This is a genomic window from Pseudomonas sp. NY15437, assembly GCF_048068435.1.
GTDB lineage: Bacteria > Pseudomonadota > Gammaproteobacteria > Pseudomonadales > Pseudomonadaceae > Pseudomonas > Pseudomonas nitroreducens_B.
Genome location: NZ_JBLUQC010000003.1, coordinates 395046 through 450856, shown reverse-complemented (window position 1 = coordinate 450856; position 55811 = coordinate 395046). Strand labels below are relative to the sequence as shown.

The 55811-nt window shown below is 67.9% G+C and carries 48 protein-coding genes (2 of these 48 cut by a window edge); 17 read left to right on the top strand and 31 right to left on the bottom strand.

Going from position 1 to position 55811, the window contains the following annotated elements:
* On the top strand, positions 1-852 hold the 3' portion of the coding sequence (locus ACNFIA_RS09535) for a LysR substrate-binding domain-containing protein (protein WP_416784353.1). The gene continues 66 nt to the left of window position 1, outside the view; 852 of the gene's 918 nt are visible here — the last part of the coding sequence; its start codon lies off the left edge, out of view; the stop codon is at positions 850-852.
* On the opposite strand, the gene ACNFIA_RS09530 is transcribed toward ACNFIA_RS09535, so the two are convergent.
* The 3 genes from ACNFIA_RS09530 to ACNFIA_RS09520 form a co-directional block, all read right to left on the bottom strand.
* The gene (locus ACNFIA_RS09530) at positions 849-1775 is read right to left on the bottom strand and encodes a cation diffusion facilitator family transporter (protein ID WP_259755372.1); all 927 of its coding nucleotides are present in this window, start codon (positions 1773-1775) and stop codon (positions 849-851) included. The genes ACNFIA_RS09535 and ACNFIA_RS09530 overlap by 4 nt on opposite strands.
* 198 nt (positions 1776-1973) lie before the next feature.
* Positions 1974-3500, bottom strand: coding sequence for an MDR family MFS transporter (locus tag ACNFIA_RS09525; protein WP_416784351.1), 1527 nt, complete (start codon positions 3498-3500; stop codon positions 1974-1976).
* A gap of 54 nt (positions 3501-3554) precedes the next feature.
* A complete protein-coding gene (locus tag ACNFIA_RS09520; protein WP_259755374.1) occupies positions 3555-4217 on the bottom strand; it encodes a TetR/AcrR family transcriptional regulator in 663 nt (220 codons plus the stop codon).
* Between the two features lie 255 nt (positions 4218-4472).
* Here ACNFIA_RS09520 and ACNFIA_RS09515 point away from each other — a divergent pair, with 255 nt between their 5' ends.
* Positions 4473-5357 (top strand): DMT family transporter, encoded by an 885-nt coding sequence (locus ACNFIA_RS09515; RefSeq protein ID WP_416784349.1) that lies wholly within the window; start codon positions 4473-4475, stop codon positions 5355-5357.
* On the opposite strand, the gene ACNFIA_RS09510 is transcribed toward ACNFIA_RS09515, so the two are convergent.
* From ACNFIA_RS09510 to ACNFIA_RS09500, 3 genes are all read right to left on the bottom strand, one after another.
* Positions 5350-6687, bottom strand: a complete 1338-nt coding sequence (locus ACNFIA_RS09510; RefSeq protein ID WP_416784347.1) for an MFS transporter — start codon at positions 6685-6687, stop codon at positions 5350-5352. The genes ACNFIA_RS09515 and ACNFIA_RS09510 overlap by 8 nt on opposite strands.
* 342 nt (positions 6688-7029) lie before the next feature.
* The gene (locus ACNFIA_RS09505) at positions 7030-8109 is read right to left on the bottom strand and encodes a C45 family autoproteolytic acyltransferase/hydolase (RefSeq protein WP_416784345.1); all 1080 of its coding nucleotides are present in this window, start codon (positions 8107-8109) and stop codon (positions 7030-7032) included.
* A gap of 57 nt (positions 8110-8166) precedes the next feature.
* Positions 8167-9903, bottom strand: a complete 1737-nt coding sequence (locus ACNFIA_RS09500; RefSeq protein ID WP_416784343.1) for an amidohydrolase — start codon at positions 9901-9903, stop codon at positions 8167-8169.
* 119 nt (positions 9904-10022) lie between these two features.
* On the opposite strand from ACNFIA_RS09500, the gene ACNFIA_RS09495 reads away from it, so the two are divergent.
* Positions 10023-10937: a LysR family transcriptional regulator gene (locus ACNFIA_RS09495; RefSeq protein ID WP_259755379.1), complete on the top strand. Its 915-nt coding sequence runs from the start codon at positions 10023-10025 to the stop codon at positions 10935-10937.
* A gap of 364 nt (positions 10938-11301) precedes the next feature.
* Here the strand turns inward: ACNFIA_RS09495 and ACNFIA_RS09490 are convergent, their stop codons facing one another.
* A complete protein-coding gene (locus tag ACNFIA_RS09490) occupies positions 11302-12774 on the bottom strand; it encodes an aldehyde dehydrogenase family protein (protein ID WP_416784341.1) in 1473 nt (490 codons plus the stop codon).
* A gap of 373 nt (positions 12775-13147) precedes the next feature.
* On the bottom strand, positions 13148-13885 hold the full coding sequence (locus ACNFIA_RS09485) for a nuclear transport factor 2 family protein (protein WP_259759669.1): 738 nt from the start codon (positions 13883-13885) through the stop codon (positions 13148-13150).
* Between the two features lie 239 nt (positions 13886-14124).
* On the opposite strand from ACNFIA_RS09485, the gene ACNFIA_RS09480 reads away from it, so the two are divergent.
* From ACNFIA_RS09480 to ACNFIA_RS09470, 3 genes are all read left to right on the top strand, one after another.
* Positions 14125-15510: an NAD(P)/FAD-dependent oxidoreductase gene (locus ACNFIA_RS09480; RefSeq protein WP_416784339.1), complete on the top strand. Its 1386-nt coding sequence runs from the start codon at positions 14125-14127 to the stop codon at positions 15508-15510.
* 11 nt (positions 15511-15521) lie between these two features.
* The gene (locus ACNFIA_RS09475) at positions 15522-15881 is read left to right on the top strand and encodes a cupin domain-containing protein (RefSeq protein WP_416784337.1); all 360 of its coding nucleotides are present in this window, start codon (positions 15522-15524) and stop codon (positions 15879-15881) included.
* A gap of 323 nt (positions 15882-16204) precedes the next feature.
* Complete coding sequence (locus ACNFIA_RS09470) at positions 16205-17005, top strand: lytic transglycosylase domain-containing protein (RefSeq protein ID WP_416784335.1); 801 nt, start codon at positions 16205-16207, stop codon at positions 17003-17005.
* A 259-nt stretch (positions 17006-17264) separates the two neighbouring features.
* Here ACNFIA_RS09470 and ACNFIA_RS09465 read toward each other — a convergent pair whose 3' ends face one another.
* The 6 genes from ACNFIA_RS09465 to ACNFIA_RS09440 form a co-directional block, all read right to left on the bottom strand.
* The gene (locus ACNFIA_RS09465; RefSeq protein WP_416784333.1) at positions 17265-18359 is read right to left on the bottom strand and encodes a hypothetical protein; all 1095 of its coding nucleotides are present in this window, start codon (positions 18357-18359) and stop codon (positions 17265-17267) included.
* Positions 18360-18533: 174 nt separating this feature from the next.
* A complete protein-coding gene (locus ACNFIA_RS09460; RefSeq protein WP_416784331.1) occupies positions 18534-19685 on the bottom strand; it encodes a M24 family metallopeptidase in 1152 nt (383 codons plus the stop codon).
* 75 nt (positions 19686-19760) lie between these two features.
* Positions 19761-20603, bottom strand: a complete 843-nt coding sequence (locus tag ACNFIA_RS09455; protein ID WP_416784329.1) for an ABC transporter permease — start codon at positions 20601-20603, stop codon at positions 19761-19763.
* Positions 20600-21451, bottom strand: a complete 852-nt coding sequence (locus tag ACNFIA_RS09450) for an ABC transporter permease (protein WP_259755390.1) — start codon at positions 21449-21451, stop codon at positions 20600-20602. Before ACNFIA_RS09450 ends, ACNFIA_RS09455 begins: the two co-directional genes overlap by 4 nt.
* A gap of 1 nt (position 21452) precedes the next feature.
* Positions 21453-22574, bottom strand: coding sequence for an ABC transporter substrate-binding protein (locus ACNFIA_RS09445; RefSeq protein WP_416784327.1), 1122 nt, complete (start codon positions 22572-22574; stop codon positions 21453-21455).
* Positions 22575-22614: 40 nt separating this feature from the next.
* Positions 22615-23694, bottom strand: coding sequence for an ABC transporter ATP-binding protein (locus ACNFIA_RS09440; protein WP_416784325.1), 1080 nt, complete (start codon positions 23692-23694; stop codon positions 22615-22617).
* A gap of 131 nt (positions 23695-23825) precedes the next feature.
* Here ACNFIA_RS09440 and ACNFIA_RS09435 point away from each other — a divergent pair, with 131 nt between their 5' ends.
* Positions 23826-24719: a LysR substrate-binding domain-containing protein gene (locus ACNFIA_RS09435; RefSeq protein ID WP_416784323.1), complete on the top strand. Its 894-nt coding sequence runs from the start codon at positions 23826-23828 to the stop codon at positions 24717-24719.
* Positions 24720-25609: 890 nt separating this feature from the next.
* Here ACNFIA_RS09435 and ACNFIA_RS09430 read toward each other — a convergent pair.
* The 5 genes from ACNFIA_RS09430 to ACNFIA_RS09410 form a co-directional block, all read right to left on the bottom strand.
* Positions 25610-28045: an efflux RND transporter permease subunit gene (locus ACNFIA_RS09430; protein ID WP_416784320.1), complete on the bottom strand. Its 2436-nt coding sequence runs from the start codon at positions 28043-28045 to the stop codon at positions 25610-25612.
* Positions 28046-28104: 59 nt separating this feature from the next.
* Positions 28105-29181, bottom strand: coding sequence for a WD40/YVTN/BNR-like repeat-containing protein (locus ACNFIA_RS09425; protein ID WP_416784318.1), 1077 nt, complete (start codon positions 29179-29181; stop codon positions 28105-28107).
* 99 nt (positions 29182-29280) lie between these two features.
* Positions 29281-30639: a DUF1329 domain-containing protein gene (locus ACNFIA_RS09420; RefSeq protein WP_259755398.1), complete on the bottom strand. Its 1359-nt coding sequence runs from the start codon at positions 30637-30639 to the stop codon at positions 29281-29283.
* 41 nt (positions 30640-30680) lie between these two features.
* Positions 30681-32528 carry a DUF1302 domain-containing protein gene (locus ACNFIA_RS09415; protein WP_416784316.1) on the bottom strand — a complete coding sequence of 616 codons (1848 nt, stop codon included), beginning with the start codon at positions 32526-32528 and terminating at the stop codon, positions 30681-30683.
* A gap of 129 nt (positions 32529-32657) precedes the next feature.
* Positions 32658-33224 carry an RBBP9/YdeN family alpha/beta hydrolase gene (locus ACNFIA_RS09410; RefSeq protein WP_416784314.1) on the bottom strand — a complete coding sequence of 189 codons (567 nt, stop codon included), beginning with the start codon at positions 33222-33224 and terminating at the stop codon, positions 32658-32660.
* A gap of 342 nt (positions 33225-33566) precedes the next feature.
* Between ACNFIA_RS09410 and ACNFIA_RS09405 the strand changes: the two genes are divergently transcribed.
* Positions 33567-34571 carry an AraC family transcriptional regulator gene (locus tag ACNFIA_RS09405; protein WP_259759670.1) on the top strand — a complete coding sequence of 335 codons (1005 nt, stop codon included), beginning with the start codon at positions 33567-33569 and terminating at the stop codon, positions 34569-34571.
* A 194-nt stretch (positions 34572-34765) separates the two neighbouring features.
* Here the strand turns inward: ACNFIA_RS09405 and ACNFIA_RS09400 are convergent, their stop codons facing one another.
* From ACNFIA_RS09400 to ACNFIA_RS09350, 11 genes are all read right to left on the bottom strand, one after another.
* On the bottom strand, positions 34766-35776 hold the full coding sequence (locus tag ACNFIA_RS09400; protein ID WP_259755401.1) for a YeiH family protein: 1011 nt from the start codon (positions 35774-35776) through the stop codon (positions 34766-34768).
* A complete protein-coding gene (locus ACNFIA_RS09395; RefSeq protein ID WP_416784312.1) occupies positions 35773-36099 on the bottom strand; it encodes a Rieske (2Fe-2S) protein in 327 nt (108 codons plus the stop codon). Before ACNFIA_RS09395 ends, ACNFIA_RS09400 begins: the two co-directional genes overlap by 4 nt.
* Positions 36096-36761 (bottom strand): DsbA family protein, encoded by a 666-nt coding sequence (locus ACNFIA_RS09390; RefSeq protein WP_416784310.1) that lies wholly within the window; start codon positions 36759-36761, stop codon positions 36096-36098. Before ACNFIA_RS09390 ends, ACNFIA_RS09395 begins: the two co-directional genes overlap by 4 nt.
* Entirely contained in the window at positions 36761-38050 is a 1290-nt protein-coding gene (locus ACNFIA_RS09385; protein WP_416784308.1) for an MFS transporter, read from the bottom strand. The genes ACNFIA_RS09390 and ACNFIA_RS09385 overlap by 1 nt, the downstream gene beginning before the upstream one ends.
* Positions 38051-38270: 220 nt before the next feature.
* A complete protein-coding gene (locus ACNFIA_RS09380; RefSeq protein WP_259755406.1) occupies positions 38271-39323 on the bottom strand; it encodes a 3-keto-5-aminohexanoate cleavage protein in 1053 nt (350 codons plus the stop codon).
* A gap of 44 nt (positions 39324-39367) precedes the next feature.
* Positions 39368-40216, bottom strand: coding sequence for a TauD/TfdA dioxygenase family protein (locus tag ACNFIA_RS09375; protein WP_416784305.1), 849 nt, complete (start codon positions 40214-40216; stop codon positions 39368-39370).
* Between the two features lie 10 nt (positions 40217-40226).
* On the bottom strand, positions 40227-41207 hold the full coding sequence (locus tag ACNFIA_RS09370; RefSeq protein ID WP_416784304.1) for a quinone oxidoreductase family protein: 981 nt from the start codon (positions 41205-41207) through the stop codon (positions 40227-40229).
* Between the two features lie 709 nt (positions 41208-41916).
* The gene (locus tag ACNFIA_RS09365; RefSeq protein ID WP_416784302.1) at positions 41917-42588 is read right to left on the bottom strand and encodes a DUF3313 domain-containing protein; all 672 of its coding nucleotides are present in this window, start codon (positions 42586-42588) and stop codon (positions 41917-41919) included.
* A gap of 135 nt (positions 42589-42723) precedes the next feature.
* The gene (locus ACNFIA_RS09360; protein ID WP_259755410.1) at positions 42724-43683 is read right to left on the bottom strand and encodes an HlyD family secretion protein; all 960 of its coding nucleotides are present in this window, start codon (positions 43681-43683) and stop codon (positions 42724-42726) included.
* A 3-nt stretch (positions 43684-43686) separates the two neighbouring features.
* A complete protein-coding gene (locus ACNFIA_RS09355; RefSeq protein WP_259755411.1) occupies positions 43687-44055 on the bottom strand; it encodes a DUF3302 domain-containing protein in 369 nt (122 codons plus the stop codon).
* Between the two features lie 404 nt (positions 44056-44459).
* Complete coding sequence (locus ACNFIA_RS09350; protein ID WP_416784299.1) at positions 44460-44684, bottom strand: hypothetical protein; 225 nt, start codon at positions 44682-44684, stop codon at positions 44460-44462.
* A gap of 168 nt (positions 44685-44852) precedes the next feature.
* Here ACNFIA_RS09350 and ACNFIA_RS09345 point away from each other — a divergent pair, with 168 nt between their 5' ends.
* The 5 genes from ACNFIA_RS09345 to ACNFIA_RS09325 are packed head-to-tail and all read left to right on the top strand — an operon-like array spanning position 44853 to position 51389.
* Positions 44853-45854 (top strand): HlyD family efflux transporter periplasmic adaptor subunit, encoded by a 1002-nt coding sequence (locus tag ACNFIA_RS09345; protein WP_416784298.1) that lies wholly within the window; start codon positions 44853-44855, stop codon positions 45852-45854.
* Entirely contained in the window at positions 45854-47635 is a 1782-nt protein-coding gene (locus ACNFIA_RS09340) for an ATP-binding cassette domain-containing protein (protein WP_416784296.1), read from the top strand. Before ACNFIA_RS09345 ends, ACNFIA_RS09340 begins: the two co-directional genes overlap by 1 nt.
* On the top strand, positions 47632-48774 hold the full coding sequence (locus tag ACNFIA_RS09335) for an ABC transporter permease (protein WP_416784294.1): 1143 nt from the start codon (positions 47632-47634) through the stop codon (positions 48772-48774). Before ACNFIA_RS09340 ends, ACNFIA_RS09335 begins: the two co-directional genes overlap by 4 nt.
* 5 nt (positions 48775-48779) lie before the next feature.
* Positions 48780-49883, top strand: coding sequence for an ABC transporter permease (locus ACNFIA_RS09330; protein WP_416784292.1), 1104 nt, complete (start codon positions 48780-48782; stop codon positions 49881-49883).
* A gap of 9 nt (positions 49884-49892) precedes the next feature.
* Positions 49893-51389 carry an efflux transporter outer membrane subunit gene (locus ACNFIA_RS09325; protein WP_416784290.1) on the top strand — a complete coding sequence of 499 codons (1497 nt, stop codon included), beginning with the start codon at positions 49893-49895 and terminating at the stop codon, positions 51387-51389.
* Here ACNFIA_RS09325 and ACNFIA_RS09320 read toward each other — a convergent pair.
* A complete protein-coding gene (locus ACNFIA_RS09320) occupies positions 51370-51990 on the bottom strand; it encodes a DUF4157 domain-containing protein (protein WP_416784288.1) in 621 nt (206 codons plus the stop codon). The genes ACNFIA_RS09325 and ACNFIA_RS09320 overlap by 20 nt on opposite strands.
* Positions 51991-52264: 274 nt before the next feature.
* On the opposite strand from ACNFIA_RS09320, the gene ACNFIA_RS09315 reads away from it, so the two are divergent.
* The 4 genes from ACNFIA_RS09315 to ACNFIA_RS09300 form a co-directional block, all read left to right on the top strand.
* Complete coding sequence (locus ACNFIA_RS09315; protein ID WP_259755420.1) at positions 52265-52669, top strand: YybH family protein; 405 nt, start codon at positions 52265-52267, stop codon at positions 52667-52669.
* Positions 52666-53151 (top strand): AAA family ATPase, encoded by a 486-nt coding sequence (locus tag ACNFIA_RS09310; RefSeq protein WP_416784285.1) that lies wholly within the window; start codon positions 52666-52668, stop codon positions 53149-53151. Before ACNFIA_RS09315 ends, ACNFIA_RS09310 begins: the two co-directional genes overlap by 4 nt.
* A 39-nt stretch (positions 53152-53190) precedes the next feature.
* A complete protein-coding gene (locus ACNFIA_RS09305) occupies positions 53191-54129 on the top strand; it encodes a class I SAM-dependent methyltransferase (RefSeq protein ID WP_416784283.1) in 939 nt (312 codons plus the stop codon).
* 652 nt (positions 54130-54781) lie between these two features.
* Positions 54782-55811: the 5' portion of a VRR-NUC domain-containing protein gene (locus ACNFIA_RS09300; protein WP_416784282.1), read on the top strand. It continues 620 nt past the right edge of the window; 1030 of the gene's 1650 nt are visible here — the first part of the coding sequence; it begins with the start codon at positions 54782-54784; its stop codon lies beyond the right edge, outside the window.

The window sequence follows — 55811 nt, the reverse complement described above, 5'->3', positions numbered from 1 at the left end:
GCCGCGGGCGATGAGATCGCCATGTCGGTTCCGGCACTGAGCCGGCGCATTGCCCAGTTGGAGTCGGACCTGGAGGTGCGCCTGTTCGATCGCGTCTCCCGCGGCGTGGTGGTGACGCCGGCCGGCGAGGCCTTCCTGGCCCGCGTGGCCCCGGTGCTGGCCGAGCTCCGGCAAGCCAGCCGGGAGGCCAGGGGGGAGCACGACCATGTCGTCCGGCTGTCGACGGTGCCTACCTTCGCGACACGCTGGCTGCTTCCCCGGCTGAACCGATTCGAACGCGAAAACCCCGATATCGAAGTCGACGTTCAGACCTCTGCCGTGCTCGAGGATCTCGATGCGCGGAACCTGGACGCGGTCATCCGGCTATCGACCAGCACCGCCGAGGCGACGGTGCCGACGCTGCCGATCCACCTCTACCCGGTCTGGAGCCCCGATCACCTCAGCGGCATCTCGGACGCTGCCGATCTGCTGCGACACCGGCTGCTCGGGCCGAACCACCGCCCGGAGTTCTGGCAGGAATGGCTGGAGGCGCACCCGCTGGACCACGGCGAGATCCGCATCCGCCCGGTCGACTCGGTGCTGCTTTACGAGCGCACCCTGCGCGGAGACGGGATCGCCATTGGCATCGAGCCGCTGGTGACGCCCTTGATCGAACAAGGCCGCCTGGTCGGGCTGACCCTCTATCGCGTCAGTTCCGGACGCGCGTTCCACCTGATCGAGCGGGGTGGCCAGCGGTCACGCCCGGCGCAGCGCGTGCTGTCGTGGTTGCGCCAGGAGTTCGCGAAGTCCGCGCATCCGCCGCGCGCGGCGGGCAGCGACGGGCCTGCCGCGGCGTCCCGACCGGCAAACTAGCGGGTCCAGAGCGGATCGGTGGTGAAGGCGATGGTCAGCCAGCGGTTGGGGCCTTCGCCGCCGATGGCCTCGCCGATCTCGTCGCGCAGCCTGTCCCACTCGGCCAGGGTCTGCGCCGGCCAGGTCGGCGGGACGATGAAGTACAGCTCGATCTGCTGCGCCCGCCCGACCTTGGCGACGTAGGCCTGGTAGGCCAGGAAGCCATGCTGGGCGACGGTGGCCGTGGCCACCTCGTCGACGTGTTCCTTGAGCTCCGGCGGAGTGACCAGGAGGATGTCCTTGAACGCCTGGCGAATGGTCAGGAACGGAATCGGCAGGATCGCCAGGCAGATCAGCGCCAGCACCGCCGGGTCGACATACGGCCCGATGTGGGCGTAGCCGCTCACGGTGGCCACGTCGCCGACCAGGAAGGCGATGAGCAAGGCCAGGGAGATGCTGCCGGACATCACCCAGGACTTCGCATCGAGGGCGACGAAGTCCGAGCCGATGCGCTTGTTGGCGCGGAACTGCACCGCCGCCAGGGCGAAGCAGACCAGCGTGGCGACGGCGGCGTAGAGGATGGCGAAGCCGAATTCCAGCGCGTGGCCGCCGCTGAGCAGGCGGCCGACGGCGTTGATCAACGCGTACAGCGTCACCCCGCACAGCAGCGTGCCGTTGAGCGCCAGCACCATCGGCTCCAGGTGCCAGAAGCCCATGTTGAAGCGCTCGGCCAGGCGCCGGCTGGCGTCGCCTTCGGTGGTGTGGCGGCGGATCAGGGTGGCCACCATCAGCGCCAGGCCGCTCATGCTGGCGTCGGCCAGCGAGTAGACACCGTCGAAGACGATGGAGAAGGATCCCGACAACAGGCCGACGATGATCCCGAAACCGGCCAGCAGCACGGTCACGATGATGGAGAGCCGCAGGATGCCTTGTTCTGTTTTCATGATCTGGCGTGCTCCTCGCGCCGTGAGTGGTAGCGTTGCCGAAGACAGGCCTGAATGGCGCTGGCGGCTTCGCTGGGGGGCGCGACTATAAGCGAGCGCGCGGACCAAGGCCATTGGCGCGCCGGCAATGTCACCGTGCACGTTCGCAAGGCGGCCGGCGGCTGGAGGTAGGCCTTGGCGGGCGGCGTCCCCGGCGGCTCAGGCCGCGCGCAGCGGCACCTCCTGTAGCAGCCAGGAGAGCGCGAACGCCACGGCGCTGACCAGGCACGCCACCAGGAATACCCAGTGCATCGACCCGGAGAAGGCGGCCAGGTAGGTCTGCTGCAGGGCCATCGGCAAGGCATGCACGTCGGCCGGGGACAGGTTGGCCGGTGAGCCGGCATTGGCCGGGAAGCTGCTGACGAGGCGGCTCATCAGCTCATGGGTGAACAACGCGCCGAACGCCGAAACGCCGATGGAGCCGCCGATGGAGCGGAACAGTGTCGCCCCGGAGGTGGCTACCCCCATGTGGCGAAACTCGACGCCGTTCTGCACCGCCAGAATCAGCACCTGCATCACCATGCCCAGCCCGGCGCCGAGCAACGCCATGTAAAGGTTCATCTGCAGCATTGACGACTGCAGGTCGAGACGACTCAGCAACGCCAGGGCGATGACCTGCAGCAAGGTGCCAAGGATGGGGAACACCCGGTAGCGCCCCCAGCGGCTGATCAGCCGGCCGGTGATGGCCGAGACCAGCAGCATCGACCCCATCAGCGGTAGCATCTGCAGGCCCGCGCTGGTCGGCGTGGCGTCCTTCACCACCTGCAGGTAGAGCGGCAGGAAGGTCACCGAGCCGAACAGCGAAACGCCCACGGTAAAACCGATCAGCCCCGCGAGCACGAAGGTTCGATGGCGGAACAGGTGCAGCGGCATGATCGGCTCCGCGGCGATACGTTGTTCGTGGACGAAGCCGACCACCCCGACAACGGCGAACAGGGCCAGGACCAGGATGTCGATCGAGGTCCATTCCAGGGTGCTGCCGCCCAGGCTGGTGATCAGCACCAGCGAGGCCAGCGCCAGGGTCAGGAAAAAGGCGCCGAAATAGTCGATGACGTGCTTCACCCGCGCGACGTGAGGACGGAAGGCGTTGCCGATCACCAGCAGCGCGACGATCCCCAGCGGCAGATTGATGTAGAAGATCCAGCGCCAGGACAACTGCTCGACGAGGAAGCCGCCCACCAGCGGGCCGACCACAGTGGCCAGGCCGAACACGCCACCGAACAGCCCCTGGTAGCGACCGCGCTCGGCCGGCGGGATGACGTCGCCGATGGCCGCCATCGCGACCACCATCAGGCCTCCTCCGCCCAACCCCTGGAGGGCGCGCAGCAGGATCAGCTGGGTCATGTTCTGCGCCAGCCCGCACAGCGCCGAACCCAGCAGGAACAGCACGATGGCGGTCTGCAGCACCAGCTTGCGACCGTAGAGGTCACCGAACTTGCCATACAGCGGGACCACCACGGTGGAGGCCAGCAGGTAGGCGGTCACCACCCACGACAGCAGGTGCAGGCCGCCCAGTTCGCCGACGATGGTCGGCAGCGCGGTGGAGACGATGGTCTGGTCCAGCGCCGCCAGGAACATCACCAGTAGCAGGGCCGCCAGCAGCAGTGGAATCGAGGGTCGGGCGGAGCGGCTGTCGATACCGGTGGCCACGTTTGTATTCAGGGTAGGTTCGGAAACCGTTTGCATGAGGGGACCTGAGGAATTAGGCGATGTGGGGTGCAGAGTCCGATGAATGCGGCCTCACTGGCCCGCCGCGCTGCGTTCGCGGTATTGCCGCCCCACTTCCTGCAGGCCGGCCAGCGTGAAGCTGTAGAGTTGCGCGGTGACCACGTCGCCGGGCATCTGGAGGATGTCGCGCAGGGCGCCTTGCCCTCCCCTCGGCCCGATCAGCAACATCGCCCAGGGCGCGGTCACGCTGAGAATGCAAGGCACCAGCGCCGGGTCATCCGACGGTATCGTGGTGATCTCGCTGAACAGTTGCTTGAGCAGCGTCAACTTAAGTGCCTTCTGCGGGTGCAGCACTTCCTGGCCGTGGCTGCTGGGCGCCAGGGCCTCGGCTGCCAGCACGCGCAGGTGCCAGCTCTCCCGCCCGCGCGAGGCCTTGCGTACGACCAGTTCGGTCAAGGCCAGCAACTTGTCCGGCGCAGGCTGCGCGCTCTGAATGATGCGTTGCAGATCGGCGATGTCGAGGAAGCGCCGGCGCGCCTCCTCCAGTACCGCTTGGTAGAGGCCATTGCGGCTGCCGAAGTGATAGTTGATCGACGCCAGGTCGACTTCCGCCTTGGCGGCCACCGCCTTGTTGCTGGTTTCGGCGAAACCCAGCGCCGAAAACAACTCGCCAGCGGCTTCCAGGATGCGAATGCGGGTCGCTTCACCGTCTTTTCGGGATTCGCGAGAGGACATGACGTTTTCCTGTTGGACGATTCAGTGCCAACAGCGTGGCGAAAGCTAAATTTAAATTCAATTTAAATTTAGCAATGGCGACGAACCGCACCGAGGTTGCATACGGCGTCAAACAATCGCCAGCCGCTGGGCCTGCCGCTGGCCAGCCGAAAAAGGTCCCTGCCGTGCCTTCCCAAGCGTCATCGCGCCCCGGCAAGATAGCGGTCTTCGTCGCCGCATTTCGGCGGCCCGCTTCTGCCTTGTGCCCGGAGTCGTATGCAACCGCGCGACCTTGCCGCCTACCTGTTCCTCGCGATCGGCTGGGGGCTGTCCTTCCTCGTGCTGCTCAAGGCCATCGCCGGCTTCGGCTGGGTCGGCGCGGTCAGTTTTCGCGCGCTGATCGCCAGCTTCACGTTGTTCGCGGTGGCGAAACTGTCCGGCCGCCGACTGAACTTCAACGGACTGTGGAAGCCACTGTGCGTGGTCGGCGCCACCACCGTGGCCGGCCAATTGATCGGCATGACCTACGCCACCCCACGCATCGGCACGGCCATGGCAGCGATCTTCGTCGCCGGCATTCCGCTGTTCTCCATGCTCATCGGTCGTCTCTGGGGCCTGGAGCGCATCACCTGGAGCGGCCTGGGCGGCCTGCTCCTGGGCTTCTTCGGCATGGTGCTGCTGGTGGGCTTCCCGGCGGTGCCGGTCACCCATGAATTCCTCCTCGGTTGCGCCGCCTCGGTGTTCGGCGCGGTGTGCGCAGCCTTCGGCAGCAACTACGCGAGCCTCAAACTGCGCACGGCCGGCCCCTGGGAAGTGACCTGCGGCGCCTTTCTCATCGGCGGGCTGCTGACCCTGCCGCTGCTGGTCTGGGTACCGGTGCCGGGCACGCCGCAACCCCTCGACTTCCTCTTCCTGCTGCTGTGCGGCTGCGTGCTCAGCGCGGTGAACTACGTGGTGTATTTCCATCTGGTCGCACGCATCGGCGCGACGAAGACCATCAGCGTGGAATTCGTCGTCACAGTGGTCGCCGTGCTGGTGGGCGCGCTGGTGCTGGGCGAGAGCCTGTCGCTGGTGCAGGGCGTGGGCGCGCTGATCATCCTGGTCGGCTGCGCCCTGGTGCTCGGCCTCGTACCGGGCACCCGAGCGCGCGCGGTCAGTTGATCGCCTGCACCGATACCGTGTCTGGCGCAGCGTCATCGCGGTCGATCACGTCCATGGGCAGGCGCGAGGTTTCCCGCAGCAGCCAGGAACACACCGCCACCAACAAGAGTGCCGCCGCGCCGTAGAGCGCCACGCCGAAAGGGTTGCGCCCGGTGGCGATGAGGATGGCAGTGGCGATGCTCGACGCCGTGCCGCCGCCCAGCGCCGCGCCGATCTGGTAGCTGAAGGAGATCCCCGAGTAGCGCATTTCCCGCGGGAACTGCTCGGCGAGGAAGGCCGGGATCGGCCCCTGGGTCGCGCCCATGAAGAAGCCCACGGCGACATACGCCAGCAGCGCCAGCGGCAGGCTGTGCAGGCCGATCAGCGGGAAGAAGGCGAACAGCCCCAGGGCCATGATCGCCGCGCCGAAGATCATCACCGCGCGACGACCGAAACGGTCCGACAGATGCCCGAAGAACGGCGCGGAGGCGACGATGGCCACCGACAGCGAGAAGTCGAACAGCAAGGCGTGGCTGCTGCTGTAGCCGATGTCGGTCGCGTAGGCGAGGAAGAAGGTGCTGCCGATGTAGGCGATGGTGACATAGCCGAAGGCGATGCCGATGCACAGCAGCAGCTCGCGCGGGCGGCGGCGGAAGGCTTGCATCAGCGGCATGCGCGCCTCGGCATGCGGCGCGGTCTTGGGCTGCGACGCCGTATTCTGCAGGCGCGCGTAGAGGCCGATCAGCACCAGCAGGCCACCGAGCCAGAACGGAATGCGCCAGGCGATGCCGGAGAGGTCGTCGTCGAAGGCGACGCTGACGATGGCGAACACCGCAGACCCGAAGATGCCGCCGATGCCGATGCCCATGCTCGTGAAGCTGCCCCACAGGCCGCGGCGGCCCGTGGGCGCAACCTCGATGCCGAACAGCGCCGCCCCGCCCCACTCGCCGCCCGCGGCGAAACCCTGCACCAGGCGCAGCAGCACCAGCAGCACCGGCGCCGCCGCGCCGATGCTGGCGTGGGTGGGCAGAAAGCCGATCAGCAGGGTGCTCGCGCCCATCAGCACGAGGGTGGCGACCAGCGCCTTCTGCCGGCCGTAGCGGTCACCCAGGTGGCCGAACACCACGCCGCCCAGCGGCCGGGCGAAGAAGCCGGCGCCGAACGCGGCGAACGCGACCAGCACGGCGGTCAGGCGATCCATGCCGGGGAAGAACAGCTGCGGGAAGATCAGCGCGGCGGCGTAGCCGTAGATGACGAAATCGTAGAACTCCAGCGCGGTGCCCATGCCGGAGACGCAGAAGGTGCGAAAGGCCGAGCGCGAGCCGGGGGCTGCGGGCGTGTGGTCGATCATGGTGGTTCACTCTTGTTTTTGTGGCAACACGGAACCCGCGCGGCGGCCATTGGGTCGTCACGGAGGCATTGGTTTTGAATGCGATGGTGCGTAGGGCGCATGACCGGGAACGGGTTATTCGCCGACGGTTCGGCGGCGGATAACGCTGGCGCGTTATGCGCCCTACGAACTGCCTGCTGGAAAGATCGGCGCCTGGGTTATGCCCTCTCCCTAACCCTCTCCCTGAAGGGAGAGGGGACCGTACGGTACAAGTTGAAACGGTGGTGTCAGCCGGCCAGGACGGCTCCCTCTCCCTTCAGGGAGAGGGCTGGGGAGAGGGTCTGACAGGACGGCACCGCAGTTTCAGAACCGCAGGAACCCCTCATCCGCCAGCTTCTTCGGCGTGCCGGCCACGTACTCCAACGCGCAGCCCGCGGTATCCAGGCCGATGCTCAGCAGGGTCTCCCAGCGGTCGGTATCCGGCTCGGACATGTCCGGGTGGAAGCACACCACCGCCTGGTCGCCGTCGGCACCGCAGAACGCGTCGGCGCGTTCGCGCAGGGTCTTGCCGGTCATGCCGGCGGTGGCGGCCTTGAGGTGATCCAGGCGCGCGTAGGTGGTGGACACATCCGCCGTGCGCTCGCCCCAGCTCAGCTCGCCGTCGAGGAAGTGGTTGGTGTGCAGCAGCCAGCCATCCTCGCGCGGCACCACCACGGCGGTGTGCGCCGGGCTCATCTCGATGCTGGCGGCGCGGGCGCGCACGTCCTCGCGGGTGAATACGCTGAGCACGGTGGACGCGCTGACCCGCGCCGAGCGCGCCATGTCGATGGCCTCGGTGACACTCGTGGCCTCCTCCAGCACGCGGCGGGCGATGGCATGCACCGGCACGCCGGCGCTGCCGTCGTCGCTGGCGTGGTGCAGGATGTTGAAGTGCACGCCCAGGCCTGCGCTGTTCACGCCGATCTTGCCGAGCATGCCGAACTCGGTGAACAGCTTGGCGGTGAGGCCGGTGCTGCCGGTGAAGCCCAGCAGCAGCCCGTGGGGCACCAGGCTGTCGTGCCAGTCCCAGGTCTGCAGGCTGCGCGGTGCAGCGGCACCCGCGGGGGCGTAGACGGAGGTGGAACACTCGCCTTCCACCGGCTGCTCCGGCATCACCGCGAGAATTTCGGTCCGCGCATTCAGCGCCGCCAGTTGCCACAGCGGCAGACCGACGCCCAGAGCCAGCCCCTCGACTTCCATCGCCAGCGCCGGGCACCAGTCAGCCAGCGCCGCGAGGCTGGCTTCGCCGATGCTGCGGGCCCTGTCCAGCTCCACGCCGACGCGTGGGAAGAAGTCCAGGTACAGCGCCACGGTCTGGCGGATCTGCTCGGCAAAGGTTTCGCCGATCTGCCGGCCACGCTGCAGCGGGTCGCGGATGTCGGTGGTGAAGGTGTGAAGAATCACGGCAAGGCTCCTGTTACGACTTGGACTTGTCGGGAGCGATACGGCGCTCCCGGTGAATCAGCGATTGGCGTTCGAACGACTATAGACTTCGCGACCGGCGAACCAGGTCTTGAGCACACGGGTGTCGCGCAGCGCGTCGGGCTCGACCGTGAACACGTCGCGGTCGAGCAGGATCAGATCGGCCTGCTTGCCCGGCTTCAGCGAACCGATGCGATCCTCCAGGCGGATGGTGCGCGCGGCGTTGAGGGTGTAGGCCTGGAACATGGTCTGCCGGTCGATGTCTTCGGCGGCGTTGAGCACGCCTTTCGGGCCGACGCGCTGGATCGCCTGGTAGATGGCCTTCCACGGATCGGGCGTGGTGATCGGCCAGTCGCTGGCGCCGGAAATCGTCGCGCCGTGCTTGAGCAGCGAGCGCGCCGGGTACATGTGCAGGAAGGCCATGGCGCTGACGTAGGGCTTGACCAGGTCGACACTGTTCTCGTCGGCGGCGGCCCAGTACAGCTGCATGGCGGCGATCACGTCGAGCGCCTTGAAGCGCGGAAAGTCGGCGGGGTTGACCATCTGCAGGTGGGTGATCGAATGCGGGATGCCGCTGTGGCGATCCTTGCGCGCCTGCTCGATGCCGTTGAGCGACTCGCGCACCGCGCGGTCGCCGATGGCATGGATGTGCACCAGCCAGCCACGGGCGTCGGCGGCGCTGACCAGTTCGCCGAAATGCCGGGGGGCGATCAGCAGTTCGCCGTACTTCTTCGAGTTGCGGTAGGGCTCGAGCATCGCCGCGCTCTGCGCCGGCACCTCGGCCACGCCGTCGGCGAAGACCTTGATGCCCGGCAGGGTCAGGTTCGCGACGCCGGCGAACTGCTGACGCACCTTGTCCAGCTCGTCGAGGTCGGCCGGGGTTGCCTTGGAATCGGCCATCAGCAGGGCGGCGACGTGGGCAGTCAGCCCGCCCTCTTCCGCCAGCCTCTTGTAGGCCGGCAGCACGCCGACGGAGTCGTTGTGGATGTCGCCACCGGGGTTCTCGTTCGCCAGGGGCTCCATCCAGGCGGTGATGCCCAGCTCATGGTAGTAGCGCTGCGCGCCCTTCAGCGCCTCGAGCAGTTCGTCGTCGCTCGCCAGCGGCAGCAGCGCCTGTACCGGATAGAGGCCGGCATCGACCAGGAAGCCGTTGGGCCTGCCGTCGGCATCATGGCCGATGGTCGCCTGCTCCTCGCCCTTGAGCGCCTTGACCTTGGCCGCGTCGATGCCGGCGAGGTCGAGCAGCGCCTGGTTGGCCCAGCCGGTGTGGTAATCACCGCCGGCCAGGAGGATCGGCTGCCTGGCCCATTCGCCCTGGTTGAAGCGCTGCTGCAACTCGCCGATATGGTCCCAGTACGCCGTGGGCACGCCACCCACCGAGAGGAACTGGCCACGCCGCGCGCGGCCGTCATCACGCCACTGGCGCAGCTTGCTCTCGAACGCGTCCAGCGGCAGGTCCTGATTGTCGAGGTTGGCCTGGAGCATCTGCAGGCCACCCTTGACCAGGTGGGTGTGGGCATCGATGAAACCGGGCATCAGCACCTGGCCGTGCAGGTCGATGACCTGGGTGGCCGGCTGGCGGAGCTTGAGGATCTGCGCGTCGCTGCCAACGGCGAGGATACGGCCGTTCTCCACCGCCACCGCCTGTTGCAGGGCCTGGCCGGGTTCGGCGGTGTAGACCTTGCCACCATGCAGGATGAGGTCGGCGGCTGCCATCGTTTCCAACGAGGAAAAAGCGCACGCGGCCGACACCAGGGCCGGAATCAGTAGTTTCATCGCAGAGCCTTCGTTATTGTTGATCTGTGACGAAGGTTAAGCAAAAGCCCCGGCGGCTTTAACACCGACTTCCCGCACAACTTCTGTTCCTGTCAGGAAGCAATACCAGGAAATAATCCATGGACAAGATGACCGCCCTCACCATGTTCGTCGCCACCGCCGACCACGGCGGCTTCAGCCGCGCGGCCGAACAGCTGGGCAAGACCCCCTCGGCGATCACCAAGGGCGTGGCGCAACTCGAGGCCGAACTGGGCCAAAGGCTGTTCGAACGCACCACACGGCGCATGGCGCTGACCGAAGCCGGGCACATCTACCTGGAAGGCGCGCGCTCGGCGCTGATGCAACTGCAACGCGCCAGCGAGGAAGTCGAACAGTTGCAGACCGAGCTGCGCGGCAGCCTGCGCATCGCCGCACCACCCTCCTTCGCCCCGGCCTTCTTCAACGCGGTGTGCTGCCGCTTCCTGCGCGAGCATCCGCAGGTGCGCCTGGAGGTGGACCTGGCGGACGAATTCGCCGACCTGGTGGAAGGCGGCTACGACCTCGCCCTGCGCGACGGCCCCATCGACCTGCCGGACGTGATCGCCCAGCCGCTGATCGAGAACCGCCTGATGCTCTGCGCCAGCCCTCGCTATCTCGCCGAAAAGGGGATGGAGGTGACGCTGGAGAACTACGAGCAGCACGACTGGCTGATCTTCCGCCACCCGCTGCTGAACCGGAACTTCTGGTGGGTGCAGAAGGACGGCGAACGCCTCCGCATCCGCCAGCCGGTGCCGCGCATCGCCAGCGACAACTATGACTTCCTGCTGGCGTGCCTGCTGGATGGCCAGGGCCTGCAGTTCCTCCCGCAGTGGAGCGCGCTGCCCTACCTGGAAAGCGGCGAGCTGGTGGAGCAGCTACCCGACTGCTGGCGCGACCAGAGCGCCTTCGGGCCCTGGGTGCATGTGCTCTACCTGCCGCACCGGCGCAGCACGCGCAAGGTGCGGGTGTTCATCGAGTACCTGCGCGAGCACCTGCAGGGGAAGGGGTTGGTCTGAGCCAGGACGAAGGCGTTGGCCCGCGGGTGCGACAACGCACACGAATCTGCCGCCGAGCATAGGAGCGGACATTGTTCGCGAGGCATGACCGGCAGGTTCGCAGCCGCCGGCAAGCGATCGCGGACGGAGTCCGCTCCTACGTGGCGGGTGATGACCTGCAGGAGCACGCATGCGCGTGGTCGCGGGCATGGCCCGCTCCTACAGGTTGAGACCGGCGTTGGGCTGTTCGCGAGCAAGCTCGCTCCTACGAAGAGCGGCTCGAAGCACGGGCTGGGCTGTAGGAGCGAGCTTGCTCGCGAACCCGTCCAGCGCGGTAGGCAGGGCGGATAACCCGCAACAGGCAATCCGCCGCCTCACCACAGCCTTACTTGATGTACCACCCCCACGGCTGGTCGCTGAGGTACTCGGTGACCTGCTTGGTCTCCAGGTAGTTGTCCAGCCCCCACACGCCCAGCTCGCGGCCGATGCCGCTCTGCTTGTAGCCGCCCCAGGGCGCCTGGGTGAAGGTCGGCTGCGAGCAGTTGACCCACACGATGCCTGCGCGCAGCCCCCGGCTCACCCGCTGGCAGCGCGCCGGGTCGGCGGACATCACGGCCGCCGCCAGGCCGAACTGGCTATCGTTGGCCAGGCGCAGCGCCTCGGCTTCGTCCTTGAAGCGGCGCACGGCGAGCACCGGGCCGAAGATCTCCTCGCGCCACACGGCGCTGTCCAGCGGGGCGTCGACGAACACCGTGGGCTCGACGAACCAGCCCTTCTCGCGATGGGCCGGACGCTTGCCGCCAGTGACCAGCTTCGCCCCGTCGCGCACGCCGGCCTCGATGGCCTGCAGCACCTTGGCGTGTTGCCCGGCACTGACCAGCGGGCCGAGCAGCACGCCCGGCTCCAGGCCATTGCCGATGGTGATACGGCGGGCCTCTTCCACCAGGCGCTCGATCAGCCGGTCATGCAGCCCCTCCTGCACCAGCAGGCGCGAGGTCGCGCTGCACACCTGCCCCTGGTTCCAGAAGATGCCAAAGAGGATCCACTCCACCGCTGCTTCGATATCGGCGTCATCGAAGACGATGAACGCCGACTTGCCGCCCAGCTCCAGGCTGACGTTCTTGATGTCCTGGGCCGCCGCCTGCATGATCGCGCGCCCGGTGGGCACGCTGCCGGTGAAGGCCAGCTTGTCCACGCCCGGGTGCGCCGACAGCGGCGAGCCGGCATCGCGGCCCAGGCCGGTGACCACGTTGAGCACGCCCTTGGGCAGGCCCACGGCATCGGCCGCGGCGGCCAGTTCCAGGGAGGTCAGCGGGGTCAGCTCGGAGGGTTTGAGCACGGCGGTGCAGCCGGCGGCGAGTGCCGGCGCGACCTTCCACGAAGCCATCAGCAGCGGGTAGTTCCACGGGATGATCTGCCCGGCCACGCCGACCGGCTCGCGCAGCACGCGGCAGGCGAAACGCTCGTCGGGCAACGCGACCACTTCGCCCTCGCCGTTCAACCCTTCGGCCAGCTCGGCGTAGTAGTCGAAGCAGCCGATGGCGTCGTCGATGTCCCACTGCGCCTCGGGCAGCGGCTTGCCGTTGTCCTGCACTTCCAGGCGGGCCAGGTCTTCGCGGCGGCCACGCAGGTTGTCGGCGATGGCGCGCAGGTAGCCGGCGCGTTCCTTGCCCGTGCTGCGGCCCCACTCGCCCTCGTCGAAAGCCCGGCGTGCGGCCTGCACGGCGCGGTCCACATCCTCGCCGGTGGCGGCGGCGACTTCGGTCAGCACGGCTTCGCTGGAGGGTTCGTACACCTCGAAGCGGCCGCCTTGTGCGGGTGCCTGCCACTGGCCGTCGATATAGAGCTGGTCGCGCATGGGGAGGTCTCCTGAGCGGGTTGGAATGATTGTCGGCCGAGCATAGGGAAATGCGCGTCAGGTTGATAACGCGGGCGCCCTGCATGCGGGCACGCGCGGAACTCCTCGCGGGAGCGATTGGCCTCTCTGGAAAGTTCAGCGTTGTGCTGCCCTCACCCCAGCCCTCTCCCTCAGGAAGAGGGGGCAAATCGTGCCGGCTGATAGCGAAGACTCCCCCTGCACCGAACGGTCCCCTCTCCCCCTGGGAGAGGGCTAGGGTGAGGGCCGATCCGAGCGCAGATGCCTCATGCAGGAGCGAGCTTGCTCGCGAACCGCCCAGCTGCGGAGCCAAGGGAAACATCCGTTCGCGAGCACGCTCGCTCCTACCGGTACGTCACGCGCGCTGTTGCTCCAGGTACGCCTTGGGCGACAACCCCGTCTCCTCGCGGAAGCAGCGGTAGAAGGTCGACAGCGAGCGGAACCCGGCCGCGCGCGCCAGCTCATCGATGCGCGTGACGCTGGTGGCGCCGTCCAGTTGGGCGAGCAGGTGGCGCAGGCGCAGCTGGTTCAGGTACTGGTAGAAACTCAGGCCCAGCACCTGGTTGAGGAAGTAGGAAATCTGGTTGCGCGTGTAGCCGGTGGCCGCCGCGACCTGGGGCATGTCCAGGTCGGGGTTGAGGAACGGCCGGGTCTGCTGGAAGTACTGCTGGATATCGCCGCCGAGCAGGCTCAGCTGCCGCGCCGACAACCCCAGGCGGCTGTCGGCCATGCGCGGTTGCGGCTCGCTGGCGGTTTTCTCCGGCTGGCCGACCAGTGCGGCGTGCTCGTTCACCCGGATGATCCTGCCGTCACGCACGGTGTAGGCCTCGGTGGCGCGGAACGACACCAGGCCCTGGGTGCCGCGCAAGGTCACCTGGTACTGCAGGAAAGCGGTGTCGCCGTCCACGCGCAGGCGGTCGGTGTAGACCTGCGATTCATCGCCGGCCGCCGGCATGCTGGTCTGCAAGTAATCGCGCAACTCGCTCGGCGCAATCCGACGCCCCTGGAAGAAATCGGTGTACTCCACCTGCGGATCGAACAGCGCCATCAGCGCCTCGATGTCGTGCCGACGCCAGGCCTGGTGATAGCGCATCACCACCGCGTGGGTGCTGGCGCTCGCCGGGTCGGGCTGGTAAGGCGTGCCTTCCAGCGTGGCACTCCAGCCCTGTTCTTCGCTCATGCTGTTCCCCTGCCGGTCTGGGCCGGCTTTCCTGCTCCGGGCGTGCCCGCAAAGAGCGGGAAGGCGTATGCCTGAGCCCCCCGGAGCGATTACAAAACTCGGATACGGCCCGAAGACCGCTTTTTCTTCCGACATTCTGCCGGAGTTTTCCGATGACATCCGCCCTTCTTGCGCACGCCATTCCCCGACCCTTCTGGCTCGATACCCTCGATCCCGCTCCCGCCGCGCCGGCGCTGGAAGCCGATCGCCGCTTCGACCTGGTGGTGGTCGGCGGCGGCTTCACCGGTCTCTGGACCGCCCTGCACGCCCGCCTGCGCTGGCCCGGCGCGGGCATCGCGGTGGTCGAGGCGCGGCGTTGCGGCGGCGAAGCCAGCGGGCGCAATGGCGGCTTCTGCGCGCCGAGCATTTCCCACGGCGTAGGCAACGCCTTGCGCCGCTGGCCGGAAGAAGCCGAAACCCTGGTACGCCTGGGCCGTCAGAACCTCGACGAATTCGAGGCGGACCTGAACCGCTTTGGCATGAACGTGGAGTTCGAGCGCCGCGGCAAGCTCAGCGTTGCCGCACAACCCTGGCAGGTCGATGGCCTGCGCGGCATGCAGCGCAACTACCAGCGCTTCGGTATCGACTGCGAGTGGCTCGAAGGCGCGGAACTGGCACAGAAACTCGATTCGCCCCTCTACAAGGCCGGCGTGTTCGAGCCCAACTACGCGCTGCTCAACCCGGCGAAAATGGCTGCCGAGCTGCGCCGGGTCTGCCTGGAGCACGGCATCCAGCTGTTCGAGAACACCCCCGTGCACGAGCTGCACCAGCGTGGCGACCGCTTGCTGCTGCGCTGTGACCGTGGCGAGCTGGAAGCCGGGCAGATCGCCCTGGCCACCAACATCGCGCCGCCGCTGCTGGGTCATCTGAATTCCAGCGTGATCCCGGTGTACGACTACTCGCTGGTCACCCAGCCGCTCACCGACGATCAGCTGCGCGCCATCGGCTGGGTCGACCGCTACGGCATCGCCGACGCCGGCAACCAGTTCCACTACCTGCGCAAGACCGCCGACAACCGCATCCTGTGGGCCGGCTTCGACGCCATCTATCACTTCGGCAGCCGCCGCGACGAAGCCCTGACCCAGCGCCCGGAAAGCTTCCAGCGCCTGGCCGGGCAGTTCCGCGAGGCCTTCCCGCAGCTCGGCCCGGTCGAATTCAGCCACGCGTGGGGCGGCATCATCGATACCTCCGCGCGCACCACGCTGTTCACCGGCTGCGTACTCGACAACCGCGTCGCCTACGCGCTGGGCTTCACCGGCCAGGGCGTGGCGGCGAGCCGTTTCGCCGCGCTCAACATGCTCGACCAGCTGGGCGGCGAAAGCACCGAACGCACCCGGCTGCGCATGACCTCGCAGAAGCCCTTCCCCTTCCCGCCCGAGCCGCTGCGCTACCTCGGCGTGCGCCTGGCGCAGCGTTCGCTGGCCAAGGAAGACCGCACCGGCCGCCGCGACCTGCTGCTCAAGTCCCTCGATGCCTTCGGCGTCGGTTTCGATTCCTGATGGAGAACCCCATGTCCACCCTGCCCCGCCACGTCATCGACTTCGCCAACCCGGACCTCGCCCCGCAGGAGCGCGAGATCAACGACCCGACCATCGTCGATGTGCCGTACCGCAGCCGCAGCTGGCGGCACTTCAGTGCGCCGGAAAAGAACGCCATCGCCGGCATCTGGGAGGCCGGCGTGCACCTGGAACGCTGCGAATGCGACTACGACGAGCTGTGCCATATCCTCGAAGGCACGGTGCGCCTGACCGACGCCGAGGGCGTGGCGAGGACCTTCGGGCCGGGGGATTCCTTCGTGGTCGCGGCGGGGTTCAAGGGCACCTGGGAGAACCTCACGCCGGTGCGCAAGGTGTACTTCATTCTGGGCTGAGTCCTGCGTCTGGACGGTTCGCGAGCAAGCTCGCTCCTACAGGCAACGGTTGCTGTCGGAGCGGATTCATCCGCGATGTCTTTACGGCGGATGCCGATCGCGGACGGAGTCCGCTCCTACGCACCGATTGGCCCCGCGCGAATCGAGCCCACCGGAACGCCCACCAGCCGTACGTCTGCGCACGCGCCACGGTGAAATGAAACGGCTATAACTAGCGGAACGAAACGGCGGGCCGCCGGGTTGCCCCTGCGATGCCCGCCCCGATTGGCCTTTTCCCCAGCCCGGTTCAGGCGTGCCCAGCCTGATCGGCGCGGAGCGGTGCGATGAGTTCCAGAGCTTGGCGATGGGCCCGCAGGTGCCTACCCGGATGCGTCGGCCTGGCCTTGCTGGCCGCTCCGCTCTTCGCCAACGCCCAGTTCACCTGCCACGCCCGCGACGGCACGGTCAGCCACGGCAGCCAGGCGGTTGCCGGCGCGCGCTGCACCCAGCAGCACGGCAAGGCCGGCCAGGGCGTCAAGGCAAAAGCCGCGGCGCCATCCGCGCGCGGCACCGCGTCGGGCGCAGAGCGCATCCGCGTGTACACCTTCGTCCATAACGGCGTGCGCCAGTATGTGAGCCGCCGCCCGGTCGGCATCACCGCGCGGGTCGACGTGCTCGACGTGTACTACATCAAGGGCTGCTACCTGTGCATGGCGCCGAAGGATTTCAACGTCGCGGCCCTGCGCCTGGACACCCGCTCCTACCGGCGGGAAATCGAGTCGGCCTCGACGCGCTATGGCGTCGACCAGGCGCTGGTGCGGGCGGTGATCCATGCCGAATCGGCATTTCAACCCAACGCCGTCTCCATCGCCGGCGCCCAGGGGTTGATGCAGCTGATGCCCGACACCGCCGAGCGCTTCAACGTGAGCGACCCGTTCGACGCCAGGCAGAACATCCGTGGCGGCGTGCGCTACCTGGCCTGGCTGCTCAAGCGCTTCAACGGCAACCAGCGGCTGGCGCTGGCCAGCTACAACGCCGGCGAAATGACCGTCGACAAGTACAACGGCATCCCGCCCTACAGCGAGACGCAAACCTATGTCGCCCGCGTGCAGTCGCTGACTGAGCGTTATCGCAACCATCGCTGACGGGGTGGTTCGGTGAGGGTTCGCGAGCAAGCTCGCTCCTACCCAAGAGCGCGCCGGAGTTTGACCGGGCTGCAGGAGCGAGCTTGCTCGCGAACCGCATGTGAAGCGACGTAGGGCGCATAACCTGGAACAGGTTATCCGCCGGGCCGCCCTGACCCGCGATGGTCTGGCCCATGCTCCGATATCCACCGGAGCGGCGGCGAACCGATCGCGGACGCAGTCCGCTCCTACGCCAAGCCTACCCCTGCGCGCCGGCGGCTCAGGCGAACGTCCACCCCGCCGCTGCCAGCCGCGTATCCAGCGCCGCCAGGTCGGCTTCCACCCGCGCCGCCGGTTCCGGCATGTACGCCAGGGGGTCGGGCAGCGTGGACGGCTGACCGAGGAAGCCTTCCGTCGCGGCGTGCAGGCAATAGGCGCTGTAGGCCGGGTTGTAGCCGCCCTCCTGCACCACCAGCAGGCGTCCCTGGCAGAGTTCGTCGGCCAGCGCACGGGCGCGGCGGGCCAGGCGGTTGAAGCCCTGCATGGTCACCAGCTGGCGGCCGTTGGGGTCGAACTGCGAGGCGTCCAGGCCGTTGGCGATGATCAGCAGGTCCGGTTTGAAGGCCCGCAGCGCGGGCTCGACGAAGCGGCTGAAGACCCACTCGTAGAGCTGGTCGCCCGAGCCCATGGGCAGCGGCAGGTTGAGGTTGCTGCCCAGCCCCGCGCCCCGGCCGCGTTCGTCCGCCGCGCCGGTCTGCGGGTGGCTCGGCCCCCAGGCGCCGTGGTCCATGTGCAGGGATACCGTGAACACCGACGGGTCGTCGTAAAAACCTTCCTGCGTCCCGTTGCCGTGGTGCACGTCCCAGTCGACGATGGCCACGCGCTCCAGCCCCGCCGCCTGCGCCGCCCGCGCAGCGATACCGACGTTGTTGAAGAAGCAGTAGCCGTCAGCCATCGCCGGCGCGGCGTGGTGGCCCGGCGGGCGCACCAGGGCCATGGCCGGGTTGCCGCTCGCCAGCATGCTGTCCAGCGCCGCCAGGCTGGTGCCGGCGGCGGCCAGCAACCCGGCGAGGCTGCCGGCGGACATCAGCGTGGTGCTGCTGAAGCGCTTGCCCTGGGCGTCCGCCGCGAAGATGCCGCGCAGGTAGTCGGCATCGTGAAAGCGCAGCAGCTCTTCTTCCCTGGCATGGCGGCCTTCCTGCCAGCGCAGCGAGCCGGCGACCGGCCCGCGCTGGAGGATGGCGCGCATGTTCAGCAGCCGGGGATTGCTCTCCGGGTGCAGCAGTTGCTCGGCCAGCAGGTCGCTGGGCGGCGCCTCGAAGACGCCGGCGGCGGTGTCGTGGCGCAGCACGTCGTCGTGCCAGAAAACATCCATCGTGTGGCTCATCGGAAACCCTCGGATTCCATCACTGCGCCCGCAAACGCAGGCACGCTTCAAACAGGTTCATACGGGTGTGCATTGGGCCGGAGAACTCGGCGGGCGGCCTAAGACAGTGCTTAGCACGGCAAGGCCGCCCAACGACGTCATACGGCTGAAGGCGAGCCCGTATCAGTCGATGATCGTCAGCTCCGGCGGAATCTCCGACAGGCTCGCCGAGCCCTGCTCGCCGCACAGCACGGTGTCGCCGAGCTTGATGCCGAAGCCTTCGCTGTACAAGGACAGGTTGGGCTCGATGGAGAACGACATGTTCGGCTGGAACACGTGGTCGTCGGCCTCGTCCACCATCATCGCTTCCAGCCAGGTCGGCGGGTAGGCCAGCCCCAGGCTGTAGCCGATGCGATGCACGCGGGTGCGCGAGAGGTCGATGCGGTCGAGGATCTGGTTGCACACGCGGTTGGCCTCGCCCACCGGGGTGCCCGGCGTGGCGATCTCGATGGCGGCGTTGAAGGCCTCGGTGAGCAGGCTCGCCACCTCCTTCACCCGCGGGCTGGGTTTGCCGATCACCGCGGTGCGCATGAGGATGGCGTGGTAGCGGTTGCACACGCCGGCGTGTTCGAGGATCACCACGTCGCCATGGCTGATGGTCTGACGGTGCGGCATGGCGTGGGTCATGGTGCTGCGGCGGCCGGTGGCGCACATCGGGCTGATCGCCGAGTACTCGCTGCCGGCGCGGCCCAGGGCATTGGCGACGATGCCGGCCACTTCCACTTCGGAGATGCCCGGATGCAGCGCCTCGAAGGCCGCCAGCATGCCCTGGTCGGCCATGCGCGCGGCGCTGCGCTGGTATTCGATTTCCTCGGCGGTCTTGATCAACCGGTTCTCGGCGATCAGCGGGCCGGCATCTTCGAAACGCGCTTCGGGCATATAGCCCAGCAGTGCGTTGTACTGCGCCGGGGAGAAGGTCGAGGCGGTCATTTCCAGGCCGATGCGCGCCTGGCTCAACCCTGCCTGGGCGAGCACGTCGGCGACGATCTTCAGCGGGTCCTGCCGGGCGATGTCATAGAAGATCGCCTCGTTGATGCACGACAGCTCCCAGGTGCAGGGCTCCTCGCTGGTGCGGGTGAGGAACACCGGCTCGGCCAGCTTCGGCGAAATGATCAGCGCCTGGTACCAGAGGAAGCCCAGGCTGTCGAAGCCGGTCAGGTAGTTGATGTTGTCCGGGTAGTTGACCACCAGGGCGTCCAGGCCACGATCGGCCATGCGCCGTTTGACGGCGTCGACGCGTTGACGGTAGGTGCGCGCGGGGAAAGCGGTAAGCATGGGGATTCCCTCCTCAGGGACAAGGTGCAAGCGACAGGCAGTTCAGGTGGCGGCCATCGGGCCGCCGGAGGTGGATCAGGAAGGCGGTCGATGCCGTTCGAGGTACATGCGCAGCAGCATCACCGCCAGGGTGAGGACGATCATCAGGGTGGAGACGGCGGCAATCGCCGGGTCGAGGTTGTAGCGCAGGCCGTCCCAGATGCGCTTGGGCAGCGTCACCACGTTCAGGCCGCTGGTGAACAGGGTCACCACCACCTCCTCCCAGCTCATCACGAAGCCCATGAAGAAGCCGCCGAGAATGCCGCCGCGCACGTTGGGCAGCAGCACGTGCCAGAGCGTTGGCCAGAGCCCGGCGCCGAGGGAGCGCGAGGCCTTGTACAGGCTCAGGTCGAGCCGCGCGTAGGCCACCAGCAGGGCGATCACCGCGTACGGCAGCGCCATCAGCAGGTGGCCGAAGCCGACGCCCAGCAGGTGGTCGAGCATGCCCAGGCGCGCGTCGAGGTAGTAGATCGACATGGCCGAGACCACCTGCGGGACGATCATCGGCAGCAGCACGATCAGCGTCAGTACGGTGCGAAAACGCCGCTGCAGCCAGATGCCGGTGGCGAAGAGGAAGGCCAGCGCGGTGGACAGCGCGCCGACCACCAGCGCCAGCCCCAGGCTCTGCAGGATCGACAGCAGCCAGGCGCCGTCGAACAGCGTCGCGTAGTGGCGCAGCGACCAGCCGCCGTCCGGGAAGGCCAGGTAGCGCTGGTTGCCGAACGACAGCGGCACGATCACCAGGATCGGCAGCAGCAGGAACAGCGCGGACAGCCCCAGCGCGGTCCAGGACAACCAGCGCCCCAGCGGCGGGCGCGGCAGTGGCGGCTTTTTCACGCCCTTGGGCATGGCGGAGAGATAGGTTCCCTGCGGAGTCACAGCTCAGTCCTCCCGAGCAGGCGGCGGTAGCCGATGAGTTGTCCGAACAGCAGCGCGCAGCCCACCACCAGCAGCATCAGCACGATGCTCAGCGCCGCGCCCAGGCCCCAGTTGGAAAGCTGGAACATCTGCACGTAGATGTATTCGGCGAGCATCGCGGCCTTGCCGCCGCCCAGCAGCGCGGGGGTGACGAAACAGCCGAGGCTGAACACGAAGACGATGGCCGAGGCGGCGACCACGCCCGGCAGGGTCAGCGGGATGAAGATGTCCCTGAGCGTCTGCCAGTGGCTCGCGCCCAGGCTGCTGGACGCGCGCAGCAGGCTGTCGTCCACCTGTTTCAGCGAAGACAGCAGCGGCAGCACCGCGTACGGCACCATGAAGTGCACCATGCCGATCAGCGCGCCCAGCTCGTTGCGCACCAGCGGCGGCGGCGCGTCGAACCAGCCGGTGGCCATCAGCCCCTGGCTGACCAGCCCCCCGTTGCGCAGCAGCACCAGCCAGGCGAAGGCGCGGATCAGCATCGACAGCCAGAACGGCAGCAGCACGAACAGCTCGATCAGTTGCCGGCCGCGCGGCGTTGCGAAGCGCCAGCGGTAGGCGATCAGGTAGGCGATGGCGACGCTGATCGCGGTGGTCAGCAGGCAGATGCGCAGGGTGCGCCAGATTACCGCCTGCAGGTTGGCGTTATCGGCAATCGCCGCGTAGTTCTGCATGCCCCACTGCGGCAGGCTGAAGCTCCAGCCGAGCACGCCGAGGGTCGGCAGCAGGTAGCCGACCACCACGAGCACAGGCAGGGGCAGGATCAGCAGGCCGTAGACCGGCAGCACGCCCGGTGCGAAACGTCGCATCTCAGCCCCCGATCAGCGCCAGGTAGCGCTCCAGGGTTTCGCCGTAGTGTTCGGCGTGCCACTTGTTGTTCAGCGACACCTGCTTCTTCAGGTTGTCGGGCGCGGTGGGGTTGATCGCCTGCAACTGGGTGCTCAGCAGCTCGTTGGCCTTGAGGTTCACCGGGCCCATGTTGTAGACCTCCATGAGCCTGGCCTGGACTTCAGGACGAAGGGCATAGGCGATGAAGTCCATGGCTGCCTTCGCGCCGGCCGGGTTGTTCCTGGGCACCATCCACACGGACGGCGAGACGATGCCGCCGTCGAAGCTCCAGTCGATCTTGCCGGCGGTGTCGTTCTTCACCAGCTCGGCGCGGGTGTGCCACATCTGCGCCAGGCTCACCTCGCCGTCGCGGATCAGCTGCTGCGACTCGGCGCCGGTGGACCAGTGGGTGGCGATGTGCGGCAGCAACTGTTCGATCTTGCGCAGGGCGCGGTCCACGTCCAGGGGGTAGAGCTGCTCGGGCGGCACGCCGTCAGCCAGCAGCGCGCATTCGAGGTTGGCGCTCATCCACTTGTAGAGGGTGCGCTTGCCCGGGTACTTCTTCACGTCCCAGAAGTCGGCCCAGGACCTGGGCGGGTTCTTGCCGAAGCGTTCGTGGTCGTAGCCGATCACATAGCTGTAGGTGTAGTTGGCGAGGCCGAAGTCATGCACGTCGCCGTAGCCGATCAGCGACCTGTCGACGATGCCGTAGTCGATGGGCGCGAGGAACTGCTCCCTGCCCAGCCGGTAGGACGAATACATCTCGCCGTCGCACACGTCCCAGCGCACCGCGCCGCTGCTCACCTGGGTCTTCAGCGCGCCCTCGGTGGGGCCGCTGCCGTCCACCTTCAGCGCCAGGCCGGACGCCTGGTCGAAGCCGCCGAAGCTCTTCTCGAAGGCCGGCACCGCATCGCCGCCCCAGTTGGCCAGCACCAGGTTGCCGCCGGCGGCGAAGGCGCGCCCAGCGGCGCCGAACGGCAGCGCACTGGCGGCAGCGAGCAGCAGCAGGCTGCGGTTGAAATCGCGGCGGCTGATGCCGGCGCGCTCGCCTTTCTCGGCGGCGATCTCGATGGCGTCTTCGATGAAGCCCTGGCGTTCTTTCATTGTGATTGCTCCCCGATCGTTTGTTTTCGTTATGCGTGTGTCAGGCGGACAACAGGTGGCAGTGCTGCGGCGACCAGCAGCACCAGTAGCGCTGGCCGCGGCGCAGGCTACCCAGCAGCGGGTGCGCTACCGGCAGGCGCAGGTCGAGGCGCTCGCCCTGCTCCAGGCTCAGTTCGAGATTGACGTGGGCGCCCTGGTAGGTGGCGTTGCCCGCGGTGGCGCAGAGGCCGTTGTCGCGGCCGGCGTCCTGCAGCGGGCGCAGGTCGATGTGCTCCGGGCGCACTGCCAGCCAGTGCGTGCCGCTCCGGCTGGCACCGGGCGTGTGCGCCACGCGCAACGGCTGGCCGCGGAAATCGCAGAGCGTGGCTTCGGCCTCGCGACCGACCACGCCCACCTCCAGCAGGTTGGTGTCGCCGAGGAAGTTGGCGACGAAGCGGCTGGCCGGGCGCTCGTAGACCTCGCGCGGAGTGCCGACCTGTTCCAGGCGGCCCTTGTTGAACACGGCGATGCGATCCGACAGCGCGAGGGCTTCTTCCTGGTCGTGGGTGACGAAGACGAAAGTGGTGCCGAAGTCCTTGTGCATGCGTGCCAGCTCGCCCTGCATCTCCTGGCGCAGACGGCGATCGAGGGCGGACAGCGGCTCGTCGAGCAACAGCAGTTTCGGCTTGAACACCAGCGCCCGGGCCAGCGCCACGCGCTGCTGCTGGCCGCCGGAAAGCTGGCCGATGCCGCGCTCGCCCATGCCGGCGAGGCCGACGCGCTCCAGCACTTCGGCGACCCGGCGCTCGATCTCCGCGCCCGGCACCTTGCGGATGCGCAGCGGGTAGGCGACGTTCTGCGCCACGCTCATGTGCGGGAACAGCGCGTAGCCCTGGAACACCACGCCGAACTCGCGCTGGTCCGGCGACAGGCGGGTGATGTCGCGGCCATCCTGCTCGATGCGCCCTTCGCTGGGCTCGACGAAGCCGGCGAGCATCATCAGCGTGGTGCTCTTGCCCGAGCCGGACGGCCCCAGCAGCGTGAGGAATTCGCCCTGGCGGATGCTCAGGCTGAGGTCGCTCAGGACCTGCAGGTTGCCGTAGCGCTTGCCCAGGCCGAGCAAGTCGACGAAATGCTGCATGGCGGATCTCCAGCCGTTTTTTCTTGTTGATCGGGGTTGGCGTGGAGTCATCTTCTGTGCAAATTTAACTAACGACAATTCAATAGATTTCCACCTGAATCGTTAGTCAAATTCACGAAAAAAGGTCCCTCATGCGTCAGAACAGTGCGTTTCGCCTGCCGTCGCTCATCGCCCTGCGCGCTTTCGAGGCACTGGTGCGGCAGGGCAGCATCGGCCGCGCCGCGCTGGAGCTGCACGTCACCCACGGGGCGGTCAGCCACCAGGTGAAGAAGCTGGAAGAGGAACTGGGCGTGGCACTGGTGGAGCGCCAGGGCAAGGGCGTCAAGCTGACCCCGGCCGGGCGCCAGCTGAGCCAGCAGATCAGCAGCGCCTTCGACCAGCTGCGCGACATCCGCCGCGCCCTGCCCACCGAGGAGCCGGCCGGCGAGCTGCGCATCGCCTGCGCCCCGGCGCTGCTGGCGCGGGTGTCATCGCTGCTGGAAAAATTCCTGCGCAACTACCAGGAAGTCGCCCTGCACCTGCTGCCGATGACCAGCGACCTGGGCGACGTGGACATGGTGATCTCCTTCGGCGAGACGCACATCGAAGGCCAGCGCTTCGCCGCGCTGGGCGACATCCGCTACTTCCCGGTGTGCAGCCCGCGTCTGCTCAACACCCAGGAACACCTGCGCAAACCCCGCGACCTGGCGCGCCAGGTGCTGCTGCACGAAGACGACGGCTTCGACTGGAACCGCTACTTCCTCGCCGCCGGCGTGCCCGGCTTGCAGGCGCGGCAGAACGTCTTCCTGCCCGACGCCTACCTGACCATCCGCGCCGCCCTGGCCGGCGGCGGCGTGACCATCAGTGACCACATCCTCGCCGGCGAAGAGCTGCACCAGGGGCGGCTGGTGCGCCTGTTCGACATCGATTTCCCGGCGCCCCACCCCTACTTCCTGATCATCCCGCCCCACGGTAACCAGGCGTTGGCGCGGGAGTTCGCGGATTGGCTGTTGCACGAGCTGGAGGCGATTCCGGCATTTGATTGATGCCGGGGAGTCCTCTGCGCTCTGGACGCGATCGCGGACGGAGTCCGCTCCTACCGGGCACGGTACTTCCCTGTAGGAGCGGGCCATGCCCGCGATCGTGCCCACGGGGCGCTCCTGCAGGTTGATGCGTGTTTACCTTCAGGTACCGACCGGTATGAAACGCCGGCCCTGCCGGCGGATCGCGGGCATGGCCCGCTCCTACAACGGAACATCGGCGCGACTCGCGAGCTCGCTCCCCCAACTATTTTTCGCCCTTCGCTCTCAGAGGGTTTCCAGAGAAACATCCGCGCGCTCCGAATGCCCCGTTCAGGAGGCCGAGTGGAAGCGGAGTTTCAGGGGTTGAGCGACAGGGATGTCGCGAGAGCTGCGATGGGCCAGGGATGGCCCTTCGCAGCGTGCCCCTGAAACTTCGCTTCAACGAGGGAATTTTTCGCCTAGGCGAAAAACCGGATGTCCGGGGCAAGACCTTTGGTTACTTTGGGTCTTTCCAAAGTGACTCGCCCGAGGGGGCGAAACACGAAGCCCACGCGCACGCCGAAGCATTGCTGGAACACTCGCGTCGAAGCGGCCATGGGGTATGCGCCGGCCCTGCCGGCGGATCGCGGGCGTGGCCCGCTCCTACACGGCAACATGTGCATCATGCGGTTCGCGAGCAAGCTCGCTCCTACAGGGTGTCGCGATCCGGCTCTTTGTAGGAGCGAGCTTGCTCGCGAACCGCACGGCACAGTCCGTAGGGCGGATAACGCGTCAGCGTTATCCGCCGTTGCGGTCATTGGCGCTGAAATGCCCCACCCGAAGCAGCACACCCCAACATCGGTGCCAGAACAGCCGCCGGCCCGGCCGGCAGATCGCGGGCGCGGCCCGCTCCTACAGGGGCACGGCATTCGCGCTCAGAGCTTCTTCCCGCCCAGCAGGAAATGCGACAGCGCCGGGATCAGGATCAGCGCCCCCAGCATGTTCCAGAGGAACATGAAGGTCAGCAGGATGCCCATGTCCGCCTGGAACTTGATCGGCGACCAGGCCCAGGTGATGACGCCCGCCGCCAGGGTCACGCCGACCAGCGCGACCACCTTGCCGGTGAAGGCCACGGCCTGCTGGTAGGCCACCGACAACGGCAACCCGGCGCGCTGCAGTTGCAGCTGCACGCTGAGCAGGTACAACGCGTAGTCCACCCCGATGCCCACGCCCAGCGCGATCACCGGCAGCGTGGCGACCTTCACGCCGATGCCCATCATCACCATCAGCGCTTCGCAGAGGATCGAGGTGAGCACCAGCGGCAGCAGCGCCACCAAGGTCGCGCGCCAGCTGCGGAAGGTGATCAGGCAGAAGATGCCCACCGCGGCGTAGACGTAGAACAGCATGCGGTGGTTGGCCTCGCGCACCACGCGGTTGGTCGCCGCTTCGATCCCGGCGCTGCCGGCGGCCAGCAGGAACTGGCGCTCCGGCGTGCTGTTGGCGCGGGCGAAGGTCTCGGCGATGCCAGCCACTTCATCCAGGGTCTGCGCCTTGTGGTCCTTGAGGAAGGCGATCACCGGCATCAGCGAGCATTCGGTGTTGAACAGCTCCGGGGTGTTCACCGAGGCCTGTTGGGCGGCGTAGTTGAGCACGTCCTGGTTGCGCTGCAGGCTGGCGAACTTGGGGTTGCCCTCGTAGGTGCCGGCAGTGATCTGCCGCACGGCGTTGACCAGCGAGGTGGTCGCCTGCACGCCTTCATGCTGTTGCAGCGCCCAGCCCAGGCGGTCGGCGAGGATCAGCGTGCGGTAGTTCAGGCAGCCTTCCGGCGCAGTCTTCACCATCACCGCGAAGAGGTCGCTGGAAAGCGCGTAGTGGCTGGTGATGTAGGCGTTGTCACGGTTGTAGCGCGAGTCGGCGCGCAGCTCCGGGGCGCCGGCATCGAGATCGCCGATCTGCAGGTGCTGGCTGACCAGCAGGCCGCCGGCGCCCAGCAGCGCGGCGATAACCAGGGTGACGCCGGCCCAGCGGCGCTGGGTGAAGCGGTCCAGCAGGTCCCACAGCTTGCCCAGGCCGACATGCTGGTCCGCCTGGCGGTCCTCGCGCAGGGCGCGGGCGGCGGCTTTCGGGCTGACGCCGACGTAGGACAGCGCCACCGGCATCATCAGCAGCGAGGTGAAGATCAGCACCGCCACGCCGATGCTGGCGGCGATGGCCAGGTCCTGGATGACCGGGATGTCGATCAGCATCAGCACGGCAAAGCCCACGGCATCGGACAGCAGCGCGGTGACGCCGGCCAGGAACAGGCGGCGGAAGGTGTTGCGCGCGGCGACCTGCTTGTGGGTGCCGCGGCCGATGTCCTGCATGATGCCGTTCATCTTCTGGGTGGCGTGGGACACGCCGATGGCGAAGATCAGGAACGGCACCAGGATCGAGTATGGGTCCAGCGCATACCCCAGCCACGCCACCAGCCCCAGTTGCCAGACCACGGCCAGGAGCGAGCAGCCGATCACCAGCAGGCTGCTGCGCAGGCAGCGGGTATAGAAGAAGATGATGACGAAGGCAGTGACCACCGCCAGGCCGAAGAAGAACATCACCCGCACCAGGCCGTCGATCAGGTCGCCCACCAGCTTGGCGAAGCCGATCACGTGCAGGCGCACCGGGCCCTTGCCCTCCTCGCCGACGGCGAAGGCGCGCTCGTCGCCCAGGTATTCGTACTTCAGACGCAGGTCGTCGAGGGCGCGGGAGAATTCGCGATAGTCGATGCCCTTGCCGGTGGCCGAGTCGCGGTCCAGCAGCGGCACCACCAGCATGCTGGAGCGGAAGTCGTTGCCCACCAGGCTGCCGACGATGCCGGCGCGGGCGATGTTCTGGCGCAGTTGCCCGATGGATTCGGGCTTGCCGTCGTAGCCGTCGGGCATCACCGGGCCGCCCTGGAAGCCTTCCTCGGTGACCTCGGTCCAGCGTACCGCCGGCGACCACAGCGACTTCATCCAGGCGCGGTCGACGCCGTGGCTGAGGAACAGCTGGTCGCTGATCTGCCGCAGGTTGGCGAGGTAGGCCGGGTCGAAGATGTCGCCCGTGGGATTTTCCACCACCACCCGCACCGAGTTGCCCAGGCCGCGCAGGGCGGCGCGGTTGTCCAGGTAGTTGCGGATGTACGGGTCGCCGTGGGGGATCATCTTCTCGAACGCCGGGCGCATCTCCAGGCGCGTCACGGCCATGTAGCCCAGCACCACGGTGACCAGCGCGATCAGGGCGATGAACAGCGCGCGGTGGTTGAACACCAGGCGCTCCAGCAGGTTCCCGCTGTGGGTGTCAAAGTCCCGCAGTTCGCGGACTACAGGCATCTCGCCTTGCTTCAGGTCGACCATGAGGCTGTCTCTCTATCTCTTGTTCTTATGAGTCTTGAACCGGTGGCACGCCGCTGCGCTCAGCGCACCGGCATGGCGTTCTCGCGCACGCCGCGGGCACCCACCAGCAACAGGCGGCCGGGGCCGGCCACCGCGCCGCTGACGGGCAGGCGCTCGGCCAGGTCCAGGGGCTTGAAGCTGGCGCCACGGTCGTCGCTGACCAGGCCCTGGCCGGCCTGGCTGAACAGGTACAGCCGGCCGTTGGCGTCGAGGCTGGCGGCGGTCAGGCTGACCGGCAGGCCGGTGTCTACCGCGCTCCAGCTCGCGCCGTTGTCGAGGCTGCGGATCGCATGGCCGCGCAGGCCGTAGGCGAAGATCAGGCCGGGTTGCGCGATCACGCCGAAGAAGCTGCCGGCATAGGGCGACGGCAGGGCGACGAAGCGCTGCTGCGGGTCCTCCTGTTGCCGGTCCAGGCGCAGCAACAGGCCCTGCTCGCCAACGATGAACAGGTCATCGCCGCTGGCCGCCATGGCGGTCAGGTGCAGCGCCTGCGGGTTGTCGATGCGATGGTTCCACGGCTCCCAGCTGCGCCCGCCGTCGCGGGTGTGCAGGATCAGGTTGAACGCGCCGATCACGAAGCCTTCGTTGGCATCGCGGAACCACAGGTCGAGGAACGGCTTGTCGGCGCCCTCCTCCTGGTACCGGCGCGCCTGGTCCAGCCAGGTGGCGTTGTCCGGCTGCGGGTGGGCGGCGTAGTAGTCGAGCATCACCTGGCCGACCTGCCGGCCGTCGAGCTGGCGCTCCCAGTGCTGGCCGCCATCGGCGCTGTGCAGCACCACCCCGTCGTGGCCGACCGCCCAGCCGTCCTGCGGCGTGGGGAAGCGCACGGCGGTGAGGTCGGAGCTGACCGGCACCTCGGCCTGGCGCCAGCTGGTGCCGCCATCGTCGGAATAGAGAATGTGGCCGCGCGGGCCGACGCTCACCAGGCGCTTGTCGGCGCGGGTGACGGCCAGCAGCGGCGCGCGGGAGGGGTTGGCGCTGTGGGGCGCCGGCTGGTCGAGGACGTCGACGAACGTCTCGGCCTTCTCGCCGGCCTGGGCGCCGCCCGCCAGCAGCAAGGCGCCCAGGATCAGCAGGCGCTTGAAGGGGATCTGCATGAAGCTTTCCTCACAACTCTCTTCGCATCGTTTCCTGCCGCTTTCGCCGCAGGAACCGCGGCGGCCCCGCGCTGCATGCGGGGGCCGCCGCGTCCAGGGTCAGCGAATGCCGCTGCCGGCCAGCGCCTCGGGGGACCACTGGGTCTTGGCCAGGGGGTCGATGTAGCTGATGCCGCCGTACGGGCCGACGACGCCGTTGATGTTGTAGGAGCCGGCGGTCAGGTCGTAGATCATGAACGGCGTGGCGTCCGGGATGCGCTTGTCGTAGCTCTGGCTGAGGAAGGCGAAGGAGCCGCGATAGAGCTGGCCACGGGCGTCGTACTGGTCGGAGGCCAGGGCCACCCAGCTGTCTTCGTCGAGGTAGAAGCGGCGCTTGGCGTAGATGTGCCGCGCGCCGGACTTCAGGGTGCCTTCGACGACCCACACGCGGTGTTTTTCCCAGCGCACGTAGTCGGGCGCCAGGTGGTTGGGCGTGACCACCGGCTTGATGTCGCTGGCGTAGGTCAGGCGGTAGGTGTTGTAGGGCACGATCATTTCCTGCTTGCCCACCAGCTTCCAGTCGTAGCGGTCCAGCGCGCCGTTGAAGACGAACACGTCATCGTAGGTGCCGGCGCCGGCCATGCCGGGGTTGGGGGTGTCGTAGGCGAGGTTCGGCGCCAGCTTCACGCGGCGCTGGCCGGGCAGGTACTGCCAGGCGCGGCGTGGCTGCTGCAGCGGGTTGGCGGCGTCCTTGAGCATCATCGCCTCGCCGGCGCGGCGGGCCGGGCCGCTGTAGTACAGCTTCATCTGGTAGTAGACCTCGGAGCCCTTCACCGGCTGGGTGAGGTCCTCGTACACCGGGTAGTTGATGAAGGCCTGGCCGGTGGTGGCGAGGTTGGCGCTGCCCGAGGCATCGACGTTCCAGGAGTCGTACTTGGCCTTGATGTTCACCCCCTGGTAGCGCAGCAGGAAGTTCCACATGGCCTCGGCGCCGGTCTTCGGAATCGGGAACGGCACGCCCGGCAGCGCGTTGTCGATGGCGGTGCCGCCTTCGAGCGATTGCGCGGTGACGGCGTTCTTCCTGCTGTTCTCCAGCACGGTGTCCGGCAGCGCGGCGCTGCGGTGGGTCGGGTAGACGTCGACGCGGAAGGTCGGATAACGCTTGGCCAGCTCGACGGTGGTGGCCGACAGCTCGTTCTTGTACTGCTCGACGTTCTTGCCGTCGATCACCAGCACCGGCTTGTCGCTGGCGAACGGGTCCGGGCGCATGCTGTCGCCGGCCTTGAAGCTGGCCGGGGCGGTGGTCAGGCCGCCGGCGTAGGCGGGAATCGAGCCATCGCTGCTGGCGGCTTTCTCGGCGCCGACCAGGGTCAGGGTGCTGCCGAGCTGGGCGGCATCCTGCGGGGAAACGGCAGCCTGGGCCAAGCCGCAGAGGGACAGGCCGAGGGCAGTGGCGATCAGGGTGGGTTTGAAGTTCATGCTGTGTTTCTCCTGCTTCGTGGGCGAAGCCTGGGGTGAAATCAGAAAGTGGCCTTCAGGGATGCGGTGACCATGCCGCGGTCCTTCAGCAGGGGCGCAAGGCCCGCCTGCGAGGTGATCTGGCCGGGGATGCACTGGTACTGGCCGTTGGCGCCGGGGGTGTTGTTGTCGCGGCCGCTCTCGCAGGTATCGAAGGGGCCGAAGGCGTCGACGTATTTCAGGTCCAGGCGGTATTTCTGGTGGAAGTCCGCGGCCACGCCGACCGAGTAGCTGCCCGCGTCTTCGTTACCGCCCAGCTGCACCGCCGAGTTGCCGTGCAGGCCGACGTTGTAGGACATGGGCATGGACAGGTCGACGCCGGGGAAGGCCTGGTACCAGGTCGGGGTGAAGTTGGCGGACATGGCGTAGGCGTTGGTGGTGACCTTGTCGACGCCGTGGTAGCTGGAGTCGCCCTTGAAGGTCTGCTGGCCTTCGGTGACGTCCACCAGGTGCGTCAGGGTGCCTTCCACCGCCAGCGACGAGGCGTCCCACAGCGGGGTGGCGCCGAAGGTCACCAGGCCGTTGAGCACGACGTGGAAGGTCTTGCCGCGGGCAAGGCCGGTGTCGCCGTCGCTGGGCATCTCTCCGATCAGGTTGGCGCCGTTGATCGCGCCGCGCTTGGCCGCGGCATAGAGCGTCGGGTTGACCGTGGTGAAGTTGCTCGCCAGCGGCATGTTCTCGCGGTAGTTCAGGTCCATGCCGACGCTGACGCCGCCGACTTCCTTGGACAGGCTGATGCCGTAGATGTCGATGTCGTCGGCGTAGGCGGTGACGTAGTTCATCCCCTGCAGGCCGGCGAGGCCCGGCTTGTGCAGGTTCGGCGCATTCACCAGCACCGCCGGCAGGGTGTCGGAGGTCTTGCGGTAGTAGAAGCCCAGGGTGCCGTCGAGCCATTCCGGGCTCCACTTGGCCATCAGGCCGAAGTCGCCGGTGTTGTCCGGCTCGCGGTCGTGGCCGCGCGGCGCGCCATAGAAGGCGTTCTGCGCCGGCAGCGGCAGCCAGAAGACGTTGCCGCCGTCGTTGAGCATGTCGTAGGGGCCCATGTAGGTGCCGCCTTCGGGGAAACGCGAATTCTCGAACTCGAGGAAGTACTGCGCGGCCAGGGTCAGCTCGGGGTTCACCGTCAGCGAGGCGGACAGCTGGTTGCGCGGCATGAACAGCTCCTTCGCCTCGGTGCCGGGCACGTTGTACAGCTTGCCCAGGTCCAGGGCCGACTGGCCGTAGTTGATGCCGTTGGCGGCGCTGAACAGGGTCTCGCCCCAGTAGATGGTGTGGCGGCCGAGCTTGCCGCTGAGCTGCATGTCGTCGCCGACCTGGTGGCTGGCGAAGACGAAGGCATCGAGCAGCTCGCCGGACGGGCCGTTGTAGTAGCGGTCGGCGAAGTTGCTCAGGCCGTGGGTGGCCGGCTGCGCGCCGCGCGGGGCGATGACCGTGCCGTTGCGGCTGACCAGGTGGCCGGCATTGCCTTTCTGGCCGGGGAACGGATTGTCCGAGCCGACATCATCGTAGGCATGGTCGTACCAGCCGGCGGCGGACAGGCGGAAGCCCATGCTGTCGCGGTAGACGAAGTCCAGCTCGCTGAGCAGGTCGAAGCGCTGGGTCACCGGGCTGCCGGAGGAGAAGTTGCGGTCGCCGTCGTTGGTGTTGGCGGTGCCGGCGATCTTGCTGTTGGGCGACTCGACGCGCTGTCCATAGCTGAGCTTGACGGTGTTGTCGAAGCGGATCGACAGGTCCGGGTTGCCGGTGTCCAGCTCGAAGGCCTGCAGCGGCTGCCCGGCCATGGCGGCGAGGACTGCGCTCGCCAGCAGGCAGCGTTGCAGGGGGCGGTGCGGGTTGCTCTGATGATGCATTCTCGTGCTCCGTTTCTTGTTGTGGTCGGGACGCTTTCCGGGCCCGTCCCGCGGCCCCTCCCCCCTGCGCCGGAGCGCACGGGGGCCTGCCCCGGCGCGAACGCCGGAGCCGGAGGTTGCTCGGTTGGATCAGGTATCCAGCAGCTGGATCAGCTCGTCGGCCTGGGGCCAGTCGCCGTATCCGGAGGCCGGGTTGAGATGGCCGACGCGGCCCAGCTCCACCACGCTGGCTCGCCAGTGGCGGGCCATGCGCTGCACGGCTTCGGGCGTCGCCAGCGGGTCGTTGTCGCTGCAGGCCACCAGCGCCGGGAATGGCAGCGGCTCCAGCGGCAGCGGCGCCCAGCCCATTTCGGCCAGCACCTCGGGCTTGGGGTAATGGGCCGGCCAGTCGCCGTCCAGGTCTGGCGGGGTGGCCAGCAGCGCACCCTTGATCGGCCGGCTGTAGCGCGCCGCCCAGTGGGCGACCATCAGCACACCGGCGCTGTGGGCGACCAGGATCACCTCGCCGTCGATGCTCTGCAGCTCGCGCTGGATGGCCTCGACGCGGGCGTCCAGGTCCAGCTTGTTCTCGGTCAGCGGCGGTACGCAGCGGACATTGGGCAAGCGATGCTGGAGCAGGGTCTGCCAGTGCTCGGCGACGTGGTCGCGCAGGCCGGGGACCAGGAGGACGGTGGTGGAGGAGTTGTTGTGGCTCACCGGTTCACCTTTGGGTGATTTCGAACTTGTTGGACAGACAGTAGAGCCGCACCGGTGGCAGTGCTTTGCATTGAGCGTCAGGCACTTCGCATTTGGTGACAGGCCCCGGCCAGCCTGCTGTCCCGCCGTGCCCACGGCATTCGGGCGTAGCGGGACGCACGGCGCATTCCAGAGCGGCGCAGGCACTGGCCGAAGTGAGAACTTTCGTACACGATTGGTTACAGCTGTCGCTAGAATCAGAGGTCATCGACCCAGCAGCGTGCACTCCCCTCGCCAGGCGTCCCCGGACCCTGCCGGCGCGGAGCCCCACAAGAACAAGAAGGCGATTCCCGCATGACCCCCATGGTTCGCATTGCGGCCCTCACCAACTACCTGGAAGTGGCCCGACACCTGGGCCTCAACCCGCAGCAGCAACTGAGCGCGGTGGGCCTTTCCCAATCCATGCTTGAGCACCCGGAGCAGCGCATCCCCGTCTCCACCGCGGTGACCCTGCTGGAGGAATCGGCGCGCATCAGCGGTTGCGAAACCTTCGGCCTGCGCATGGCCGAATCGCGCCAGCTCGCCGATTTCGGCGTGATCAGCCTGCTGCTGTCGCACCAGGCGACCCTGCGCGAGGCGATGGACACCATCATCCGCTACCGCCACCTGCTCAACGAATCCCTGGCGCTGTACGTGGACCAGGAAGGCAAGCTGGCGATCCTGCGCGAAGAACTCCTCACGGTGCCGCCGATGCCCATGCGCCAGGGGTTGGAGCTGGCCCTGGGGACCCTTTACCGGCTCTGCGCCGCCCTTCTCGGCCCGCACTGGCGGCCGGTCAGCGTGAACTTCAGCCACGACGCCCCGGCGGACCTGCAGGTGCATCGCCGGTTGTTCGGCTGCAAGATCGAATTCGGCAGCGAGTTCAACGGCATCGTCATCCCCGCCGCCGACCTCGACGCCGCCAACCCCATGGCCGACCCGGCCATGGCCCGGCACGCGCGCAGCTTCGTCGACTCCCTGCCCGGCGCCACCGACGGCAGCACGCTGAACGAGGTGCGCAAGTCCATCTACCTGCTGCTGCCCATGGGGCGCGCGACCATCGAGCAGATCGCCCAGTCGCTGGGCCTGAACGTGCGCACGCTGCAACGGCGGCTGGAGGACAACGGCGTGACCTTCTCCGACCTGATCAACGAGGTCCGGCGCGAGCTGGTACTGCGCTACATGGAAAACCCCCGCTATTCCCTGGGACGCATCGCCGATCTGCTGGGGTATTCGATGCCCAGCTCCTTCACCCGCTGGTTCGCCGTGCAATACGGCATGTCGCCGGCGGCGTGGCGCAAGGAGCATCTGGGGAGGGAGACGGAGTGAGTGCCTCCTGAGAGGAACGATGCCGTGCGGTTCGCGAGCAAGCTCGCTCCTACAAGGTGAACTTCGGTGTGCTCTTCGCAGGAGCGAGGGGGACGCCATCGTTATTGCTCCTGAACCCACTCGAAACGCCGGCCCTGCCGGCGGATCGCGGGCATGGCCCGCTCCTACAGGTCGGCGCCGGTACGTAGGGCGGATCAACCGGCGAAGCGCAACATCCCCAGCACCAGCACCGCCAGGAACGCCGTCTCCCCCAGCATCAACAGGATCGGCTTGATCCCCACCGTCGCCAGCGCGCGCAGCTGGGTCTTCATGCCCAGCGCCGCGATGGCGATCACCAGGCACCACTGCGAGAGCTTGCCGCCCGCCAGCTGTACCGCCGGCGGCAGGTAACCGGTGCTGTTCACCGCCGCCAGCAGCACGAAGCCCACGGCGAACCACGGCAGCAGTGGCGGACGCTTGTCGCCCGGCTCCACGCCACGGGCGCGGGTGATCATCGCCGCGCAGAGGATCACCGGCAGCAGCATCGCCACGCGCATCAGCTTGACCACCGTGGCGCTGTCGCCGACCTCCTTGGAAATGCTGTAGCCGGCGCCCACCACCTGGGCCACGTCGTGGATGGTGCCGCCAAGGAAGATGCCCGCCTGCAGCGGCGGCAGGCCCAGCGCCTTGACGATCATCGGGTAGAGGATCATCGCCAGGGTCGACAGCGCCGACACCCCGAGCACGGTGAACAGCGTGGCCTTCTCCTTCTGCGTGTGGGCCGGCAGGGCCGCTGCCAGTGCCAGCGCCGCCGAGGCGCCGCAGATGGCGGTGGCGCCACCGGTGAGCAGCCCGAAGAGGAAGTTGAAGCCCATGGCGCGGGCCGCGGCGATGGACACCAGGATGGTCACCGTCACCAGCACCACCACCATGATCACCGGCTGCCAGCCCAGCTCGGCGATCTGCCCGAAGGTGATGCGGATGCCCAGCAGCGCCACGCCCAGGCGCAGGATTTCGCGGGCGGTGAATTCGATGCCGGCCTTGCACACGCTGTCGGCGGAGAGGAAGTTCATCGCCAGCCCAAGCAGCAGCGCGAACAGCATCACCGGCGCGCCGTAGTGCTCGGAGAGAAAGGTCGCGGCAGCAGCCACCATGGCGCTGACCAGCAGGCCGGGCAGCAGGGTTCGGCTGCGCGAGCCAAGGGCCGTGAGGGTCAGCGTGGTCATGCCGGCACCTCCTGCCGCGCCGCCACAACGTAGCAGGCATCGGCGCGCCACTCGATCTCGTAGCGCTTCAGTCCGAAGCCCTTGATGCCGGCGGGGCAACCCGTGGCAAGATCGAAACGCAAACCGTGGGCCGGGCACTGCAGCCAGCGGCCGTCCAGGCGTCCACTGAACAGCGAGGCGCCGGCGTGGGGGCAACGGTCGTCGATGGCGTGCAGTTCGCCGTCGATATCGAACAGCAGGATGATGCCTTTCTCGTGATGGATCAGACTGCGCCCACCGCGCGCCGGCAGGCGCTCGGCGGGAATACGGATCGAGCAGCTCATGCCGGGATCGCCTCCGGGTGCTGGCGATCCATCGCTCGATGGAGGGCCGCCAGCAGCTGCTCCGGGCTCTGCCCGCCGAGGGCGAAGGCGCGGCCTTCGAGGAGGAACATCGGCACGCTGGAATCGGCCAGCGCCACGCGGCGGCCGATGAACTGGCGCGCGCCATCGGCCAGGGCGTCGTCGAAATCGGCGACGTTGAAATCGCAGGCGCGCAGCAGGCGACACAGGGTGTCGCGGTTTCCGATGTCCGCGCCCAGCTGGAAGTGCGCGCGGAAGATCATCTCCAGCAGCTGTTCCTTCTGGTTGTCGCTGCCCACGTGCACCGCCCGCTGGAACACCCGGTGCGCATAGGTGGTGTTGGGCATGGTGAGGATGCGTTCGAGGTCCAGGTCGACCTTGGCGGCCTCGGCCGCGCGGCGCACTTCACCCATGCGCGCCCGCACGGCGCGCTTGCCGCCCAGGCGGCGCTGGTAGAACTCGGCGAAGGGCTCGCCGTCCAGGGAAATCTGCGGCAGCAGTTGCAGGCCGAGCCAGTTCACCCGCACGTGCAGCTCGGGGCGCTGGCGAGCCAGCAGGCGCAACGCGACGTCGAGGTTGCGCTTGCCGATCAGGCACCAGGGGCAGATGAAGTCGAAGGTCATGTCGAGGTTGAGAGTCGGCATCACGCGCCCTCCTCTTCGCCGCGCAGGCGGCGGATATCGCGGTGGTAGTGGCGCCGGGCGTAGAGGAAGACCAGCGCGGCGAGAATGCTCAGCAGCGGGACCAGCTGGAAGGCGCGGTCCAGCCCGAGGTGGTCGGCCAGCACGCCGGTGAGCAGCGGGCCGGGCGCCAGACCCAGCAGGTTGTTGGCCAGGGTCAGGGTGGCGAAGGCGGTGCCGTGCACGGCCGGCGCGGTGAGGTTGGCGACCATGGCGCCGGACGGCCCGGAGGTGCCGGCGGCAACCAGCATGCCCAGGGCGATCAGGCTCAGTTGCGCGGTGCCCGGCGGCAGGTGGAAGGCCACCGACAGCAGCAAGCAGCTGGCCAGGCAGAAACCGATGGCGAGAATGATCTTGCGCGGCGGGTCGCTGCGCCCCAGGCGGTCGCAGAGGATGCCGCAGAGCACCATGCCGCTGCCGCCGACCAGCACGATGACCGCGGAGATCATCCCGGCCTTGCCGGTGTCCAGGTGGTAGTAGCGGTTCAGGTAGCTGGGGATCCATACCATCACCGCGGCGGCGACGAACAGCTGCAGGCCGCTGCCCAGGTACGCGGCGATCACCGAGCGGCTACCGAACAGGCTGCGCAGCGAGCGGCCGCCGGCCTGGCGCGGCGCCTCGGCGGCGGCCACCGGGGCAATGCGCTTCTCGCTCACCACCAGCGGGTAGAGCAGCGCCAGCAGCAGGCCGAACAGCGCCATGCCGGCGAAGGCCCAGCGCCAGCCCAGGTGCGCGGCGAGTACGCCGCCCAGGCCCATGCCCAGCACCGAGCCGAACATCCCGCCGGCCATGAAGGCGCCGGTCAGGGTGGCGCGCAGGTGCGCCGGGAAGACCGAGATGACCACAGCGATGCCGACGCTGCCGTAGGCGGCCTCGCCGACGCCGACGAAGAAGCGCGCGGCGAACATCTGCGGGAAGGTCTGCGCCACAGCGCAGCCCAGGGTGGCGAGGCTCCAGAGCATGGCCATCAGCGCCAGGCTGCGCACGCGCCCCCAGCGGTCGGCGAGCAGCGACAGCGGGAACGTCAGCAGGCCGACCATCACCGCGACGATGCCGCTGAGCAGGCCGAGCTGCGCATCGCTCAGGGCCCATTCGACCTTGAGCAGCGGGAAGACGGCATTGAGCACCTGGCGCGACATGTAATCGGAGATCAGCAGGCCGAAGGTCAGGGCGAACACCACCCAGGCGTAGCGGCGCGGCACGCTGGGCACGGTGGCAGGGATGTCGCCCAGGGCGACGGAGTGGATGGCCATGGTGCTAGCTCTCCAGGTGAGTGGGTGGATTCTTGTTGTTTTGGGTTGTGGATCAGCCCCTCTCCCTAACCCTTTCCCTGAAGGGAGAGGGGACCGTTCGGCGCAGGAGGAAACCATCGCGTCAGCCGGCACGGACAGCTCCCTCTCCCTTCGGAGCGGGGCGCGCAGCCAGGGCTGGGGAGAGGGCCGTTATCAGCCGTCTCTGGTTACAGCCAATCTGTCACGCGCGAAGCGGGACGGACTTCTGGCCCGGCTGGCGGTTGGGCGCCATGCCGTTCATGCGCAGGGTTTGCTCGACGCTGTCGTACTGCACGCCGATCTTGTAGATGGCGCGCGCTTCCTTGCCGTTGGCGACCTCGCGGCCCAGCTCGTGGGCGACGCGGACGCACTGCTGGATCTGCTCCACCGAGGTCATGCGCTGGCCGTGCTGGCCGATGATGGTGTCCTCGATGCCGCAACGCGGGTGCAGCCCCATGGCCATCGCCATCATGTTGAACGGCAGGACGTTCTTGAGCAGCGACTCGGCGGTGACGGTGGCGCCGTCCGGTGCGCGGTGCACGAAGTTCATGAAGTTGAACGGGTTGGGGCCGTCGAAGCCGCCGCCGATGCCGATCCAGGTCAGGTTCAGCGGGCCCTTGTAGACGCCCTTGCGCACCAGGCGCTCGAGGGTTTCCAGGGCGTGCATGCCGGTGAGCTGGAAGTGCGGCTGGATGCCGGCGGCCTGCAGGCGCTTCAAGTGCTCCTCGACCCAGGCCGGGCCGGCCGGCACGGTCATCTCGCTGTAGGCCGCCTGGTACAACGGGTTCTCCAGGGAGGTGCCCTTGAGGTACTCCGGGTAGAGCAGCTCCATGATGTTCATTTGCGTGGTGTTGATCGCCACGGTCACCTGGTCGGGCTTGGGCGTCAGCTCGGCGAGCATGTGGCGGGTGTCGTCGGACAGCCACTTGGCGGCTTCGCCGTCGCTTTCGGGGGCGAAGGAAATCGAGCCGCCGACCTGGATGATCATGTCCGGCACGGCTTCGCGCACGCCGGCGATCAGCTCGTTGAACTTGGACAGGCGCTTGGAACCCTTGCCGTCCAGCTCGCGCACGTGCAGGTGGAGCACGGTGGCGCCGGCTTCGTAGCAGTCGACGGCCTTCTGGACCTGCTCGTCCATGGTCACCGGGATGTCCTCGGGGAAGTCCTCGGGCATCCATTCCGGGCCGTAGGGAGCGGTGGTGATGACCACCTTGTCCTGGTTCTCGGGGTGCAGCGAATCGTCGAAGAATTGCATGTCGGTCTCCGTAATTGTTCTTGTCGGGCTCTGGGTGCAGAGGGTCAGAAAGGCTTGTCGCCGATGATCCCGGCGCGCTCCATGCGGCGCACGCAGGGCGGGTAGTCCATCACCGCGTAGTGCTGGGTACAGCGGTTGTCCCAGATCGCCACGTCGTTCCTCTTCCAGCGCCAGCGCACCTGGAATTCGGGGATGTACACCTGGCTCACCAGGTAGCGCAGCAGGTCGGCCGCGCCGGGGTTGGCGTCCTGGCCGAAGCGCACGTTCTGCGGGGTGTGGTAGTTGGTGAAGTGGGTGGTGAAGGCGTTGACGAACAGCACCTTCTCGCCGGTTTCCGGATGGGTACGCACCACCGGGTGCTCGGCGTCGGGGTACAGCGCCTTGAGCGCCAGGCGCTTGTCGATGGGCATGGCCGCGCCGAAGCTGGCCTCGATGCTGTGGCGCGCGCGCAGCTTGGCGATGCGCTCCTTGATCTCAGTCGGGAGCATCTCGTAGGCCAGGGCCATGTTCGCCCACATGGTGTCGCCGCCCACCGGCGGGCATTCCACGCAGCGCAGGACGCAGCCCATGGGCGGCGCCTCGCGCCAGGTGGCGTCGGTGTGCCAGGCGTTCTCGTAGCGGTCGTTGGGCAGGTCCGGGGTCTTGTAGATGCGCACCAGGCCCGGATGCTCCGGGTCGCTGCCGGCCACCGGGTGGTCTTCCAGCTCGCCGAAGCGACGGGCGAAGGCCACGTGCTCGGCGCGGCTGATGTCCTGGTCACGCAGGAACAGCACCTTGTGCTTGAGCAACAGCTCGCGCAGTGCGGCGAACAGTCCTTCGTCGCGGGAGGCGTCGCCCAGGTTCACCCCGGAGATTTCGGCGCCGATGCTGCAGGTCAGACGTTCTACGTGCATGGCGGCGCCCTCAGATGACGAAGATCGACGAGCCGGTGGTCTTGCGCGACTCGAGGTCGCGGTGGGCTTGCACGGCGTCCGCCAGCGCGTAGTGCTGGTTGATCTCGATGCGGATGTCGCCGTTGCCCACGTGGGTGAACAGCTCGTCCAGCAGTGCCGCCTTCTCCGCCGGGTCGGCGATGTAGTCGGCCAGGGCCGGGCGAGTGAGGAAGATCGAGCCCTTCATCGCCAGCAGCACCGGGTCGAACGGCGGGATCGGGCCGGACGCGGTGCCGACGCAGACCATCAGGCCACGGCGCTTGAGCGACTCCAGGGAAGTCATGAAGGTGTCCTTGCCGACGCTGTCGAAGACCACGTCCACGCCCCGCCCGTCGGTCAGCTCGCGCACCCGCTCGGCAACGCCTTCCCGGCTGTAGTTGATGACGTGTTCGCAGCCGTGGGCGAACGCGATCTCGGCCTTGGCGTCGCTGGAGACGGTGCCGATCACGCGCAGGCCGAGCAGCTTGGCCCACTGCGAGACGATCAGCCCGACACCGCCGGCAGCGGCGTGCAGCAGGATGCTCTGGCCCGGCTTGAAGTCGTGGATGCGGCGCAGCAGGTAGGCCGAGGTCAGGCCGCGCATGGTCATGGCGGCGGCGGTTTCGAAGGCGATGTTCTCCGGCAGGCGGATCAGCGGCGCCGCCGGCACCAGGCGCTCGGTGCTGTAGGCGCCGAGGGTGTTGATGAAGCCGGTGTAGGTCACGCGGTCGCCGGGCACCACGTTGGTCACGCCCTCGCCCACCGCCACCACCACGCCGGCGGCTTCCACGCCCATGCCGCTGGGCAGCGGGACGGCGTAGGTGCCATTGCGGAAGTAGGTATCGGCATAGTTCAGGCCCACCGCCACATGGCGGAGGCGCACTTGCCCCGGGCCGGGCTCGCCGACCTCCACGTCCTCGTAACGCAGGACGTCGGGTCCCCCTGTTTCATAGAAACGAACGGCTTTGGCCATGGCCGGAATCTCCAGTTGTCTTGTTGTCGTGGGCGCTTTCGTTTGGAGCGGGCAAGCGCCTTTGAGCGGACAATAGGCAGGGGCCGGTCGGGAAGCTTCACATCGTGCGACAGGGGCTTTTCATTTCATGACAGGGCCGGTACGGCGTGGCCTGGGCGCCGTACCGGCCCTGTAGGAGCGGGCCATGCCCGCGATCCGCCGCCAGGGCCGGCGTCTCTGTCCCGCCAGCGCACGCCACCGGCTTTCCCCGGTCGCCTTGCGGGCCGCCGCGGAGGACTTCGCGGACAAGGTCCGCTCCTACGTTGTAAGCAGCCTGCGATGACCCTCATGCAACGGTGTTTCCCTGTAGGAGCGGGCCATGCCCGCGATCCGCCGGCAGGGCCGGCGTCCGGCCTGCGGGGCCATTCGTTGGTTTCGCCTGGCGCTCCGCAGCTGCCGCTCGGACTTCGCGGACAAGGTCCGCTCCTACCGACGACTTCAGCGCAAGCGGCGGCCCTCTCCCTAGCCCTCTCCCTGAAGGGAGAGGGGACTGAATCGGTGCCGGCTGAAACTGTGGCGTCAGCCGGCTCGGATACTCCCTCTCCCTTCAGGGAGAGGGAGCCGTCCGTACCGGCCGACGTCTTGGTCCCCACCTGCACCATACGTCCCAACACCCGCCCGAAAAGAAAAAGGGCCGCCAATTGGCAGCCCTTCCCCTTCACCAGGCGGCCTACTTCAGCTCGCGCAATTTGCTGTAGGTCAGGCGCATGTCACGGGCCCAGCCGTCGAGCACGCCCTTGAAGTCGCCGGCGGTCATGGCCTGGGTGTCGTTTTCCAGCGCGTGCCCGGTACCCTTGCGCACCACCTGGGCGACCACGCGGCTGGAGGGGCCGTCGAGAATCGCGGCTTCGGTGCCGATCTGGGTGTCCTGGTCGCGGATGCCGGTGGCGGTGCTGACGCCGGCGGCGATCAGGGCGATCGGGATCACCTCATAGGGCTTGAGCGACTGGGTGTGGCTGCTCACCGCGGTGATCGCCGGGCGCAGCACCAGGGTGCCCGGGCCGGGCTTGTCGACCACCTGCAGCACCTGGCCCAGCTCGCGGCGCAGCGCCTTGTCGTAGTAGTCGGTGATCTGCGTCATGGTCGCCTGCGAGAGCTGCTCGGTGGCCTTGGGCGCGGGGTAGAACTGCGAACGCTCGATGACGATGCTGCGGTAGTTCATCAGGTTCAGCGTGGGATCGACCCAGGCCAGCACCTTGTTGCCCGAGGCGTTTTCCTGCTCGGTGAGACGGGAGTAGTCATACAGGAAGCCGGAGTATTCCTCCGGCTGGACCTGCTTTTCCGCGCAGCCTTGCAGCAATGGCAACAGCAGGAGGGACAACAACGCGACATAGGACTTCATAGGGTTCTCCGGTTGAGATATCGATGTCGCCAGGTTGTACGGCAGGAGACTGCGCTACCCCCTCCCCCGCGTTGTTTCGCGTGCCGGCGAGCGCCCGCACGCTGGCGCCCCGGTGGGGCGCCGCAATGCTCGCCATCAGTGGAACGGGAAGATGTAGTTCATCCAGGCCGCCATGCGCAGAAGGATCTTGCGCATGATCGCCACATGGTGGAAATGCTCGCTGTAGAGCGCCGCCTGGCCATAGGCGCCACCGGGCATCAGCGAGGCGTAGGGGGCGAATTTCGGGTCGGTGATCTCGATGATCACCGGCACCCGCCCCGGCGGTGGCGAGCCGCTGTAGCTGATCAGCGTGCCCGACGGCTGCACCTGGCCCTCGCCGATCACCGCGATGACCTGCTTGACCTTGCCGGCGAAGACCTCGCCAGGGATGCCATCGAACGCCACCTCGGCCTCGTCGCCTACGCTCAGGCGCAACTGGCTGTTCTGGCGCATCCACGCGGTGAAGTACGGCCCCTCTTCCGGCACGAAGACCATCGACGGGCGCAGCGGCAGCCGGGTCGCCATCATCCCCGGGCGCAACGACACGTGGGTGACGAAGCCGCGCGACGGCGCACGCACCACGGTGTTGTCCAGCTCGAACTGGGCCAGGCCCTGCTGCGCCGTGAGGTCGTCCACGCGGGCGGTAGTCAGGTCGACGTCGCGCTTGTTGCCGACGTTGCGCACGGCCAGCTCGCGGGCGCGGGCCTGGTCGGCGCGCGCCGACACCAGCTGCGCCTTGATCGAGTCCAGCTTCAGCTGGAAGGGCTTGGGATCGATGCGGAACAGCACCGCGCCCTTCTCGATCATCTCGTTGCCCTTCACCGGCACCTCCACCACCTGCCCGGTGACCACCGGGATCACCGGCGTGGTGACGAAGTAGGTACGCGCCACCTCGGAGTACGGGTGGTTGTAGTTCATGGTGAAGATCAGCGCGCCGATGATGATCACCCCGCCGAGCACGGCGGTGGGCACGGTCCACTTGTTCAGCGGGATGCGGAAGATCTTGAAGATGGCGATGCAGATGGCGGCATAGGTGAGGATCAGCAACAGGTCCATGACTCAGCCCTCCCCGCCCGGTTGAGTGGTTGCCGGTGCGGCGGGCGCGCCGGTGCGGCCCTCCAGCACGTCCAGGCGCTGGCGCAGCTCGGCCAGTTGCTGCTCCAGGTACTCGGCCTCCTGCGCCGGCGTCTTGCCGTGGTGGAAGCCCCAGCCCCGGTCCTCGCGGTACAACATGGCCCAGATCCACAGGAACGGCCACAGCGCATGCAGCGTGAACAGGCTCACCCAGCCGGCCGCATGGATCGCGTCCTGGTGGGGATGGTTACGGTGTACCGCGATCTCGTAGGGAATGTCGTGCAGCACGATGATCCCGTAGAACAGTACCAATCCGACGAAGATCAGTACCCCCAGCGCAAAATAGTCAAGCATCCCGCCCTCCTAGATCCCCCCGAGCACAACGCCGGAGCGAGTTGCCTGAGTATGGTTGATCCATGGCAATCTGCACGATCGTCGAAACCTCCGTATGACGAGGGCTGCAGCCCGATCACGCGGGGAATTCGGGCGGTCGTTCCGACAGATGCGCTGGAGGCTCTGGCTCAGGTATGTGCAGGCTCTGCCGGGGAATTTTCGCTTTCGGTGGCAGGGCTGGAGAGAATCGCCCCTGGGAAGACCTGCAGCCGGAAGCCGGAAAGAGGCCATGACCACGCCTCGCCGGGGTCAACCGGCGTGAAGGGAGCTGGGCGGGTTCGCGAGCAAGCTCGCTCCTACGAAGAGCCGCACGCCTGACCTGTAGGAGCGAGCTTGCTCGCGAACCGCACCCACTCCGCCCTCCGCTAGCCGGCCCGCGCCAGGATCACCCGCGCCACCACCAGCGCCAGCACGCCGACGATGGCGAAAGCGGCAAGGGTCGCCACGCCGCCGTCGCGCTGGAGGAAGTCGGTCAACGCCGCCAGGCCCACCGCCAGGAACAGCAGCACCAGCCCGAACCACTGCAGGCGCTGGGCGCGCAGGTGCCAGGAGGCCCGCGGCGCGGTCAGGATAGTGCCCTTGTCGCTCATGACGGCATCTCCAGGGGAATGTCTCTCCACGCTAACAGGCGGCGTGCGCAGCGGCGCGGCAGCCGACAAAGGGCAGGCTCTGCGACGCGGGGTAGCGGCCTGCATCAAGGTCTGGCGGCGAATCACTGTCTATCCTTCACCGGGCTGTCATGGAACAGGGATGGGGCAATGCCGAAGAAGCTGGTGCTGGTGGCGCTCGTTGCGCTGCTGCTGGGGGGCGGGCTGTGGTGGTACCTGCAGTCCCGCGAGAGTGGCGACAAACGCCTGGTGCTCTACGGCAACGTGGACATCCGCCAGGTGTCGCTGGCCTTCACCGGCAGCGAGCGCATCGCGACGATGAATGTCGAGGAAGGTGACGTGGTGAAAGCCGGCGATGTGCTGGCCAGCCTCGATACCCGCGCCCTGCGCCTGCAGGTCAACAAGGCCCGCGCGCAGATCGCCGCTCAGGAGCAGAACCTGCTGCGCCTGAAGAACGGCTCGCGCCCCGAGGACATCGATCGCGCCAAGGCGCAGGACAAGGCCGCCCGCGCCCAGCTCGACCTGGCCACGACCCAGCTGCGCCGGCTGCAGAACATCCGCGCCAACAGCCCCGGGGGCCGCGCCGTCAGCCAGCAGGACATCGACAGCGCCACCTCGCAGCAGAAGGTCGCCCAGGCCGAGCTGGAAGACCGGCAGAAATCCCTGCGCCTGGCGCAGATCGGCCCGCGCGCGGAAGACATCGCCCAGGCCGAGGCCCAGCTCGCCGCTGCCCGCGCCGACCTGGCGCTGCTGCAGCACAACCTCGACGAAGCCGACCTCAAGGCGCCGCAGAACGCCACCGTGCGTTCGCGCCTGCTGGAGCCTGGCGACATGGCCTCGCCGCAGCGCCCGGTGTACTCCCTGGCGCTGACCGACCCGAAATGGATCCGCGCCTACGTCAGCGAAACCAACCTGGGCCGCATCAAGCCCGGCATGAAGGCCCAGGTGTTCACCGACAGCCACCCGGACCAGGCCATCGACGGCCAGGTCGGCTTTATTTCCTCGGTGGCCGAGTTCACGCCCAAGTCGGTGCAGACCGAGGAGTTGCGCACCAGCCTCGTCTACGAGGTGCGCGTGCGGGTGGCCGACCCGGACAACCGCCTGCGCCTGGGCATGCCGGCCACGGTGCGCTTCGCCGACGAGGCGCGCTGATGGCCGAGGCTCCGGTAATCCGCGCGGAAGGCCTGGCCAAGCACTTCCTGGTGAAAGAGTCAGGCAAGACGGTACAGGCCCTCAAGGACATCCGCCTGGACATCCCCCGCGGCCAGCTCACCGCGCTGGTAGGCCCGGACGGCGCCGGCAAGACCACCTTCCTGCGCCTGGTGGCCGGCCTGCTGCGGGCCGATGCCGGCACGCTCACGGTGCTGGACGTGGACGTCCACGCCCATCCGCAGCAGGTGCAGGACCGCATCAGCTACATGCCGCAACGCTTTGGCCTCTACGAGGACCTCAGCGTGCAGGAGAACCTCGACCTCTATGCCGATCTCCATGGTGTGCCACCCACGCAGCGCCGGGAGCGCTACCAGCGCCTGCTGGAGATGACCGACCTGGCGCGCTTCACCGAGCGCCCCGCGGGCAAGCTCTCCGGCGGCATGAAACAGAAGCTCGGCCTGGCCTGCACCCTGGTGCGCTCGCCGGACCTGCTGCTGCTCGACGAGCCCACCGTGGGCGTCGACCCGCTGTCGCGCCGCGAGTTGTGGGAGATCATCCAGCAATTGATCGCGCAGGAGCAGCTCAGCGTGCTGGTGTCCACCTCCTACATGGACGAGGCCGAGCGCTGCGCCGAAGTCTTCCTGCTGCACCAGGGCCAGCTGATGGCCCAGGGCGACCCGGCGTCGATCCGCGCGCACGCCGACCACCTCTGTTTCATCGCCACGCCGCCCGCCGGCGAGCCCGCCCGCACCCTGCAGGCGCGCTTGCTGGAGGACCACCACAACGTCGTCGACGCGGTGCCGCAGTCCGGCGAGGTGCGCTTCATCCGCCAGCCGGATGCGGACCAGGCGGTGCTGGACAAGCTGCTCGACGGCGCCCCGGTCCGCCCGGTGGACGCGCGCCTGGAAGACGGCTTCATGTTCCTGCTGCGCGAGCGCAGCGACGCCGAAGCGGTGGACATGGAATCCCTCAAGGCCGGCACGCACCGCCATGAGAACAGTGACGAAGCGGTGATCGAAGTGAAGGACCTGGTGCGCAGGTTCGGCGACTTCACGGCCGTGGCCAGCACCAGTTTCAGCGTGCGCCGCGGGGAAATCTTCGGCCTGCTCGGACCCAACGGCGCCGGCAAGACCACGACCTTCCGCATGCTCTGCGGGCTGCTGCCGGCCACCAGCGGCACACTGCAGGTGGCCGGGGTCAACCTGCGCCACGCGCGGGCCCAGGCGCGGCGCAAGGTCGGCTACGTGTCGCAGAAGTTCTCCCTCTACGGCAACCTCTCGGTGGCCGAGAACCTGCGCTTCTTCGGCGGTGCCTACGGCCTGGGCGGCAAACGCCTGAGCCAACGGATGGACGCGGTGTCGCGGCAATTCGACCTCGCCGGCCAGGAGGACGCGCCCAGCGGCCAGTTGCCCGGCGGCTTCAAGCAACGCCTGGCGATGGCGGTCGGCCTGCTCCACGAGCCGGAAATCCTCTTCCTCGACGAACCCACCAGCGGCGCCGACCCGCTGGCCCGCCGCGGCTTCTGGCAGCGCATCACGGCGCTGGCGGCGTCGGGCACCACCATCATCATCACCACCCACTTCATGGAAGAAGCCGAATACTGCGACCGCATCGTCATCCAGGACGCCGGCAAGTTGCTGGCCATGGGCACCCCGCAGGAAGTCCGCGAGCAGGCCGGCGGCAAGGGCAGCACGCTGAACATGGAGCAGGCGTTCATCCAGATCGTCGAAAGCAACCGCCTCGATAGCAGCCACCAGCACGCCAAGGCAGGTGCCGCATGAGCGCCGGCGGCTTCTGGCGGCGCCTCGCCTCGCTGACCCGCAAGGAAGTGCGGCAGCTGGTGCGCGACCGCAGCAACCTGCTCATCGGCATCGGCCTGCCCATCGCGCTGATCCTGATCTTCGGCTACGGCCTGTCGCTGGACGTGAAGCGCGCCATCGTCGCCGTTGTCCTCGACGACCCGTCCCCCGTGGCCAGCGACGTGGCCGCCACGATCAGCCGCAGCGAGTACCTGGAACCGCACCTCGTGCGCTCCTTCGCCGAGGGCGAGGCGCTGATGAAGGCCCGCGAGGTGGACGCTCTGGTGCAGTTCCCCGCCGACTTCGGCCGCCGCCTGAACGAGGGCAACGCGCAGATCCAGGTGCTGGTGCAGGGTTCGGACGCCACCCGCGCGGCCAGCGTCTCCACCTACGTCAGCAGCGCCCTGGCCGGCTACGCCGAGAAGCAGGCCGACCGCGGCGCCGGCCTCAGCGCGCAATCCATGGACCAGCGCGGCGCGGTCACCATCGTCCAGCGCATGTGGTTCAACGCCGCCAATACCAGCACCTGGTACCTGGTGCCGGGGTTGATCGTGCTGATCATGACCCTGGTCGGCGCCTTCCTCACCGCCCTGGTGATGGCCCGCGAATGGGAACGCGGCACGCTGGAGGCGCTGTTCGTCACGCCGGTGCGGCCGGTGGAAATCCTCCTGGCGAAGATCATCCCCTGCTTCGGCATCGGCATGATCGGCCTCGCCCTGTGCCTGCTCGCCGCGCGCTTCCTGTTCGACGTGCCGCTGTACGGTTCCTTCGTCGTGCTGGTGATCGCCTCCATGCTCTACATGCTGGTGGCACTGGGCATCGGCCTGCTGATCTCGGCGGTGACCAAGAACCAGTTCCTCGCCAGCCAGATCGCCCTGCTCGCCAGCTTCCTGCCGGCGATGATGCTGTCGGGCTTCATCTTCGACCTGCGCAACGTGCCCACGGCCATTCGCATCATCGGCAACCTGCTGCCGGCGACCTACTTCATGGAGCTGGTGAAATCCCTGTTCCTGGCCGGCGACTTCTGGCCAATGATCCTCAAGAACTGCGCCATCCTCGCCGCCTACGCCGTCGCCCTATTGGGCCTGGCGAGGATGGTGACGCGCAAGCGGCTGGACTGAATTGCATGGAATTTCTCTGGCGCATCCTCAACCTCTGGCGCAAGGAACTGCTGGTGATCCTCAAGGACCCGGCCAACCGCATCGTGCTGGTGGCACCGGTGCTGATGCAGAGCGTGCTGTTCGGCTACGCGGTGACCTTCGACCTCAACGACGCGCCCTACGCCATCCTCGACCTCAGCCACAGCGAATCCTCCACGCGCCTCGCCTCGCGCCTGGACGGCAGCGGCATCTTCCACCGGGTGGCGACGCTGACCCGCGTGGAGGAAATCCAGACGGTGATCGACGAGCAGAAGGCGCTGCTGGTGATCCATATTCCCTCGGACTTCCAGACGCGCCTGGCCCAGGGCGACCCGGCGCCGTTCCAGGTCATCCTCGACGGCCGCAACTCCAACACCGCCGGCTCCGCCGCCGCCGGGCTGGCGGTGGTGGTGCAGCAGTTCAACCAGGAGCAGGGCCTGGCCGCGGCACCCATCAGCGTGGTCAGCCGTGCCTGGTACAACCCCAACCTGGAAACCCGCTGGCCGCTGATCCCTGCGCTGATCGCCACCCTGAGCATGATGCAGACGCTGATGCTCACCGCGCTCTCGGTGGCCCGCGAGCGCGAACAGGGCACCTTCGACCAGCTCCTGGTGACGCCCTACACGCCGCTGGAAATCATGCTCGGCAAGGCCATCCCGCCCCTGCTGATCGGCATGCTGCAAGCCACGCTGGTGCTGTTGATGGCGCTGTTCTGGTTCCGAATACCCATGGCCGGGTCGCTGCTCAACCTCTACGGCGGGCTGACGGTGTTCACCATGGCCTGCGTCGGGCTGGGCATGTCAATCAGCGCCGTGTCGCTGAACATGCAGCAGGCGATGCTCTACACCTTCGTGCTGATCATGCCGCTGACGCTGCTCTCCGGCCTCGCCACGCCGGTGCGCAACATGCCCGAGTTCCTGCAGACGGTCACCTATGCCAACCCGCTGCGCTTCGGCATCGACCTGATCCAGCGCGTCTACCTCGAAGGCGCCACCCTGGCCGAGGTGGGCTTCAACCTGATCCCCATGCTGGTGCTGGCCGCCATCACCCTGCCCCTCGCCGCGTGGCTGTTCCGCCACCGGCTTGCGTGAGAGAACCCCATGAAGCATTCCCTCACTCCCCTCGCCTGCTGCCTGATCCTGCTGGGAGGCTGCGCCGTCGGCCCCGACTACGAAGCACCGCAACCCCAGGCGCCGGCCAGCTGGCAGGCGGCGCATTCGGGCGATACGCAATTGCACCCGGCCCAGGGCGATGTGCGCCTCGGCGAAGACTGGTGGACGCTGTTCAACGACCCGGTGCTGAACAACCTGCAACGCCGCACCGACAAGGCCAGCCCCGACCTGCGCACGGCCGTGCTGCGCTTCGCCCAGAGCCGCATGCAGCGGCAGATGGTGGCAGCCCAGCGCGGGGTGGACGTCAACGCCTCCGCCGGCGTGACGCGCCAGCGCATGAGCGAGAACGGCGCCAACGCACTGATGATCCAGCGCATCGCCCCCGGCGCCGACAGCGACCAGATCAGCCAGGTGCTGGCCCAGCCCTTCACCCTCTACCAGGCCGGTTTCGATGCTTCCTGGGAGCCGGACCTGTGGGGCCGCATCCGCCGCTCGGTGGAGGCCGCCGACGCCAGCGTCGCCGCGCAGCAGGCCATGCTCGAGGAAACCCGCCTGGGCGTCTCGGCGGAGCTGGCCCGGGCCTACTTCGAACTGCGCGGCGTGCAGCAGCAGATCGCCGTGGCTAACCAGGACATCAGCGCTACCGAAGAATCCCTGCAACTGATCCAGGTACGCGCCGATGGCGGGCTGGTGGACGATTTCGACGTCGAGCGCCAACGCGGCCAACTGGCCGAGCTGCGCGCCAGCCTGCCGCAACTGCGTGCCAGCGAAAGCGCGGCGATCAACCAGATCGGCGTGCTGATCGGCGCCGAACCCGGCAGCCTGCGCGAGGAGCTCAAGCCCGTGGCGCAACGCACGGCGCAGACTCCGGACCTGAGCCTCGGCCTGCCCTCGGAAGTAGCCCGCCGCCGCCCGGACATCCGCGCCGCCGAGGCCCAGCTGCACGCCGCCACCGCCAACGTCGGCGTGGCCGTGGCCGACCTCTACCCATCGATCCGCCTGGGTGCGAAGTTCGGCTATGAATCAGCCGACGACGGCAAGTTCAGCGACTGGGGCAGCCGCACCTGGAGCGTCGGCCCGAGTCTGTCATTGCCGATCTTCGACAATGGCCGACGGCGCTCGCAGATCAACCTGCGGCAGCTGGAACAGCAGGAAGCGGCGGTTGCCTACCAGCAGGCGGTGCTCAAGGCCTGGCAAGAAGTGGACGACGCGCTGAGCCACTATGGCGCCGAACGCCAGCGCAACCAGCGACTGCAGGAAAAGCTGCACAGCAGCGACGTTGCCTACGGCATGGCCAAGGCGCGCTATGCCGGCGGCATGACCGACTTTCTGGTGGAGCTGGACGCCCAGCGCGCCTACCTGCAGTCGCGCCGCGACCTGGTGGACAGCGATACCCAGCTGCGCCTGACACTGATCGCCCTGTGCAAGGCGCTGGGCGGCGGCACGCCGGCGCCCGGGGCCGAGGTCAGTTCTTCCGCGCGCTGAGCTTGCCGTCGCGCAGGTCCTTGGCGACCCGCCGCTGCATCTCGTAGGCGGGCGCCTCCACGGCGTCGTAGTCCTCGGAGTAACGCGTGGCGAAGCCCTGCACGCCCCACTCCTGGTACTGCTTGACGTGCCACAGCTCGTGGGCCCAGAGGGCGACGTCCTTCTGCGCGTCGTCCTCGCTGCGGAAGACGATCACATCCACCAGGGTGACCGCCTCGGTGTCGGGGTTCTGCATGATCGCCTGGGCGGCGTTCAGCTCGTCCAGCGCCCCGGTGGAATAGCGCGCGGCCATCAGCACCTCGTCGGAGAAATACGGCTGCAGCTGCGCGCGGATTTCCAGCGGGATCGGCTCGGTGCCGCCCTGCTCCGCCTGCTCGCGGGACTGCTGCAGCCACACGCCCAGCGCCTGGGCGGCCATCTTGCGGGTATCCGACAGCACCGGGCCGAGCACCGCCCCCAGGTCCGGCAGGCAGGTGCAGGTGTCGAGGCAGACCTGGCGCTGGCCTGACGGGCAGGTCGCGGCCAGGGCATCGACGGACGCGGCCAGCCCGGCGAGCAGCGCCAGGGCGCGCAGGAGACGGGCGGCAAAGGGGGATGGCATGCAAAGACTCCGCTACAACGTGGAGAAAGACCTGGTGCTCAGACCATGGCGCGGCGCGATCATGCCATGCCGCCAGCAAAAAAAGAGTGCTGGCGCGACGGATGAGACTTCTGCTAGTTTCTGACCCCATGAATGCCGCCAACCGCACCTTCCAGCAGATTATTACCACCATCGCTCCGATGGTGGGTTAGCGCATTCCAGCGAACAACCAAACCCGCCTCCCGGCGGGTTTTTTAATGCCCGCCGTCCGAGGCTCCCGATCGAGGAGACACCGATGGACCCGGCAAACCCACCCGTATCGCATCCCGTGCACGCGCTCATCCAGGCCGCCGACGAGGCCATCGGCCGCGAGGACTTCGACGCGCTGATCGGGTTCTATGCCGACGACGCCGTGCTGGTGGTCAAGCCCGGCCTGCTGGCGCGCGGCAAGGCGCAGATCCGCCAGGCCTTCGTCGCCATCGCCGGGCACTTCGGGCACAACCTGCGGGTGCGCCAGGGCCGCCTGGAAATCCTCGAGACCGGCGACACCGCCCTGGTGGTCGCGCAGACGTTGCTCGACACCAGCCACGGCAAGCTCAGCCGCCGCGCCACCTACGTATTCCGCCGCGACGCCGATGGCGCCTGGCGCTGCGCCGTGGACAACTCCTACGGCACCGACCTGCTGGAGGCGACCCCATGAGTACCGGCACTCTGCACCTGCTGTGCGGCAAGGCCGCGTCGGGCAAGTCCTGCTTGGCCCGCGAACTGGCCGAAGCGCCGGGCACCGTGATGCTGGCCGAGGAACACTGGCTGGCCGAGTTGTTCCCCTGGGGCATCAGCAACCCCGATGACTACCAGCTCTACGCCCGCCGCGTGCGCAAGGTCATGGGCCCGCACGTGGTCGGCCTGCTGCGCGCCGGCACCAGCGTGGTGCTGGACATCCCGGCAAACACCCTGGCCGACCGTCGCTGGCTGATCGACCTGGCGCAACAGGCCGGCGCCGCGCATTGCCTGCATTTCCTCGACGTCGACCCGGCCACCTGCCGCAACCGCCTGCTCGCCCGCCACGCCCTCGCCCCGCTGTCGGCGCCGCTGGACCCGGCCGGCTACGAGGCGCTCAATCGCTACTTCGTCGCCCCGCGCCCGGAGGAAAAGCTGCAGGTGCAGCGCCATGGCGCCTGAGCGCGTAGAATCGCCGCCCCCAATGGAAAGACCCGATAGATGAACACCGACGCCATCGCCACCCTGCGCGAGCAACTGCTCAGCGCCCTCAACCCCGCCCCCGCAGAAACCCGCCGCCTGTTCCATGGCCGTGGCCGGCGCTGGCCAGGGCTGGAGCAGGTCACCGCCGACTGGCTGGAAGGCGTGCTGCTGGTGTCGCTGTTCCGCGAGCCGGAGGCCGATGAGCTGGCCGCGCTGCGGGCCATGCTGCTGGAACTGGCGCAGGGCGATACCTGGCGCGCCAGCGGCGCCCGCAGCCTGATGCTGCAGCACCGCTACACCCTGGAAAGCACCATGGAAGTGCTGGCCGGCGAGGCCTTCGACGGCTGGCAGATCAGCGAGCACGGCCTGCGCTACCAGCTGGACCTGGGCCGCAAGCAGAACAACGGCCTGTTCCTCGACATGCGCTACGGCCGCCAGTGGGTGCAGGCCAACGCCGCGGGGCTGCGCGTGCTCAACCTGTTCGCCTACACCTGTGGCTTCTCCGTGGCGGCGATGGCCGGCGGAGCGCAGAAGGTGGTCAACCTCGACATGGCCCGCGCCGCGCTCAGCCGCGGGCGCGACAACCACCGCCTGAACGGCCACGACCTGTCGAAGGTGAGCTTCCTCGACCACGACCTGTTCAAGTCCTGGGGCAAGGTGAAGAAATCCGGCCCGTACGACCTGATCATCATCGACCCGCCGAGCTTCCAGAAAGGCAGCTTCGTCCTCGACAAGGACTACGCCCGCGTGCTGCGCCGCCTGCCGGAACTGCTGGACGGCGCCGGCACCGTGCTGGCCTGCGTGAACGACCCGGCCGTGGGCGTGGACTTTCTCCTCCAGGGCATGGCCGCCGAAGCGCCGCCACTGCGCTTCGTCGAGCGCCTGGAAAACCCGCCGGAGTTCGCCGATATCGAGGAAGACAGCGGGCTCAAGGCGCTGGTGTTTCGGATGGATTGATCCGGCGAGACAGCGTGGGGCGTGAAGAGCGTCCGCAGGATGGCGTGGAGCGAAGCGATACCCATCGATCCTGCGCACCTAGCCCCATGGGTATCGCAAGCTCCACCCATCCTACAAAGCGCCGTAGGGCGGATAACGCCCTGGGCACGGCCCCTTTTGTAGGAGCGAGCTTGCTCGCGAACCCCGCTTCACGCCGGGCCAACCGGTGCAATGCGTTCGCGAGCAAGCTCGCTCCTACGAAGAGCAGAGCCTCCCGCTTCACCAGCGCCATGACGCAAGAACGGCGGATAACCGTGAACGGTTATTCGCCCTACGGACTGGAAATATGGGTGCCTGAGCATCCCCTCACCCCAACCCTCTCCCAGGGGAGAGGGGGCTGATCGTGCCGGCTGACGCCATGGCTTAATCCTGCTCCGGACGGCCCCCTCTCCCTCTGAGCGGGGCGCGCAGCCAGGGCCAGGGTGAGGGCCGATCCATACGCAGGAGTTCAGGGTAGGAGCGGGCCATGCCCGCGATCGCGCCCATGGGGCGCTCCTACAGGGAGTATCGGTGTGGGGCGTAAGACATATCCCGATGAAAGGCCGCGCTAACCCTTGCGGCCGAGCCCCCATCGCGCCATCCTTGGCACTGTATGTAAAACCAGTGCCCGCCGATGCTTGCGCCGCTCGACCCCAGCCTCTACTACCTGACCAACTTCCACCGCGCCCTCGACTGGATCGACGAACGCTACGCCGACCTGCTCGACGCCGAGGAAGCCCGCTTCATCGCCGATTTCCGCGCGCTGCCGCTGCCCTCGCGGGCGCTGCTGGTGCGGCTGGTGATGCGCAAGGGGCCGCATTTTCGCGCCGGCAAGCTGAGCTACGTGGAGATTGGCGACATTCCCAGCGCCGCCGCGCCGCTGCTGGCACTGGGCTGGCTGGACGACGCCTGCCCGCTCACGCTGGAAGAACTGCTGCCGCTGCTGCTCAAGGACGAACTGCTCGGGCGCTTTCGCGATGACCTGCCGCGCGGCGCGCTGAAGAAGGCCGAGCTCTACGAGCACCTGCACGCCTACCACGACCAGGTACAGCCGTTCGCCGGCTGGTATCCGGGCCTCGACCCGCTCTACACCCTGGTGGCCACGCCGCTGTGCGACCGCCTGCGCCTGCTGTTCTTCGGCAACCTGCAGCAGGACTGGTCCGAATTCGTCCTCGCCGACCTCGGCATCTTCCGTTACGAGAGCGTCCCCTTCACCGCCGACTCCCGCGCCTTTCGCCGCCGCGACGACCTGGAGGCCTACCTCCACCTGTGGAACGCCGCCGTGCGCTTCGACAGCGGGGAACCCATCGACGAGCTGCTGGCCGAGCTGGGCGACTTCCGCAGCGACAATCCCTACCTGCAGGAGCGCCACGGCCGCCTGCTGTACCGCATGGCCTACCAGTTGGAACGCGAAGGCGAGCTGGACGCCGCCCTGGCGCTGTACCGGCGCACCGCGGCCGGCGGTTCCCGACAGCGGCAGATCCGCGTGCTGGAACGCCTGCAACGCATCGAGGAAGCCCACGCGCTGGCACACAGCGCACTGGCCGCGCCGGAAAGCGACAGCGAGCTGCAGTTGGTCGAGCGCGCGCTGACCCGGCTGGTTCGCCAGTTGGGTCTGTCGAAGCAGAAGCCGAGCAAACCGGCGCCGCCGCTGCGCATCGACC

Excerpts from the sequence above, each read along its gene's own strand:
- ACNFIA_RS09375 (WP_416784305.1), bottom strand. The coding sequence starts at position 40,216 with ATGCACGTAGAACGTCTGACCTGCAGCATCGGCGCCGAAATCTCCGGG.
- ACNFIA_RS09495 (WP_259755379.1), top strand. The coding sequence starts at position 10,023 with ATGGACAAGATGACCGCCCTCACCATGTTCGTCGCCACCGCCGACCAC.
- ACNFIA_RS09385 (WP_416784308.1), bottom strand. The coding sequence starts at position 38,050 with ATGGCCATCCACTCCGTCGCCCTGGGCGACATCCCTGCCACCGTGCCC.
- ACNFIA_RS09490 (WP_416784341.1), bottom strand. The coding sequence starts at position 12,774 with ATGCGCGACCAGCTCTATATCGACGGCCAGTGGCAGGCACCCGCACAA.
- ACNFIA_RS09500 (WP_416784343.1), bottom strand. The coding sequence starts at position 9,903 with ATGAAACTACTGATTCCGGCCCTGGTGTCGGCCGCGTGCGCTTTTTCC.
- ACNFIA_RS09470 (WP_416784335.1), top strand. The coding sequence starts at position 16,205 with ATGAGTTCCAGAGCTTGGCGATGGGCCCGCAGGTGCCTACCCGGATGC.
- ACNFIA_RS09390 (WP_416784310.1), bottom strand. The coding sequence starts at position 36,761 with ATGCCGACTCTCAACCTCGACATGACCTTCGACTTCATCTGCCCCTGG.
- ACNFIA_RS09445 (WP_416784327.1), bottom strand. The coding sequence starts at position 22,574 with ATGAAAGAACGCCAGGGCTTCATCGAAGACGCCATCGAGATCGCCGCC.
- ACNFIA_RS09335 (WP_416784294.1), top strand. The coding sequence starts at position 47,632 with ATGAGCGCCGGCGGCTTCTGGCGGCGCCTCGCCTCGCTGACCCGCAAG.
- ACNFIA_RS09420 (WP_259755398.1), bottom strand. The coding sequence starts at position 30,639 with ATGAACTTCAAACCCACCCTGATCGCCACTGCCCTCGGCCTGTCCCTC.
- ACNFIA_RS09465 (WP_416784333.1), bottom strand. The coding sequence starts at position 18,359 with ATGGATGTTTTCTGGCACGACGACGTGCTGCGCCACGACACCGCCGCC.
- ACNFIA_RS09400 (WP_259755401.1), bottom strand. The coding sequence starts at position 35,776 with ATGACCACGCTGACCCTCACGGCCCTTGGCTCGCGCAGCCGAACCCTG.
- ACNFIA_RS09305 (WP_416784283.1), top strand. The coding sequence starts at position 53,191 with ATGAACACCGACGCCATCGCCACCCTGCGCGAGCAACTGCTCAGCGCC.
- ACNFIA_RS09520 (WP_259755374.1), bottom strand. The coding sequence starts at position 4,217 with ATGTCCTCTCGCGAATCCCGAAAAGACGGTGAAGCGACCCGCATTCGC.
- ACNFIA_RS09425 (WP_416784318.1), bottom strand. The coding sequence starts at position 29,181 with ATGCAGATCCCCTTCAAGCGCCTGCTGATCCTGGGCGCCTTGCTGCTG.
- ACNFIA_RS09320 (WP_416784288.1), bottom strand. The coding sequence starts at position 51,990 with ATGCCATCCCCCTTTGCCGCCCGTCTCCTGCGCGCCCTGGCGCTGCTC.
- ACNFIA_RS09380 (WP_259755406.1), bottom strand. The coding sequence starts at position 39,323 with ATGCAATTCTTCGACGATTCGCTGCACCCCGAGAACCAGGACAAGGTG.
- ACNFIA_RS09345 (WP_416784298.1), top strand. The coding sequence starts at position 44,853 with ATGCCGAAGAAGCTGGTGCTGGTGGCGCTCGTTGCGCTGCTGCTGGGG.
- ACNFIA_RS09350 (WP_416784299.1), bottom strand. The coding sequence starts at position 44,684 with ATGAGCGACAAGGGCACTATCCTGACCGCGCCGCGGGCCTCCTGGCAC.
- ACNFIA_RS09360 (WP_259755410.1), bottom strand. The coding sequence starts at position 43,683 with ATGGACCTGTTGCTGATCCTCACCTATGCCGCCATCTGCATCGCCATC.
- ACNFIA_RS09435 (WP_416784323.1), top strand. The coding sequence starts at position 23,826 with ATGCGTCAGAACAGTGCGTTTCGCCTGCCGTCGCTCATCGCCCTGCGC.
- ACNFIA_RS09370 (WP_416784304.1), bottom strand. The coding sequence starts at position 41,207 with ATGGCCAAAGCCGTTCGTTTCTATGAAACAGGGGGACCCGACGTCCTG.
- ACNFIA_RS09485 (WP_259759669.1), bottom strand. The coding sequence starts at position 13,885 with ATGCGCTATCACCAGGCCTGGCGTCGGCACGACATCGAGGCGCTGATG.
- ACNFIA_RS09475 (WP_416784337.1), top strand. The coding sequence starts at position 15,522 with ATGTCCACCCTGCCCCGCCACGTCATCGACTTCGCCAACCCGGACCTC.
- ACNFIA_RS09365 (WP_416784302.1), bottom strand. The coding sequence starts at position 42,588 with ATGAAGTCCTATGTCGCGTTGTTGTCCCTCCTGCTGTTGCCATTGCTG.
- ACNFIA_RS09530 (WP_259755372.1), bottom strand. The coding sequence starts at position 1,775 with ATGAAAACAGAACAAGGCATCCTGCGGCTCTCCATCATCGTGACCGTG.
- ACNFIA_RS09415 (WP_416784316.1), bottom strand. The coding sequence starts at position 32,528 with ATGCATCATCAGAGCAACCCGCACCGCCCCCTGCAACGCTGCCTGCTG.
- ACNFIA_RS09430 (WP_416784320.1), bottom strand. The coding sequence starts at position 28,045 with ATGGTCGACCTGAAGCAAGGCGAGATGCCTGTAGTCCGCGAACTGCGG.
- ACNFIA_RS09395 (WP_416784312.1), bottom strand. The coding sequence starts at position 36,099 with ATGAGCTGCTCGATCCGTATTCCCGCCGAGCGCCTGCCGGCGCGCGGT.
- ACNFIA_RS09340 (WP_416784296.1), top strand. The coding sequence starts at position 45,854 with ATGGCCGAGGCTCCGGTAATCCGCGCGGAAGGCCTGGCCAAGCACTTC.
- ACNFIA_RS09450 (WP_259755390.1), bottom strand. The coding sequence starts at position 21,451 with ATGCGACGTTTCGCACCGGGCGTGCTGCCGGTCTACGGCCTGCTGATC.
- ACNFIA_RS09515 (WP_416784349.1), top strand. The coding sequence starts at position 4,473 with ATGCAACCGCGCGACCTTGCCGCCTACCTGTTCCTCGCGATCGGCTGG.
- ACNFIA_RS09355 (WP_259755411.1), bottom strand. The coding sequence starts at position 44,055 with ATGCTTGACTATTTTGCGCTGGGGGTACTGATCTTCGTCGGATTGGTA.
- ACNFIA_RS09480 (WP_416784339.1), top strand. The coding sequence starts at position 14,125 with ATGACATCCGCCCTTCTTGCGCACGCCATTCCCCGACCCTTCTGGCTC.
- ACNFIA_RS09440 (WP_416784325.1), bottom strand. The coding sequence starts at position 23,694 with ATGCAGCATTTCGTCGACTTGCTCGGCCTGGGCAAGCGCTACGGCAAC.
- ACNFIA_RS09325 (WP_416784290.1), top strand. The coding sequence starts at position 49,893 with ATGAAGCATTCCCTCACTCCCCTCGCCTGCTGCCTGATCCTGCTGGGA.
- ACNFIA_RS09315 (WP_259755420.1), top strand. The coding sequence starts at position 52,265 with ATGGACCCGGCAAACCCACCCGTATCGCATCCCGTGCACGCGCTCATC.
- ACNFIA_RS09525 (WP_416784351.1), bottom strand. The coding sequence starts at position 3,500 with ATGCAAACGGTTTCCGAACCTACCCTGAATACAAACGTGGCCACCGGT.
- ACNFIA_RS09405 (WP_259759670.1), top strand. The coding sequence starts at position 33,567 with ATGGTTCGCATTGCGGCCCTCACCAACTACCTGGAAGTGGCCCGACAC.
- ACNFIA_RS09510 (WP_416784347.1), bottom strand. The coding sequence starts at position 6,687 with ATGATCGACCACACGCCCGCAGCCCCCGGCTCGCGCTCGGCCTTTCGC.
- ACNFIA_RS09330 (WP_416784292.1), top strand. The coding sequence starts at position 48,780 with ATGGAATTTCTCTGGCGCATCCTCAACCTCTGGCGCAAGGAACTGCTG.
- ACNFIA_RS09310 (WP_416784285.1), top strand. The coding sequence starts at position 52,666 with ATGAGTACCGGCACTCTGCACCTGCTGTGCGGCAAGGCCGCGTCGGGC.
- ACNFIA_RS09460 (WP_416784331.1), bottom strand. The coding sequence starts at position 19,685 with ATGCTTACCGCTTTCCCCGCGCGCACCTACCGTCAACGCGTCGACGCC.